63 protein-coding genes and 1 tRNA gene are annotated in these 54,260 nt (G+C 45.8%); 56 read left to right on the forward strand and 8 right to left on the reverse strand.

The features are described 5' to 3' along the window. From tuf to J7K63_08055, 48 genes are all read left to right on the forward strand, one after another. Nucleotides 1–128 (forward strand): elongation factor Tu (gene tuf, locus J7K63_07820; GenBank protein MCD6234927.1); only part of this gene is annotated, 128 nt, incomplete at its 5' end. 14 nt (nucleotides 129–142) lie between these two features. Further along, nucleotides 143–451, forward strand: a complete 309-nt coding sequence (gene rpsJ / locus J7K63_07825) for a 30S ribosomal protein S10 (GenBank protein MCD6234928.1) — start codon at nucleotides 143–145, stop codon at nucleotides 449–451. Between the two features lie 3 nt (nucleotides 452–454). Further along, nucleotides 455–1,078: a 50S ribosomal protein L3 gene (gene rplC, locus J7K63_07830; protein MCD6234929.1), complete on the forward strand. Its 624-nt coding sequence runs from the start codon at nucleotides 455–457 to the stop codon at nucleotides 1,076–1,078. 5 nt (nucleotides 1,079–1,083) lie between these two features. Next, on the forward strand, nucleotides 1,084–1,713 hold the full coding sequence (gene rplD / locus J7K63_07835) for a 50S ribosomal protein L4 (protein MCD6234930.1): 630 nt from the start codon (nucleotides 1,084–1,086) through the stop codon (nucleotides 1,711–1,713). Nucleotides 1,714–1,720: 7 nt separating this feature from the next. Then, complete coding sequence (gene rplW / locus J7K63_07840; protein MCD6234931.1) at nucleotides 1,721–2,044, forward strand: 50S ribosomal protein L23; 324 nt, start codon at nucleotides 1,721–1,723, stop codon at nucleotides 2,042–2,044. Between the two features lie 11 nt (nucleotides 2,045–2,055). After that, nucleotides 2,056–2,883 carry a 50S ribosomal protein L2 gene (rplB, locus tag J7K63_07845; GenBank protein MCD6234932.1) on the forward strand — a complete coding sequence of 276 codons (828 nt, stop codon included), beginning with the start codon at nucleotides 2,056–2,058 and terminating at the stop codon, nucleotides 2,881–2,883. Nucleotides 2,884–2,896: 13 nt separating this feature from the next. Then, the gene (gene rpsS / locus J7K63_07850) at nucleotides 2,897–3,160 is read left to right on the forward strand and encodes a 30S ribosomal protein S19 (GenBank protein ID MCD6234933.1); all 264 of its coding nucleotides are present in this window, start codon (nucleotides 2,897–2,899) and stop codon (nucleotides 3,158–3,160) included. A gap of 19 nt (nucleotides 3,161–3,179) precedes the next feature. Further along, nucleotides 3,180–3,554 carry a 50S ribosomal protein L22 gene (rplV, locus tag J7K63_07855; protein MCD6234934.1) on the forward strand — a complete coding sequence of 125 codons (375 nt, stop codon included), beginning with the start codon at nucleotides 3,180–3,182 and terminating at the stop codon, nucleotides 3,552–3,554. Between the two features lie 3 nt (nucleotides 3,555–3,557). Beyond that, a complete protein-coding gene (gene rpsC / locus J7K63_07860; protein ID MCD6234935.1) occupies nucleotides 3,558–4,187 on the forward strand; it encodes a 30S ribosomal protein S3 in 630 nt (209 codons plus the stop codon). Between the two features lie 24 nt (nucleotides 4,188–4,211). After that, entirely contained in the window at nucleotides 4,212–4,631 is a 420-nt protein-coding gene (gene rplP / locus J7K63_07865; protein MCD6234936.1) for a 50S ribosomal protein L16, read from the forward strand. A gap of 6 nt (nucleotides 4,632–4,637) precedes the next feature. Then, a complete protein-coding gene (gene rpmC, locus J7K63_07870) occupies nucleotides 4,638–4,835 on the forward strand; it encodes a 50S ribosomal protein L29 (protein MCD6234937.1) in 198 nt (65 codons plus the stop codon). Between the two features lie 15 nt (nucleotides 4,836–4,850). After that, complete coding sequence (gene rpsQ / locus J7K63_07875; protein ID MCD6234938.1) at nucleotides 4,851–5,111, forward strand: 30S ribosomal protein S17; 261 nt, start codon at nucleotides 4,851–4,853, stop codon at nucleotides 5,109–5,111. Nucleotides 5,112–5,131: 20 nt separating this feature from the next. Further along, nucleotides 5,132–5,500, forward strand: coding sequence for a 50S ribosomal protein L14 (gene rplN, locus J7K63_07880; GenBank protein MCD6234939.1), 369 nt, complete (start codon nucleotides 5,132–5,134; stop codon nucleotides 5,498–5,500). Between the two features lie 10 nt (nucleotides 5,501–5,510). After that, nucleotides 5,511–5,825 (forward strand): 50S ribosomal protein L24, encoded by a 315-nt coding sequence (gene rplX / locus J7K63_07885; GenBank protein ID MCD6234940.1) that lies wholly within the window; start codon nucleotides 5,511–5,513, stop codon nucleotides 5,823–5,825. A 14-nt stretch (nucleotides 5,826–5,839) separates the two neighbouring features. After that, on the forward strand, nucleotides 5,840–6,400 hold the full coding sequence (gene rplE, locus J7K63_07890) for a 50S ribosomal protein L5 (GenBank protein ID MCD6234941.1): 561 nt from the start codon (nucleotides 5,840–5,842) through the stop codon (nucleotides 6,398–6,400). Between the two features lie 8 nt (nucleotides 6,401–6,408). Beyond that, nucleotides 6,409–6,594: a type Z 30S ribosomal protein S14 gene (locus J7K63_07895; GenBank protein ID MCD6234942.1), complete on the forward strand. Its 186-nt coding sequence runs from the start codon at nucleotides 6,409–6,411 to the stop codon at nucleotides 6,592–6,594. A 12-nt stretch (nucleotides 6,595–6,606) separates the two neighbouring features. After that, the gene (gene rpsH / locus J7K63_07900) at nucleotides 6,607–6,999 is read left to right on the forward strand and encodes a 30S ribosomal protein S8 (GenBank protein ID MCD6234943.1); all 393 of its coding nucleotides are present in this window, start codon (nucleotides 6,607–6,609) and stop codon (nucleotides 6,997–6,999) included. A gap of 14 nt (nucleotides 7,000–7,013) precedes the next feature. Further along, entirely contained in the window at nucleotides 7,014–7,553 is a 540-nt protein-coding gene (gene rplF / locus J7K63_07905; protein ID MCD6234944.1) for a 50S ribosomal protein L6, read from the forward strand. Between the two features lie 11 nt (nucleotides 7,554–7,564). After that, complete coding sequence (locus tag J7K63_07910; protein MCD6234945.1) at nucleotides 7,565–7,933, forward strand: 50S ribosomal protein L18; 369 nt, start codon at nucleotides 7,565–7,567, stop codon at nucleotides 7,931–7,933. 21 nt (nucleotides 7,934–7,954) lie between these two features. Continuing rightward, nucleotides 7,955–8,461, forward strand: coding sequence for a 30S ribosomal protein S5 (gene rpsE, locus J7K63_07915; GenBank protein ID MCD6234946.1), 507 nt, complete (start codon nucleotides 7,955–7,957; stop codon nucleotides 8,459–8,461). Nucleotide 8,462: 1 nt separating this feature from the next. Further along, on the forward strand, nucleotides 8,463–8,666 hold the full coding sequence (gene rpmD, locus J7K63_07920) for a 50S ribosomal protein L30 (protein MCD6234947.1): 204 nt from the start codon (nucleotides 8,463–8,465) through the stop codon (nucleotides 8,664–8,666). Beyond that, on the forward strand, nucleotides 8,663–9,103 hold the full coding sequence (gene rplO / locus J7K63_07925) for a 50S ribosomal protein L15 (GenBank protein ID MCD6234948.1): 441 nt from the start codon (nucleotides 8,663–8,665) through the stop codon (nucleotides 9,101–9,103). Before rpmD ends, rplO begins: the two co-directional genes overlap by 4 nt. Further along, complete coding sequence (secY, locus tag J7K63_07930; GenBank protein MCD6234949.1) at nucleotides 9,100–10,437, forward strand: preprotein translocase subunit SecY; 1,338 nt, start codon at nucleotides 9,100–9,102, stop codon at nucleotides 10,435–10,437. Before rplO ends, secY begins: the two co-directional genes overlap by 4 nt. 12 nt (nucleotides 10,438–10,449) lie before the next feature. After that, nucleotides 10,450–11,196, forward strand: coding sequence for a type I methionyl aminopeptidase (map, locus tag J7K63_07935; GenBank protein MCD6234950.1), 747 nt, complete (start codon nucleotides 10,450–10,452; stop codon nucleotides 11,194–11,196). Nucleotides 11,197–11,199: 3 nt separating this feature from the next. Beyond that, nucleotides 11,200–11,418 carry a translation initiation factor IF-1 gene (gene infA / locus J7K63_07940; GenBank protein ID MCD6234951.1) on the forward strand — a complete coding sequence of 73 codons (219 nt, stop codon included), beginning with the start codon at nucleotides 11,200–11,202 and terminating at the stop codon, nucleotides 11,416–11,418. Nucleotides 11,419–11,428: 10 nt separating this feature from the next. Further along, a complete protein-coding gene (gene rpmJ / locus J7K63_07945; protein MCD6234952.1) occupies nucleotides 11,429–11,542 on the forward strand; it encodes a 50S ribosomal protein L36 in 114 nt (37 codons plus the stop codon). Between the two features lie 13 nt (nucleotides 11,543–11,555). Then, nucleotides 11,556–11,930 (forward strand): 30S ribosomal protein S13, encoded by a 375-nt coding sequence (rpsM, locus tag J7K63_07950; GenBank protein MCD6234953.1) that lies wholly within the window; start codon nucleotides 11,556–11,558, stop codon nucleotides 11,928–11,930. Nucleotides 11,931–11,961: 31 nt separating this feature from the next. Beyond that, nucleotides 11,962–12,357: a 30S ribosomal protein S11 gene (gene rpsK / locus J7K63_07955; protein ID MCD6234954.1), complete on the forward strand. Its 396-nt coding sequence runs from the start codon at nucleotides 11,962–11,964 to the stop codon at nucleotides 12,355–12,357. A 9-nt stretch (nucleotides 12,358–12,366) separates the two neighbouring features. Continuing rightward, the gene (gene rpsD, locus J7K63_07960; protein ID MCD6234955.1) at nucleotides 12,367–12,978 is read left to right on the forward strand and encodes a 30S ribosomal protein S4; all 612 of its coding nucleotides are present in this window, start codon (nucleotides 12,367–12,369) and stop codon (nucleotides 12,976–12,978) included. Nucleotides 12,979–12,997: 19 nt separating this feature from the next. Next, the gene (locus tag J7K63_07965) at nucleotides 12,998–13,981 is read left to right on the forward strand and encodes a DNA-directed RNA polymerase subunit alpha (GenBank protein ID MCD6234956.1); all 984 of its coding nucleotides are present in this window, start codon (nucleotides 12,998–13,000) and stop codon (nucleotides 13,979–13,981) included. Nucleotides 13,982–13,992: 11 nt separating this feature from the next. Further along, entirely contained in the window at nucleotides 13,993–14,577 is a 585-nt protein-coding gene (gene rplQ / locus J7K63_07970; protein MCD6234957.1) for a 50S ribosomal protein L17, read from the forward strand. Between the two features lie 124 nt (nucleotides 14,578–14,701). Continuing rightward, nucleotides 14,702–15,760 (forward strand): family 10 glycosylhydrolase, encoded by a 1,059-nt coding sequence (locus J7K63_07975; protein MCD6234958.1) that lies wholly within the window; start codon nucleotides 14,702–14,704, stop codon nucleotides 15,758–15,760. 3 nt (nucleotides 15,761–15,763) lie between these two features. Then, on the forward strand, nucleotides 15,764–16,972 hold the full coding sequence (locus tag J7K63_07980; GenBank protein ID MCD6234959.1) for an imidazolonepropionase: 1,209 nt from the start codon (nucleotides 15,764–15,766) through the stop codon (nucleotides 16,970–16,972). 56 nt (nucleotides 16,973–17,028) lie between these two features. Beyond that, the gene (locus tag J7K63_07985) at nucleotides 17,029–17,460 is read left to right on the forward strand and encodes a hypothetical protein (GenBank protein MCD6234960.1); all 432 of its coding nucleotides are present in this window, start codon (nucleotides 17,029–17,031) and stop codon (nucleotides 17,458–17,460) included. Between the two features lie 14 nt (nucleotides 17,461–17,474). Further along, nucleotides 17,475–17,702, forward strand: coding sequence for a DUF350 domain-containing protein (locus J7K63_07990; GenBank protein ID MCD6234961.1), 228 nt, complete (start codon nucleotides 17,475–17,477; stop codon nucleotides 17,700–17,702). A gap of 104 nt (nucleotides 17,703–17,806) precedes the next feature. After that, nucleotides 17,807–18,595 carry an SPOR domain-containing protein gene (locus tag J7K63_07995; protein MCD6234962.1) on the forward strand — a complete coding sequence of 263 codons (789 nt, stop codon included), beginning with the start codon at nucleotides 17,807–17,809 and terminating at the stop codon, nucleotides 18,593–18,595. Nucleotides 18,596–18,662: 67 nt separating this feature from the next. After that, entirely contained in the window at nucleotides 18,663–21,035 is a 2,373-nt protein-coding gene (locus J7K63_08000; protein ID MCD6234963.1) for a hypothetical protein, read from the forward strand. A gap of 96 nt (nucleotides 21,036–21,131) precedes the next feature. Further along, nucleotides 21,132–23,747, forward strand: a complete 2,616-nt coding sequence (gene alaS, locus J7K63_08005; protein ID MCD6234964.1) for an alanine--tRNA ligase — start codon at nucleotides 21,132–21,134, stop codon at nucleotides 23,745–23,747. 3 nt (nucleotides 23,748–23,750) lie between these two features. Beyond that, complete coding sequence (gene gcvPB, locus J7K63_08010; GenBank protein MCD6234965.1) at nucleotides 23,751–25,211, forward strand: aminomethyl-transferring glycine dehydrogenase subunit GcvPB; 1,461 nt, start codon at nucleotides 23,751–23,753, stop codon at nucleotides 25,209–25,211. A 1-nt stretch (nucleotide 25,212) separates the two neighbouring features. Continuing rightward, nucleotides 25,213–26,853 (forward strand): nucleoside kinase, encoded by a 1,641-nt coding sequence (locus tag J7K63_08015; GenBank protein MCD6234966.1) that lies wholly within the window; start codon nucleotides 25,213–25,215, stop codon nucleotides 26,851–26,853. A 16-nt stretch (nucleotides 26,854–26,869) separates the two neighbouring features. Beyond that, nucleotides 26,870–28,027 carry a pyridoxal phosphate-dependent aminotransferase gene (locus J7K63_08020; GenBank protein MCD6234967.1) on the forward strand — a complete coding sequence of 386 codons (1,158 nt, stop codon included), beginning with the start codon at nucleotides 26,870–26,872 and terminating at the stop codon, nucleotides 28,025–28,027. Continuing rightward, a complete protein-coding gene (gene tadA / locus J7K63_08025) occupies nucleotides 28,014–28,508 on the forward strand; it encodes a tRNA adenosine(34) deaminase TadA (protein MCD6234968.1) in 495 nt (164 codons plus the stop codon). The genes J7K63_08020 and tadA overlap by 14 nt, the downstream gene beginning before the upstream one ends. An 859-nt stretch (nucleotides 28,509–29,367) precedes the next feature. Next, nucleotides 29,368–32,292: an FAD-binding protein gene (locus J7K63_08030; GenBank protein MCD6234969.1), complete on the forward strand. Its 2,925-nt coding sequence runs from the start codon at nucleotides 29,368–29,370 to the stop codon at nucleotides 32,290–32,292. 8 nt (nucleotides 32,293–32,300) lie between these two features. Continuing rightward, nucleotides 32,301–33,536 carry a spore maturation protein gene (locus J7K63_08035; protein ID MCD6234970.1) on the forward strand — a complete coding sequence of 412 codons (1,236 nt, stop codon included), beginning with the start codon at nucleotides 32,301–32,303 and terminating at the stop codon, nucleotides 33,534–33,536. Nucleotides 33,537–33,546: 10 nt separating this feature from the next. Further along, a complete protein-coding gene (locus J7K63_08040; GenBank protein MCD6234971.1) occupies nucleotides 33,547–34,779 on the forward strand; it encodes a hypothetical protein in 1,233 nt (410 codons plus the stop codon). Further along, the gene (locus J7K63_08045; protein ID MCD6234972.1) at nucleotides 34,776–36,029 is read left to right on the forward strand and encodes an efflux RND transporter periplasmic adaptor subunit; all 1,254 of its coding nucleotides are present in this window, start codon (nucleotides 34,776–34,778) and stop codon (nucleotides 36,027–36,029) included. The genes J7K63_08040 and J7K63_08045 overlap by 4 nt, the downstream gene beginning before the upstream one ends. After that, entirely contained in the window at nucleotides 36,026–37,381 is a 1,356-nt protein-coding gene (locus J7K63_08050; GenBank protein ID MCD6234973.1) for an ABC transporter permease, read from the forward strand. The genes J7K63_08045 and J7K63_08050 overlap by 4 nt, the downstream gene beginning before the upstream one ends. 12 nt (nucleotides 37,382–37,393) lie before the next feature. Continuing rightward, nucleotides 37,394–38,842: a TolC family protein gene (locus J7K63_08055; GenBank protein ID MCD6234974.1), complete on the forward strand. Its 1,449-nt coding sequence runs from the start codon at nucleotides 37,394–37,396 to the stop codon at nucleotides 38,840–38,842. A gap of 463 nt (nucleotides 38,843–39,305) precedes the next feature. Here the strand turns inward: J7K63_08055 and J7K63_08060 are convergent, their stop codons facing one another. From J7K63_08060 to J7K63_08085, 6 genes are all read right to left on the reverse strand, one after another. Next, nucleotides 39,306–40,169, reverse strand: coding sequence for a ChbG/HpnK family deacetylase (locus J7K63_08060; GenBank protein ID MCD6234975.1), 864 nt, complete (start codon nucleotides 40,167–40,169; stop codon nucleotides 39,306–39,308). Between the two features lie 74 nt (nucleotides 40,170–40,243). Continuing rightward, the gene (rlmD, locus tag J7K63_08065; GenBank protein ID MCD6234976.1) at nucleotides 40,244–41,656 is read right to left on the reverse strand and encodes a 23S rRNA (uracil(1939)-C(5))-methyltransferase RlmD; all 1,413 of its coding nucleotides are present in this window, start codon (nucleotides 41,654–41,656) and stop codon (nucleotides 40,244–40,246) included. Nucleotides 41,657–41,859: 203 nt separating this feature from the next. Next, nucleotides 41,860–42,555: a deoxyribose-phosphate aldolase gene (gene deoC, locus J7K63_08070; protein ID MCD6234977.1), complete on the reverse strand. Its 696-nt coding sequence runs from the start codon at nucleotides 42,553–42,555 to the stop codon at nucleotides 41,860–41,862. Nucleotides 42,556–42,730: 175 nt separating this feature from the next. Then, the gene (gene glmM / locus J7K63_08075; GenBank protein ID MCD6234978.1) at nucleotides 42,731–44,089 is read right to left on the reverse strand and encodes a phosphoglucosamine mutase; all 1,359 of its coding nucleotides are present in this window, start codon (nucleotides 44,087–44,089) and stop codon (nucleotides 42,731–42,733) included. 52 nt (nucleotides 44,090–44,141) lie between these two features. Then, a complete protein-coding gene (gene rpsU / locus J7K63_08080; protein MCD6234979.1) occupies nucleotides 44,142–44,333 on the reverse strand; it encodes a 30S ribosomal protein S21 in 192 nt (63 codons plus the stop codon). A 34-nt stretch (nucleotides 44,334–44,367) separates the two neighbouring features. Continuing rightward, nucleotides 44,368–45,264, reverse strand: a complete 897-nt coding sequence (locus tag J7K63_08085; GenBank protein MCD6234980.1) for an RNA polymerase sigma factor RpoD/SigA — start codon at nucleotides 45,262–45,264, stop codon at nucleotides 44,368–44,370. Nucleotides 45,265–45,534: 270 nt separating this feature from the next. On the opposite strand from J7K63_08085, the gene J7K63_08090 reads away from it, so the two are divergent. The 4 genes from J7K63_08090 (at nucleotide 45,535) to J7K63_08105 (ending at nucleotide 49,121) form a co-directional block, all read left to right on the forward strand. Then, the gene (locus J7K63_08090) at nucleotides 45,535–45,900 is read left to right on the forward strand and encodes a four helix bundle protein (protein MCD6234981.1); all 366 of its coding nucleotides are present in this window, start codon (nucleotides 45,535–45,537) and stop codon (nucleotides 45,898–45,900) included. A gap of 161 nt (nucleotides 45,901–46,061) precedes the next feature. After that, nucleotides 46,062–46,817, forward strand: a complete 756-nt coding sequence (locus J7K63_08095; protein MCD6234982.1) for a TerB family tellurite resistance protein — start codon at nucleotides 46,062–46,064, stop codon at nucleotides 46,815–46,817. Next, a complete protein-coding gene (locus J7K63_08100) occupies nucleotides 46,818–47,753 on the forward strand; it encodes a hypothetical protein (protein ID MCD6234983.1) in 936 nt (311 codons plus the stop codon). 108 nt (nucleotides 47,754–47,861) lie between these two features. Further along, complete coding sequence (locus J7K63_08105; GenBank protein MCD6234984.1) at nucleotides 47,862–49,121, forward strand: glucose-6-phosphate isomerase; 1,260 nt, start codon at nucleotides 47,862–47,864, stop codon at nucleotides 49,119–49,121. Nucleotides 49,122–49,339: 218 nt separating this feature from the next. On the opposite strand, the gene J7K63_08110 is transcribed toward J7K63_08105, so the two are convergent. Beyond that, nucleotides 49,340–50,104 (reverse strand): biotin--[acetyl-CoA-carboxylase] ligase, encoded by a 765-nt coding sequence (locus J7K63_08110; GenBank protein ID MCD6234985.1) that lies wholly within the window; start codon nucleotides 50,102–50,104, stop codon nucleotides 49,340–49,342. Further along, nucleotides 50,092–51,942: an aspartate ammonia-lyase gene (gene aspA / locus J7K63_08115; protein MCD6234986.1), complete on the reverse strand. Its 1,851-nt coding sequence runs from the start codon at nucleotides 51,940–51,942 to the stop codon at nucleotides 50,092–50,094. Before aspA ends, J7K63_08110 begins: the two co-directional genes overlap by 13 nt. A 127-nt stretch (nucleotides 51,943–52,069) precedes the next feature. On the opposite strand from aspA, the gene J7K63_08120 reads away from it, so the two are divergent. From J7K63_08120 to J7K63_08135, 4 genes are all read left to right on the forward strand, one after another. Further along, a complete protein-coding gene (locus J7K63_08120) occupies nucleotides 52,070–52,387 on the forward strand; it encodes a NifB/NifX family molybdenum-iron cluster-binding protein (GenBank protein MCD6234987.1) in 318 nt (105 codons plus the stop codon). Next, complete coding sequence (locus tag J7K63_08125) at nucleotides 52,384–53,229, forward strand: ATP-binding protein (protein MCD6234988.1); 846 nt, start codon at nucleotides 52,384–52,386, stop codon at nucleotides 53,227–53,229. Before J7K63_08120 ends, J7K63_08125 begins: the two co-directional genes overlap by 4 nt. Beyond that, nucleotides 53,226–54,098: an ATP-binding protein gene (locus J7K63_08130; protein MCD6234989.1), complete on the forward strand. Its 873-nt coding sequence runs from the start codon at nucleotides 53,226–53,228 to the stop codon at nucleotides 54,096–54,098. The genes J7K63_08125 and J7K63_08130 overlap by 4 nt, the downstream gene beginning before the upstream one ends. 72 nt (nucleotides 54,099–54,170) lie before the next feature. Beyond that, nucleotides 54,171–54,259, forward strand: a tRNA-Ser gene (locus J7K63_08135). The last annotated feature ends 1 nt before the right edge of the window (nucleotide 54,260 follow it).

The raw sequence follows: 54,260 nt of genomic DNA on the forward strand, positions 1-54,260 counted from the left end.
CGGGTGACAAGATCACCTTTACGGTGGAACTGATCGTCCCCATCGCCATGGAAAAAGAACTTCGGTTTGCCATCCGTGAAGGCGGACGGACCGTGGGTGCCGGCGTTGTGACGGACATTATTGAATAGGAAAGCAGACCATCATGGCAGGACAAAAAATACGAATAGCATTAAAATCATACGATCATAACCTGTTGGATAAATCCACGGAAAAGATTGTCCAGCGGGCCAAGGCAACCGGAGCCGTTATTGCCGGCCCCATTCCTTTGCCAACCCGCAAATCAGTCTATACGGTTCTTCGTTCACCCCATGTGAACAAGAAATCCCGTGAACAGTTCCAGATGAAGGTTCATAAACGGATCGTGGAAATATTGAATACAACCACAAAAACCATTGATGAACTGATGAAGCTGGATTTACCCGCAGGTGTTGATATAGAGATAAAGGTATAAACGGTGAACGGAATCATAGGACGAAAAATCGGATTAACCCGAATCTTCGACCAGTACGGCAAGAATATTCCCGTAACCGTCATTGAAGCGGGTCCGTGTTATGTAACACAGATTAAAACGCAGGAAAAAGACGGATACAATGCAGTACAGCTTGGTTTTGAAGAAGCCCGGGAAAAAGTCTTGAATAAGCCCAGACTTGGGCATTTGAAAAAGAGCGGTAAAGCGCTCAGAATATTGAAAGAGTTTCGTGATTTTGAAGCGGACGGACTGAAAACCGGTTCAGAAATTACCGTGGATATCTTCAAACCCGGGGATGTTGTCGCCGTTACCGGCACATCCAAGGGAAAAGGATTCCAGGGTGGCGTTAAGCGTCACGGTTTCCGCGGCGGACCGAAAACTCATGGTCAGAGCGACCGTTTCAGAGCTCCCGGTTCGATCGGTGCCAGTTCATCACCCTCCCGGGTGTGGAAAGGGATGCGCATGGCCGGACAGATGGGAAATGAGACAGTCACCATCCGGAATCTGAGAGTCGTCGAAGTGAACACGGAAAAGAACCTGTTGCTGATCAAAGGCAGTGTTCCAGGCGCGAGAAACGGGATCATCCGCATTACGAAGTTAGAGGATTGACGGACATGAAAATACAAATGCTGAAAAATGACGGAAGTCCCTTAAACTCAACGGTGGAACTCTCGCCGGACGTTTTCGGTATTGAACCGAATGAACACTGCATGCATGCAGCTGTCCAGGCAGAATTGGCCAACATGAGACAGGGGACTCACAAGGGCAAGACCCGGGGTGAAGTCCGCGGAGGTGGTCGGAAACCCTGGCGTCAAAAGGGACGCGGAACGGCCCGTTCCGGAAGTAATCGTTCTCCCGTCTGGGTCGGCGGTGGTAAAGCCTTTGCTCCCAGACCTCATCTGTACACACAAAAGCTCAATAAAAAGGTCCGACGTCTTGCCAGACGCAGTGCCTTATCCACAATGCTGAAAAATGAACGGGTAGTTGTGGTGGATGAAATCAAAGTGGAAACCTCCAAAACCCGGGAATTTGTTGAATTACTGAACAACCTGAAACTTGCCGATAAGAAACTGACAATTCTTGTGGAAGAAATTTCTGATGAATTGTATCTGGCAAGTCGGAATGTTCCCAATGTGTACATCATTCCTGTGGAACGGGTATCAACCTTTGACATTCTCGATTGTGACGTGCTTTTGATGGAAAAGAGTGCCACCGAGAAACTGAACACATTATTGAAAGCATAGGTGTAAGGTGGAAAAAGAAAGACATGTGATTCTCAGGCCACTCCTCACGGAAAAAATGACATATCTGTCTGAAACGGAACGCAAGTACGCTTTCAAAGTCGATATGGCTGCAAATAAAATGACCATAAAAAATGCAGTAGAAAAACGTTTCAACGTTCACGTAGAGAAAGTGGCCGTCGTGAGACTGAAAGGCAAATCAAAAACTCAGACGGTACGCAGTGGCGGCAAAGTAATCCGGACCAATGGACGGAGAGCTCACTGGAAAAAGGCCATAGTAACCCTGCGTCCTGACGAACGAATTGACCTGTTTGAAGGTGAAACTGCTGTTTAAGGAAAAGATCTATGCCGATTAAAACGTACAAACCGCATACACCCGGATTACGGACAAAGACGACGCTGGATTTCAGCCATTTGACAAAGAAGGAACCGGAAAAAATGCTTTTAAAAGCAAATCCTTCTTCAGGGGGCAGGAACAATAAAGGCCGTATCAGTGTCCGCAGACGGGGGGGCGGTCAAAAAAGACAATACAGAATTATTGATTTTAAACGGAACAAATTCAACATTCCAGCTAAAATCGTGGCTCTGGAATATGATCCCAACCGGTCAGCCGATATTGCTCTTTTGCAGTATGCTGACGGTGAAAAGCGCTACATTCTGGCACCTATGGGGCTCAAGGTTGGGGATGAAGTGGTATCCGGTGAGGATGTAGCAATCAAAGTGGGGAATTCTCTGCCGCTATCTAAAATCCCGTCCGGTACGGTTGTCCATAATATTGAAATGAAGCCCGGCAAGGGTGGACAAATCGCCCGTGGGGCAGGTGCTGCTGCTCAAATCATGGCCAAAGAGGGAAAATATGTAACCTTGAAACTCCCCTCTGGTGAAATGAGAATGATTTTGGACAGGTGCTATGCTACAGTAGGAGAAATCGGGAATAAAGAGCATGCCAACATTTCACTGGGAAAAGCCGGACGTAAACGCTGGATGGGACAGCGCCCGAAAGTACGGGGTGTTGCCATGAATCCCATCGACCATCCTATGGGTGGTGGTGAAGGAAGAACCAGCGGTGGCGGTCATCCCAGAACTCCCTGGGGTAAACCGACCAAAGGTTATAAAACACGTAAAAAGAACAAAGCCAGCGATAAATATATCGTGGCCAGGCGTAAAAAATAAGGAACCGTAAAACATGGCAAGATCACTGAAAAAAGGTCCTTATGTTGATGAAAAAATTTTGGCGAAAATCAAGGCCATGTCCGAGACCGGCAAGAAAAAGGTTATCAAAACCTGGGCTCGGAGATCCACCATATCGCCGGAATTCGTGGGATATACCTTTGCTGTTCATAACGGGATGAAATTCATTCCGGTTTATGTGACGGAAAATATGGTAGGACATAAGTTAGGCGAATTTGCCCCGACGCGGACATATCGCGGGCATGATAAGAAAAAATAACTGATAAGACAGGTACATGATGGAAGCACGCGCAGTAAATAAATATGTACATCACAGTACAAAGAAAATCAAGCCGATGCTGGACCTGGTCCGTGGAAAACGTGTGGACCATGCACTGAATATCCTTCATTTTTTGCCGAATAAAGCGGCCAAAATTGTGGAAAGGACCATTCGTTCGGCAGTGTCCAATTATATCGACTCGGATGAAGGAAGTAAAGTCAACCCTGAAGAGTTGATGATAAGGGAAGCGTATGTGGATAAAGGACCGATCACCCGCAGGATTCAACCCAGATCCATGGGGAGGGCTTATCTTATTCGCAAACGGTCCAGCCACGTGACAGTAAAAGTTGGCCTGCCTGAAACAGCTGAAACGGCATCGACAAAAAAGGAGTAGAGATTGGGTCAGAAAACACATCCCTACGGATTCCGTCTTGGTATCACCAAAAGCTGGTTATCCAACTGGTTTGACGAGAGAAATTTTGCCGGAAAACTGTCTGAAGACCTTATGCTTCGGAAGTATATATCCAAAAGACTCTCAAAAGGTGGTGTCTCCAAGGTAGAGATTCAAAGGACAACCAAGCTGATCACCATAACGATTCATACATCCAGACCCGGAATTGTTATCGGCGCCAAGGGAAAAGAAGTCGATCAGCTGAGAGAAGAGATTAGAAAACTCACACAATCCGATGTTCAGGTAAACATTGTTGAGATTAAAAAACCTGAATTGGACGCATATCTGGTGGGCGAAAATATTGCCCAGCAACTTGAAAGAAAAGTCTCTTTCAGACGTGCGATCAAACGTGCAATCCAGAGCACAATGCGCATGGGTGCTGAAGGTATCAGAATTCAGTGTTCAGGACGTTTGGGTGGTGCAGAAATGGCCCGGGTAGAATCTGCCCGTGAAGGACGGGTACCCCTGCACACACTCCGTGCCGATATTGATTATGCATCTGTTACGGCGAATACCAGTTACGGATGTATCGGCATCAAAGTCTGGATTTGCAACGGTGAAGTAAACACAATTTAAAACGAAGAACGGAGATTTTTTCTCATGTTAATGCCTCGTAAGGTAAAATATCGCCGGCAGCACAGAGGACGCAGAACTGGGTTCGCGTTTCGGGGTTCTGAAGTGAACTACGGAGATTACGGTCTGAAAGCCCTTGAAGCATCCTGGATTACCAGTCGCCAGATTGAGTCCGCCCGTGTTGCCATTTCCCGTGTTGTTCGAAAACACGGAAAAATGTGGATTCGGATTTTCCCTCACAAACCCGTGAGCAAGAAACCGCTTGAAACCCGTATGGGGAAGGGAAAAGGCGGACCCGAATTCTGGGTAGCCGTTGTGAAACCCGGTCGAATCATGTTTGAAGTGGAAGGTGTTTCTGAAGAGATGGCAAAACAGGCTTTTCGCCTTGCTTCCAACAAACTTCCCATCAAGACGAAAATGGTTTCACGCCGGGAAATAGGAGGATAAATCATGTTGTCTAAAACGGAACTGAAAGAACTCACGCGGGAAGAAGCCGTGATCAAGTTGCGGGATAATGAAGAAGCACTGATGAATTTGCGGTTTCAGCTTACCCTGCAACAACTTGATAATCCTCTGCAGATTAAAAAGGTTAAAAAAGAAATTGCCCAACTGAAGACCATATTGCGTGAATATGAACTGGGTAAGCGCTAAGAACTGGGATGATGCATGAGCACTAAAAATCAAAAAGTCCGAATTGGCAAAGTGGTCAGCGATAAGATGGATAAATCCGTGACTGTCCTGATCAGCCGAAAAATCAAACATCCGGTTTACGGAAAGTATATCACACGCAGTGTGAAGTTCATGGCCCATGATGAAAAGAACGAGTGCCGAATCGGCGATACGGTTCGTATCGTTGAAACACGCCCCTTAAGTAAACGTAAAAGATGGCGCCTTGTTGAAATCATAGACCGTGAACCTGAAGTTTAAACTGAGAAAGGCATTGCGAGATGATACAAGTAGAATCCAAATTGCGGGTTGCCGATAATTCCGGGGCGAAAGTCGTCCAGTGCATTAAAGTCCTGGGCGGAACACGTCGCCGGTATGCAACAGTGGGTGATGTCATTGTTGTCGCTGTGAAGCAGGCGATTCCCGGCGGAACAGCCAAAAAGGGTGATGTAGCCCAGGCGGTCATTGTCCGTACGAAAAAAGAAGTGGGACGCCCGGACGGATCCTATATCCGTTTCGATGAAAATGCCGCAGTACTGATTAACGCCCAGGGTGAACCCATCGGGACCCGAATTTTCGGACCCGTAGCCCGTGAACTGCGTGAAAGACAGTATATGAAAATTGTCTCAATGGCACCCGAAGTATTGTAAGGAGAGACCCGTGCACGTAAAGAAAAATGACACAGTTAAAGTCATTACGGGGAAGGACCGGGGGAAAACCGGGAAAATCCTCAAAGTGTTCCCGGTGCGAAACCGGGTTATCGTTGAGGGTGTGAACCTGGTGAAACGCCACACCCGGCCCAATCAGCAAAATCCTCAGGGCGGTATCGTTGAAAAAGAAGCTCCTATTCATGTATCCAATGTGATGCTGATGCAGGACAATCAGGCGACCCGTACCGGGAAACGGATACTTGCTGACGGATCCCGTGTCCGTTATGGAAAGAAAACGGGCGAACAAGTGGATGAAGGGAAATAAGGATTATGAATAAGATTCCGAGATTACAGGAAATGTACCAAAAAGAGGTGATCCCTTATCTGACGAAAACTTTCAGCTATGAAAATGCCATGGAAGTCCCCCGACTGGATAAAATCAGTGTCACTGTCGGATTGGGGAACGCAAAAGAAGAACCGGCTCAGGTTGAAAATTGCGTCAAAGATCTTGAAATGATTACCGGTCAGCATGCTGTGGTGACACGCGCCAAGAAAGCGATCAGTAATTTCAAGATTCGCGAAGGTGATCCCGTGGGAGTACGGGTAACCCTGAGGCGGGCAAAAATGTATGAATTTCTGGACCGACTGATTAACGTGACAATTCCCCGGGTCCGGGATTTTAACGGATTGTCTGATAAAGCCTTTGACGGATTTGGAAATTATACATTCGGTCTGAAAGAACAGATCATTTTTCCTGAAATTGATTATGACAAGGTGGACCGCGTTCGGGGTATGAATATTACCATAACAACCACGGCCAAAAATGACCAGGAATGTTATGAACTTTTAAAAGCATTCGGTTTCCCGTTTAAACGCCGTTCCATGCAAACAGAAGGATAAGGATTCCTATGGCAAAAAAATCCATGATAGCAAAAGCCAAGCGCAAACCAAAGTTCTCAACAAGAGCCTATTCCCGCTGCAGTATTTGCGGACGGCCTAAAGCCGTTTACCGTAAATTCGGCCTGTGTCGTATATGTTTTCGCGAACTGGCTTTAAAGGGTGAGATACCCGGAATAACAAAAGCAAGTTGGTAAAAAGGAAGATCCATGACTGATCCAATTGCAGATTTCTTAACACGTATTCGCAATGCATCCACAGCTCAGCACCGGTGGGTTGAAATTCCCGCAAGCAAACTGAAAGCGCGGATTGCATTGATCTTGAAAACAAAAGGTTACATCAAAGATTTCATCCTTGTTGAGGATGGAAAACAGGGGATGCTCCGGCTTTACCTGAAATATCAGAGCGACGGCCGGCCGGTCTTGTACGGACTCGAACGGGTCAGCAAGCCGGGACGGCGGATTTATGTCAAAGCCCTTGAAATTCCCAGAGTCCGGAACGGACTTGGAATTGGAATTCTCTCAACCTCTCAGGGAGTACTTACCGATTTTGAAGCCCGGGAAAAGGGTGTCGGCGGTGAGTATCTTTGTAAAATCTGGTAAGAAGGGAAGTACTTATGTCACGAATCGGTAAAAACCCAATTCCGGTACCTGAAAATGTCAAAGCGAATATCGCTGATGGAATCCTTTCTGTAAAGGGGCCCAAAGGCGAACTGACGCTCAATTATCATCCTGAAATGATGGTAGCACTGAAGGATAATACAATTGTGGTAACCCGCCCGTCTGATTCCAGGACTCACAAGTCCCTTCACGGACTTACTCGTTCTTTGATTCAGAACATGGTTACAGGTGTTGTTGAAGGATATTCAAGACAACTCGAAATCCAGGGTGTGGGTTATTCCGTTGAACTGCGGGGAAAAAACTTACTCTTAACACTGGGATATTCCCATCAGATTTTGATTGAACCTCCGGAAGGGATCTCTTTTGAGGTCGGCCGCGGCAATATCATCACGGTATCCGGCATCGATAAACAAAAAGTAGGGGCCGTGGCTGCCCAGATTCGTTCCTTCCGCCCCCCGGAACCCTATAAAGGTAAGGGGATACGCTATGTGGGCGAAACTGTCCACCGGAAGGCCGGAAAGACGATCAAGAAGTAAGGGACTGGATTATGAAAAAAATTGTAAATCGAAATGAAATCCGATACCGGAAAAAGGCACGGATCCGAAAAAAAGTTTCCGGTACACCCGAGCGGCCCAGACTGGTTGTTTTCAGAAGCAACCGACATATCTCCGCTCAGATTATTGACGATATCAATAATCGGGTTTTGGCCCATGCGAATTCCTGCTCCAAAGAGAATAAAGATAAACTCGCATCCAAATCCAAAACAGAAATGAGTGTGGAAATTGGCAAACAAATTGCCAATCTTGCTAAAAAACAAAAAATCGAAACGGTGGTTTTTGACCGGAACGGATACATATATCACGGTCGGGTCAAAGCGTTGGCAGAAGCCAGTCGTGAAGCCGGATTGAAATTCTAAAGAAGGAGTATTGTCTTGCATTTGAAAAAGTCAATCAATCCTGCTGAGTTGGAATTACGGGACGAGAAGGTCGTCAAGATAAATCGCGTTGCCAAGGTGATTACCGGAGGTCGCCGTTTCCGTTTCAATGCTATTGTGGTTGTCGGGGACGGCAATGGACACGTCGGTGTAGGTCTTGGAAAAGCAAATCAGGTGATCGATGCCATTAATAAAGGACGGGAAGACGCCAAAAAGAATATCATTCGCGTTCCCGTGCTTAAAGGGACTATTCCCTATGAGGTGATCGGTCGCTATGGCGCCGCCCGTGTTGTGTTGAAACCGGCTTCTCCCGGTACGGGAATTATTGCCGGCGGACCGGTCCGTGCGATCATGGAACAAGTAGGAGTCCATGATATCCTGGCCAAATCCATCGGCAGTGCCAACTCTCACAATGTCATCAAAGCAACCATGAATGCCCTTGCAGAACTGGAAGATCCTTATATGGTGGCCAAACGTCGGGGTATAACGGTACAGGAGGTATTTAACTGAGATGGCTAAAAAAAAAGAAAAGAAACTTAAGGTAACTCAGATAAAAAGTACTATTGGTTATCGTAAACGGACAGCTCGGACGATTGAAGCCATGGGACTTGGGAAACTTCATAAAACCGTTCTTCTTCCTGATAATGGCCCCACCCGCGGGATGATCTCTCAGGTCTCACATCTGGTTGAAGTCGAGGAGGTTGAAGAATCATGATTTTATCAACACTGAAACCCGCGAACGGATCCCGCAAAAATACAAAACGCCGCGGGCGTGGCATCGGCTCCGGAAACGGCTGTACGGCCGGACGGGGTTACAACGGACAAAAATCCCGCTCCGGTGCAAAACACTATAGTTGGTTTGAAGGCGGACAGATGCCACTTCAGCGCCGGGTTCCAAAACGGGGATTTTCCAATGATAAATTCCGCCAGGAATTTCAGATTGTGAATCTGAAAGACCTGAATACTCTCGAAACTGAAGAGATTAATGCAGCAGTTCTGAAAGCAAACGGACTGGTGAAAAAGGAAGACAAACCGGTGAAAATACTCGGTGTAGGCGAAGTGGATAAGGCCTTCACCATTACTGTAGATGCTTTTAGTGCCACAGCAAAAGAAAAAATCGAAAAAGCCGGCGGAAAGGCAATAGAATTATGATCCAGAGTCTGAAATCCGTTTTCAAGATTCACGAATTGCGACAGAGAATTCTGTTCACTATTCTCATTCTGGTTGTCTACCGTGTGGGTGGACATATTCCTCTCCCAGGTGTGGATACAGAAGCCCTCAGTATCGCAGCCCGGAGTTTCCAAAATACACTTCTGGGCCTTTATGATATGTTCGCAGGCGGTGCTTTTAAAAAAGCAACAGTCTTTGCCTTGGGAATTATGCCCTATATCAGTGCGAGCATTATCATTCAGCTTCTCGGAGCTGTCTTTCCCTATTTCCAGAGACTGCAAAAGGAAGGGCCGGAAGGAAGAAAAAAACTTACGCAGTTAACCCGCTATGGCACCGTGGCTATCTCAGCGTTGCAAGGCTACGGCGTGGCCATCTTTCTTCAGCATATGAATGCCGGCACATCGGCTCAGCCTATGCTTGTGGTTCCCAATCCTGGTATGGGGTTTATCCTTTTGACAGTATTAACCCTGATCACCGGAACTATGTTTATTATGTGGCTCGGTGAACAGATAACGGACAGAGGTATCGGAAACGGTATTTCCCTGATCATTATGGTCGGTATTATGGTCCGCTTCCCTAACGTGATTTTCAAGGAAGCCACCCTTATTTCTGAAGGGGTCAGGAGTCTCTTTGCAGAAGTGATCCTCCTGGGGCTCATGGTTCTGACAATCGGTTTTGTTATTCTTCTGACACAGGGGACACGCAAGATTCCTGTTCAGTATGCAAAACGGGTTGTCGGACGGAAAATCTACGGCGGCCAATCAACTCATATTCCCCTCCGGGTGAATACGGCCGGTGTGATGCCGATTATTTTTGCACAATCCCTCATGTTTATTCCAAGCACCATCGCAACTTTTATGGGTGATGCAGAATGGATTCAGGGTGCCATGCGCATCTTTTCCATTAACCACTGGTTTTACTGGTTGGTTTTTGGATTGCTAATTGTCTTCTTCACCTACTTCTATACGGCGATTGCTTTCAATCCCACAGAAGTGGCGGACAATATGAAGAAGCACGGGGGATTTGTTCCCGGTATCCGTCCGGGAAAACGAACGGCAGAATATATTGACAATATTCTCACACGGGTAACATTACCCGGTTCGATTGCTCTGGCCATCGTGGCGATTTTCCCCTATATCCTGATGAATGTTATGGAGATCGATTATGATCTGGCCAGTTTTTTTGGCGGTACGTCTCTGCTGATTCTTGTGGGCGTGGCTCTGGATACGCTTCAGCAAATTGAATCACAACTGATTACTCGCCATTATGACGGTTTTTTGAAATCCGGAAAACTTCGGGGACGGCGCCGTTTTTAATACGGCCTTATTATGATACGCTACAAGTCACAGCATGAAATACATATCATGCGGAAAGCGGGAAAGCTCGTCCATGATGCCCTCGTGGAAGTCTCAAAATGGATCAAACCCGGCATAACAACGGCAAAACTTGATACGATTGCCGAGGATTTTATCCGGTCCCATCACGGGCTCCCCGGTTTTAAAGGGTATAACGGATATCCTGCCACGCTCTGCGTATCTGTCAATGAAGAGGTTGTTCATGGCATTCCCGGTTCGCGTATCCTGAAAGAGGGTGATATAGTCAGTATTGACTGTGGAACCATTGTGGAAGGATACTATGGTGATCACGCACGGACATTTGCCGTGGGTGAGATACCTGAGGATTGGAAACGGCTGATGACCGTCACGGAAGAATGTCTGAATATCGGCATTCGCAAGGCTGTGTCCGGCAATCACTTACTGGATATCGGCTACGCGATTCAGACACATGCAGAAGGGCAAGGTTTTTCGGTGATCCGGTCCCTGGTTGGACACGGAATCGGACGGAAGCTCCATGAAGAGCCCCAGGTTCCAAATTATGGACATTCGGGGCGTGGTATGCGATTAAAACCCGGACTGGTAATCGCGATTGAACCGATGATCAATCTGGGAACTCATGAAGTGGAAACCATGCGGGATGGGTGGACCATCGTCACACGGGACAGGAAAGCTTCGGCTCACTTTGAGCATACCATTGCAGTAACTGAAAATGAACCGCTTATTCTGACAAACGGGTGAAATATGGCAAAGCAAAATGCTATCAGAGTTGATGGAACTATACTGGAGACTCTGCCCAACGCATCGTTTAGAGTGGAGTTGGAAAATGGACATGAAGTTCTGGCACATATCTCAGGTAAAATGCGTATGCATTTTATCAAAATTTTGCCGGGTGACAAGGTGACTCTGGAACTGTCTCCTTATGATTTGTCCAGAGGCCGTATTGTCTATCGATATAAGTAAAGGGATTAAAATGAAAGTTCGCGCATCAGTAAAAAAAATCTGTGACAAGTGTAAAATTATTCGCAGGGGTGGTGTTGTACGTGTCATTTGCGAAAACAAAAAGCACAAACAGAGGCAAGGGTAATTAGGAGGTTAATTTGGCTCGAATTGCAGGCGTAGACTTACCGCGTGATAAAAAAGTCAAAGTGGGTTTGTCTTACATTTATGGTATAGGACGTCCTGTGGCTCTTAAGATCCTGGAAAAAGCAGGGGTTGATCCTGAAATCCGTGTACAGGATCTGACAGAAGATCAGGTCAGTTCTATTCGTCAGCTGATTGCCGACGAGTATAAAGTTGAAGGTGCTTTGCGTACCGAAGTAACGATGAATATTAAACGGTTAATGGATATCGGCTGCTATCGCGGACTCCGGCACCGCCGGGGACTTCCGGTCAGGGGGCAAAATACCAAAAATAATGCCCGGACCCGGAAAGGCAAGAAAAGAGCAGCTGTTAAGAAAAAACGGAAAACATAAGCAATAATTTCCAATTTATCGGAGTCTAAAATTGGCAAAGAAAACACAAGCAACACGCAAAAGAAAGAGAAAGCTGAGAGTCGATCCTGACGGGATTGCTTTCATCAAAGCTACATATAACAATACGGTGATTACATTAGCCGATCAGTATGGGAATGCTATTGCCTGGGCTACTGCCGGACGCGCCGGTTTTAAAGGATCCAGGAAAAGTACCCCCTTTGCTGCCGGACAGGCCGCTGAAATTGCAGCAAAAGAAGCCATGGATGCGGGTCTCGCCCGCGTGGAAGTACGCGTGAAAGGTCCTGGCGGAGGAAGAGAAATGGCTATCAGGTCTCTGGCTGCAGCCGGACTGGAAGTAACCGCAATTAAGGACGTAACACCCATTCCTCACAATGGATGCCGTCCGCCGAAACGTCGAAGAGTTTAGGAGTTATTTATGGCAAGATATCGTGGCCCAAGAGGAAAGATCTGTCGTCGTTTGGATTATGCGGCTTTTGAATCTCCGAAATTTATCAATCCAAAGAAAAATTATCCCCCCGGAGAACACGGCCCCACCCATCGACGCCGCCTCTCAGAATATGGTATTCAAATGCGCGAAAAACAGCGTATCAAATATACGTACGGTGTATTGGAACGTCAGTTCAGAAACTATTTTAAACGGGCTGACCGACAGGAAGGGAAAACCGGCGACAACCTGATGAGAATGCTGGAAAGCCGCCTTGATAATGTGGTTTACCGACTGGGTTTTGCACCCACACGGCGCGCTGCACGGCAGATTGTCTCACATAAACATGTCCTGGTGAATGATTCCGTGGTCAATATTCCGTCCTATCAGGTTAAACCCGGTGATGTGATTCGCATCCGCGAAAAAAGTAAACGCCTGGATCTAATCCTGGATTCCGTCAAAAAGGTTCGCGGTGAAAATACCCTGAGCTGGTTGAAACTGGATAAAGCGAAATTAAGTGGCGAAATTCTTCATATCCCTGAACGGGAAGAAATCCCTCAGGACTTTAATGAACAATTGGTCGTCGAATTGTATTCTAAATAAATAATAGAGGTAATGAGACATGCCCAATTTTCAAATACCTGAACAAATAAAAATTGATGAAGACGTTATGCATGAGCGCTTTGGCCGGTTCATTCTGGAACCCCTTGAAAGGGGATTCGGAATCACTATCGGAAATGCACTTCGGCGCGTCCTCCTCTCGTCTATACCCGGCTCAGCTGTGACAGCACTGCGGATTGAAGGCGTCCTTCATGAGTTTTCAACCATTGACGGAGTGATCGAAGATGTGACCCTGATTATCCTGAATCTTAAGAAAGTCCGCATCCGTCTGACAAATTCCAAGCCTGTCAAGTTGACCCTCAAATTGCAGGGACCTGCAGAAATTACTGCGGGAATGCTTAGTGGTGGAAACCCGAATGTGGAAATCATGAATCCCGATCAGCATATTATGACGATTGAGGAAGAAAAAAACCTGAGCCTGGATCTGTGGATCGGACGAGGTAGAGGGTATTTTACGGCCGATAACAATAAAACCGCCGATGCTCCCCTGGATACAATCTGGATTGATTCTATTTTCTCACCTATTGTAAAGGTCAACTATTTTGTAGAAAAACTCCAATCCGGCGTAAAAGAAGATCTGGAAAAGCTGATCCTGGAAGTAACAACGGACGGAACCATGACACCTCAGGATGCCATTTCCTATTCCTCTAAACTTCTGGCTGATCACCTGAAACCTTTCTTCGCTCTCCAGTCCACCGATGTGATTGAACCGGAACAGCAGATTGATGAAGACAAAATGCGGATACGGAAACAACTGATGCGGAGTATTGATGAACTGGAACTCTCTGTCCGGTCTTACAATTGCCTTCAGGCTGCTGAAATTAAAACCATTGCCGATCTGGTATCCAAAGAAGAAAACGAAATGCTCCGGTTCAAGAATTTTGGCCGGAAATCCCTGAATGAACTCATCGAGAAACTGGACGAACTGGGACTTCGTTTTGGTATGGATATTTCTGAATATGTTAAAGATGTAAACAAGAAGTGAAGTGAACGGATATGAGACACGTAAAAAGAGGACGTAAATTAGGGCGTACCCCCAGTCACAGAAAAGCGATGCTCCAGAATATGGCGGCATCTCTGATTCTCCATAAACAGATTAAAACAACGGAAGCAAAAGCGAAAGAAGCCCGGCGCCTTGTGGAGCGGTTGATTACATATGCTAAAAAGGATACAACCCATTACCGCCGCCTGGCATTTGCACAGCTTCGGAATAAAGAAGCCGTGAAAATTCTCTTCGAAGAAATTGCTCCGGTATATATGAACCGCAACGGAGGATATACCCGTATTCTCAAACTTGGGCAACGCCCCAACGATGCTGCGAAAGTTGTTCTGTTTCAATTGGTAGATATGGTGGGTTCGGACACGGATAAAAAGAAGAAATCACCTAAAAAAACTGCTGCAGCTAAGAAAGAAAAAGCGAAAAAAAGCAGTAAGGAAACAACAATAACGGAAAAAACGGAAACTGAAAAGAACGAACCCAAAAAAGCAGAACCTGAAACGGCAGAAGCAAAAGAAGAAATACCTGCGGAAGAAGCAACAGAGTCTGATGACAAATCTTCCGGGGAAGATACAAAATCATAAGCATAAATTGATAAACTCAGCGTTCATATATGGTGCGTTCAAAAGGGCAGTCGTTGCGGTTGCCCTTTTTTTCTTTTCTTATGGATTTCTTCACGGAGAGGGAATTCACAAAGGACTCTGGGTTTTGCGCGAAGACCTTGCAGATCAAAAACGGATTGATCAGTTTCTGAAAAATGCAAAAACTCTGGGTTTTACCGATCTCTTTGTTCAGGTCCGAAGCAGAGGGGATGCCATGTATCACAGTAAATATGTGGAAACATCCCCCATGGTCGGAAACCGGGATTTTGACCCCCTGAAATATGTCTGTTCGGAAGGTCATAAAAAAGGGCTGAAAATTCATGCCTGGTTTAATACCTATGTCCTCTATTCAAATCGTTCTGAAGATCCGCCGGACCTTCATCTGTTATCCATTTTTCCTGAATGGATCGAATGGGATGAAAATGCTGTCAGCGACCTTGATAAACTCAAGTCTTCCGGTAATCACCATCTTTTCGAAGGGGTTTATTTGTCACCCCTTCATCCCCAAGTGAACCGCTATCTGCTGGTTCTGATGAAAGAATTGATCAGTGAATATAATATTGACGGTCTTCATCTGGACTATATCCGGTATCAGGGCCCGGGATTCGGTTATAATCCTGATGGGATGGATGCCTTCTATAAAAAATATGGTGTGAATCCCCGCCTTTTTATGAAGGATGCACCATTGTGGAATGATTCTGAATCCTATAAGCTGTTTAAAAAACTTTACGACCAGTATCGACGGGATGCGATTAATAAGCTCCTGAAAGATCTCTCTGATTTCAACAGACAATTGAATATCCCTGTAGTACTCTCAGCTGCTGTGAAACCCTCTCCGGCAGCAGCGAAAAATGACTTTTACCAGGACTGGGCAGAGTGGTTGAAACAGGGCTGGCTGGATTATGCCATTCCTATGAACTATGCAACACGGGACCAGGTGTATCGTGAAAATCTTCTGGAAATCAAGGATATGTTGCCCTCGCAATATACACGTCAGGTTTGGATTGGCAACGGGATCTGGAATCAGAACTATCCCGAGTTTGAAAAACAGGCTGCAATTGCCAAATCTCTGAACTTTCCACACTATGTCATTTTTTCCTATAATGTTTTAAAAGCCGATAAAGTATATTTTAGCAGGATAAAAACATTTAACCATCAGGATTGAATGATGAAAACTGTGTTAAAAAATATCGGACAATTGGTCACATGGGATGAGGATAAGGGTCAAATGGTGATCCTGGAAAATCAGGATCTGGAAATTGCATTGGACCGGATTTTTTCTGTGGGGGCGTCCATTAAAACAAAGGATGCCAGGGAAGTGAATTGTCTCAACTGTGTAGTAACGCCGGCTTTTATTGATCCTCATACACATCCTGTGTTTGCTGATATGAGGCGGAAAGAATTCGAATTGCGGGTTCAGGGCGCCGATTATGAAACTATTGCCGCTGCCGGCGGAGGGATTTTAAACAGTGTGGCATCCCTGCGGAAAATTTCCGAAGACGAATTGTTTGACAGATCCCTTCCCCGGGTCAAAAGATTCCTGGAATATGGAACAGCGACAATTGAAGCAAAAAGCGGGTATGGGCTGACTAAAGACGATGAATTGAAATCTCTCCGGGTGATACGCCGCCTGAATGAAGCCCTCTCTCTGGATCTTATCCCCACCTTTTTGGGAGCTCATGAAATCCCGGAGGAATATAGGGATCAGCGAGAAAAGTATATCCGTCTTATTACAGATGAAATGATCCCTGCCGTGGCCGAAGAAAAATTGGCGGTCTATTGTGATGTCTTTACGGAAAAAACTGTTTTTTCCCGGGACGAGACGGATAAAATATTTGCCGCCGCTCAGGCTCACGGCCTTCGGCTGAGAATTCATGCCGATGAATTTTCAGCGATCGGGGGGACTGAATTGGCAGTGTCGCGACATGCCGATTCGGCCGATCATCTGATGCGGGTTTCAGAAGAAGGAATCCGGGCTTTAAAAAACAGCCATACTACAGCAATTGTTTTACCGGGAACTACTTTTTTTCTGGGTAAAACTGAATATGCACCAGCCCGGAGAATGTGGGATGAAGGTGTAAGGGTTGCCCTTGCCACCGATTTTAATCCCGGCAGTTCCATGACCCAGAATCTCTCCGTCATTCTTACATTGGCCTGTGTTTATATGCATCTGACACCCCTTGAAGCTATCCAGGCAGTGACCTGGCACAGTGCCTGCTCCCTTGGACTGGAATCAGACAGGGGGATTCTGGCTCCGGGAAAGCGTGCCGATATCGCCGTTTGGAATGTCCGGGATTATCGGGATTTGGCCTATTGGTATGGTATGAACCATCTGAAGATGCTTTTTAAAAATGGTGTCCGGGAAGAATATGCTTGAAATACAGGTCAGATAAAGATATCTTCACATAGTTCTGAAAGCTTCAGGAGGGTGCCTTGAAAAAATATACAGTGCTTAAATATCTTGTGCTTTTATTACTCTTTACCGGTTTTGCCTTTGCACAATCTCATGGATTGTATGCCCTGATGTACAATATTCAACGGGTGTGCAAAGCCTATCAGATTGATGTGAGCATGAAAGATATTCGGGTTGAGAAAGACTTTGAAGATAACCTGGTTCTGATTTTAAAATTGGACGCCAGGAGAACAAATTACAACTCCACCATGATGACCGGGTTTTACGCTGTGGCCAAAGCGATGAGAATGACACCCAACAGCCCGGAAATTGATAAGGCTTCCCTTGAAATCATTGTGGAAGACCGGGAGTTCAATGTGATCCTTTCCACGGTAGCCTTGGAAGACCTGGTTCTGCTGGAAAACGGCTCCATCACACCAACTGAATTTAGGAAAAGAATAGAAAGTATGTAATACAGGAGGCATCTATGCTAAGTTTTGTAGAAAGAATTGCTGAAATGGGATATGCGATTTTATGGGCTATAACGGCATCCATCGGTTTTGCCTTTGGTGTGGGACTGGCCATTAAGGTCTTTGACTGGCTTTCAACGGACATTGACGAATGGGAAGAGATTAAAAAGGGAAATATCGGTGTCGCCCTCATTTTTGTTGCGATGATTGTCGTAATTGGCCTTTTAATTTATCGTGTCCTCTGATAAATCAATAATATGATTCCTCTGAAAAAGCTCCCATGTGGAGCTTTTTTATTGATGTTCATGTCCGGTGGAATCTTTATTTTTATGTTATGATGAAGTTACGTATGACTCTGATACTTATTTTGGGATTATCAGGGCTTTTGACGGCCTCACCTCTTGATATTCAGGATATCCTGAAAGGAGAAGATTCGGCGGTATTGCGGAGTTATCTGAATGTATACAAAGAATATGCGGCTGCTGATCGGGATGTGCGGCTTCTGGATATCATTTTGGATACAGATGGTCTTTCCTCTGCCCGGAAAGCCCAGAATTATATCCGTAAATATGGCACGGAGGCTGAATCCAACTGGCTTCTTCTGCTGTTGGCGGATTACTATATTTCTTCAGGCAATGTTGTATTGGCCGGAGGAATTCTGGATAAAGCCTTGCGAAGAGACCCAAATATTGCTGAAGACCGGTACTACATTCTTATAAAAAGCCGGATTGATGGAAGTCTTCCCGATGCTGCTGATCACTCCCGGGATAAAAAACCGGCCGGTATTACTCTCGACCTGAATGAAGCCAATAAAATTCTGGCGCAGAATGATGTACTGATTAACCGAACCGTTCAACTGCCGGGCGTCCCGGATAAAGAACCGGTCAAACAAGCACAAAAACCATTCCTGCTCTATCATCTCCAGATTGGTGCTTTTTCCCGTAAAGCCAATGCGGAAAACCGGCGGGATTATTTTCTGCGTGAAGGATACCCGGCTGTAATCCGGGTCCGGGCAACAGAAAGCGGAACTATGTATGTTGTATGGGTCGGTGATTATCCCGACCGCGAAAGCGCCCAAAGCGCCCGGGAATTTCTTTTAAAGCGGTACAGTACGGATAGTTTTATCGTTAAAGACTGAATTTTCTCACCCTTCCGGCTGAACAATCCGCTGCATTGAACATATAAAAAGAAAAATCAGGATTTGAATGCGCAAAAAAGCCCTGTGTCTGATATGGATTTTCTTCCTTCTCATGACCATCCCAACGCTGAATGCGGCTGTGGGGGACTGGCAGTCTGTAGGCCCAACTATAAATGTTAAAAAAGTTGTTGTTAAAGATTCTCAAATATTGGGTGCCACCGATGGAGGAATTCTCTCCGTCAATATGCAGGATATATCTTATGATATCCTGACTAATACGGAATTCACCGATCATATTAAAATATCGGTTCTCTTGTGGGATGAGCACGGACATCTCTGGATCGGCTATGATCACGCACCGGCCACTATCACCTGTAAAATGAGCAACGGGACAGTCCGTTCTTTTGATTTCGGCTTTGACCAGATTCTTGCCATGGATACCGAAGGAAATGATTTGATTGTAGCCTATAAGAAAGGGCTCACATACGGACTGGCCCATTTTGTCACGACTTCAGAGTATGTTGCTTTTCGGGATACCTATGAAAATTTTCCCGAAACAATCGACCATATATATAGTGTGGCTGTGAGTGATTCCCTGATTCTTTTTTCATCGTCAACCCGTTTGTATGCCGGAAATCGCCAATCATCCAATTTGAAACCCGCCTCTCAGTGGCAAGAAATGCTGGATGAACGGGTCTTGGCCATGACCAGTTTTCGGGATACCCTGTATGTTGCCCTATCCCGGGAAACTCTTCGCCTGGATACCAACGGATGGGTTTCTGTCCCCAATTTTCGCGGATATACTCCCCTGCGTTTTATTCCCCGGACGAATACCCTCATGCTGGCAGACCGATGGGGAATTTATGAACTGAATGGCAGCTCATGGAGATTGTATTACTCCAGTTCCAAAGCCCTCAACGATGTAGCCTTTTCCGGTGATACCCTGATTCTTGCCGAACAAAACCTGGGGATTCTCATAAAAGAAAAAACGGGACAATTTTCACGGAGAATTTTGCCCAATTCTCCCTTTGCCTCATTCTATAATACCGTGGAGGTGGATGAAAAGGGACACGTATACTTTGCAAACCGGGACGGTATCAGTATTTATTATCCGGAAAACCGGAGCTGGCATAATCTGATTCGTTCCGACACATTGGTGAGTATCGATGAGGAGATGAAAACAGCCTCGTTTAGTGCAGATACCCTGGCCTATACAACAATTTTGTCCACCAGCACTACGATTTATGACCTGCTTTTAGCTCAAAACGGGTATTTATATGCGACTTTTGAAGGGTTTTACATCGACTATCCCCGGCTGAATTATGATCCGGTGGTTAAACCTGGTCCCCTCCTGGTTATAAACAGGGAAGATTATTCCGATTATACCATGATTGATACCACAAACGATATCTTTCACGGCTCGGAAGCTTCGGTGGGAGGGGAAGCCCGTTACCTGATTCTCAGGGGGATGACTGAAACCCGGGACGGGTCTATTTGGGTGGCTAATGCCCATGCGGCTAATGGCGAACCCCTGGCCCGTTTCAAGCCGGATGGAACGGTGGAAAAATTTTCCGTGTCCGCTTCCGGGAACGTATTGGAAGTGCTGCCTACCGAATTGACTACCGATCAATATGACCGGGTATGGATTGCTCTTCAAAGCCATCCTCAGAATGACCCTGTAACACAGGGGGGAATTGCCGTATTTGATTACCGGCGGAATTTGTGGTACCGGATAACATCCGGCCACGGATTGATGAACGACAATGTGCTCAGCATTGACAGAGCCCCCGACGGAACAATCTGGGTGGTGACAGCGGGCGGCATTCAAAGCATCAATCCCCCCGTTTCTATTACCCGTTTTCTGGAGGATATTATCAGCAACATTTCATCACCACTGCCTGCCGTTTCAGATGCAGATATTACAAAGGTCCGCATTGACGGCCGTAGCAATAAATGGTTTCTTACAAGCGATGGCGGGGTGAAGGTATACCTTGCGAACAGCACCTGGTTGAACAGCGGATATGGATATACCCCGGGAAATACACCACTGCTGGATTCCTTTGTTGCTGATGCAGCCTTTGATAAGAAAAGCGGCATGGCATATATCGCCACAGCCGGAGGCATCAATATGGTGGAAACGCCTTGGGCTGAAGAAATTCAGGACATATCAGCCATAAAAGTCTATCCACAGCCCTATGATCCACGCATACATGAACGGGTTATTATCGATGGCCTTCCCGATCAGAGTACAGTCAAAGTCGTAACCCTGGGAGGAGAAGTTCTGTATACTCTGGATCCGTCGTCTCCCTTCCATTATGGAAGACAAATTATCTGGAACGGTCGGTTGCATGACGGAAATCCCATAAGCCGGGGAGTTTATTACCTCTTTGTATATAATGTGGATGGCGAAAACAAAACCTTGAAATTTGCGGTGCAATAACCAGTGTATTCCGGATGCTTGCTTTGATTTGTAATATTCTTGCACACTTCTTACATTTACAATTCTGATGATCAACTGAAAGGATACTCCGATATTATGAAATCTCAGGAACTTCGACGCAGTTTTATCGATTTCTTTGTAAGACAGCACCAACATACGGAAGTCCCCAGTTCGCCGGTGGTTCCACTTAACGATCCATCCCTTCTTTTTACCAATGCCGGTATGAATCAGTTCAAACCGGTATTTCTGGATCAGGCCGAACCGGTTTCTCCCCGGGTGGTAAACTCCCAGAAATGTATCCGGGTCAGCGGAAAACATAACGACCTGGAAGAAGTGGGGAAGGATGACTATCACCACACCTTTTTTGAAATGCTGGGGAATTGGAGTTTTGGAGATTATTATAAAGCGGAAGCGATAGCATGGGCCTGGGATTTATTGACAAAGGAATGGGGATTCTCCAAAGATCGGCTTTTTGCCACGGTGTATCACGAGGATGATGAATCCTATGAATTGTGGAAAAAAATTTCCGGTTTGCCATCTTCAAGAATTCTTCGTTTCGGAGAAAAAGATAATTTCTGGGAAATGGGCAATACAGGTCCCTGCGGTCCCTGCTCTGAAATTCACTATTTCAGGGGCTCCATGAAAGATGGTATCGATACCGGTCTGGTGAATGCAGGCGATCCCCGCTATATCGAATTGTGGAATTTGGTGTTTATGCAGTATTTCCGGGATGAAAAAGGCATTCTTCATCCCCTGTCAAAAAAACATGTGGATACCGGAGCCGGATTTGAACGACTTTTATGCACACTCAACGGTTTGCAAAGTAACTATGAGACCGATCTTTTTCTGGATATTATACGGGAAATCGAATTCAAAAGCGGTAAACCATACGATGAGGGTCCGGGCGGTATGCCCCACAGGGTGATTGCCGATCATTTGAGAATGCTCTCTTTCAGCATTGCCGATGGAGCACTCCCGTCCAACGAGGGACGAGGGTATGTCCTTCGGCGCATCCTTCGCCGGGCGGCACGTTATGGTAAGAAAATCGGGCTGAATGCCCCCTTTATCCATTCACTGGTGCCCCTATTGATCCGGACCATGGGTGAAGCTTTTCCCGAACTGGAAAAACATTCGGAACAGATTACGGCTGTCATAAGGAATGAAGAAGAGTCCTTTCTCCAGACACTGGACCGTGGATTGGCCATTTTTGAAGACATTGTATTAAAGGCTAATAAAAAGGGACTTAAAACACTGCCGGGGGACGATGTATTCAAACTGTACGACACCTTTGGTTTTCCGGTGGATCTTACACGGCTTCTGGCCGGGGAGAAGGGTTTTACCATTGATGAGGATGCTTTCAATCAACACATGGCAAGGCAGAAAAAACGGGCCAGGGCTTCAGGTCAGTTTAAAAATGTATCCAACAGACCCGTGGAATGGAAAACTTTTGCCTCTGATGCCGATATGGATGAAACAGAATTTGTAGGGTATGAAAGTCTGACCTGCCGGGCAAGACTTTTAAAGGCTGCCCATGCAAAGGGACAAACACACCTGATTTTTGACAAGACTCCATTTTATGCCGAATCCGGCGGACAGATCGGAGACAGCGGCATTGTGGTTTTTAACAGAAAAGAATATCCCGTCAAGGATACGCGGAAAGAGGGAAAGCGCTTTATCCATATAGTTGATGAAACAATTCCCCTGGAGCAGTTACCGAAGACGGCAACACTTCAGGTTATGGAAGCCCGGCGTCTGGATACGGCACGGAATCATACAGGGACCCACCTGTTGCATGCAGCTCTCCGGAATGTGTTGGGGCCTCATGTCCGTCAGGCCGGCAGCTATGTGGGACCAGATAACCTCCGCTTTGATTTTAATCATCCCCGGAAAGTCTCTCCGGAAGAATTGAAAAAAATCCGGTCACTGGTAAATGAAGCAATTCTCCATAACATCCCTCTCACGGTAAAATATATGTCCTATCAGGAAGCCGTGGACAAAGGGGCCATTGCCCTGTTCGGCGAAAAATATGGCAATGAAGTCCGAACAATCAAAATCGGAGATGTGTCTTTTGAACTTTGTGGAGGGACTCACGTTCAGGCAACGGGTGATATTGGTTATTTTATCATCCTGAATGAAAGCAGTATTGCCAGCGGAGTCCGGCGGATTGAAGCTGTGACAGGCAAAAAGGCCCGGGAATATCTGATCCGCTGGCAGGAAATTGTGGAAAATCTCTGTGCCCGTCTGAAAACGGAGGATACCTCCATCCTGTCAAAAGTAGAGGATCTGCTGGAACAACTAAAATCCCTGGAAAAGGAAAGGGACAACCTGAAAGCGCAGCAGTTGACGGAATCAGTCGACGATTTTCTGAAAAATCCCATGGATGCCGGGGGAATTCCGGTCTATACAGCTGTTGTGAATGTGGATTCCATGGATGCAATGAAATATCTTGGAGACAAGGCCCGGGAAAAATTGAAGACGGGAGTTGTCATTTTTGGTACCCAAAATGATAAAGCAAGTCAGGTCTTGTGTGTGGTCACCGATGATCTGGTGCAGAAGGGTGTGCACGCAGGAAACATCGTAAAGCGGATCGGAAAGGAGCTGGGTGGCGGCGGCGGTGGACGTCCTCATATGGCAACTGCAGGCGGGAAAATATCTCCGGATCTGGCCACGGTCCTGAATAAAGCAGTTACATTTGTAAAGAGAAGCAGGTGAATCATGGATCAAAAATTGTTGATTGAATTGTCAAGTGACGGGAAAAACGGTGTCCGTTTTCCTGCCTGTGATGTAAACGAGCAGAAACTTGAGGACATGTTTCCTTCGGACTATTTGCGTAAATCACCACCGGCCTTGCCCCAGGTGAGTATCCCCGAAGTGGTTCGGCATTTTGTGAATCTGTCTGCCATGAATCACCATGTGGATAAAGCCATGTATCCCCTGGGATCCTGTACAATGAAATATAACCCGAAAATCAATGAAGCCGTTGCCGGTATGCCCGGCTTCACGGAGATTCACCCTTTGCAATCCCCCCAAACAGTGCAGGGAGCCCTGAAAATTTATAAGGATGTGGAAAAGTTCCTCTGTGCCATTACCGGCATGGACGGTTTTACACTCCAGCCGGCAGCCGGTTCACATGGTGAACTAACGGGTGTGATGATCATGCGGCAGTACCACCGGAAAAAAGGAAACCGGAAAAAAGTCATTCTGATTCCTGATTCAGCCCATGGGACCAATCCGGCATCTGTTACCATTGGCGGGTATGAGGCGCGGAAGGTGAAATCCACGGCTGAAGGATTGGTGGATATTAAAGATCTGAAAGCTAAAATATCGGATGATGTGGCTGGTTTTATGTTGACCAATCCCAATACCGTGGGACTTTTTGAAGAAAATGTTCAGGAAATCAGCCGCCTGATTCATGAAGTGGATGGTCTGATGTACATGGACGGTGCCAATATGAATGCTTTACTGGGCATTGTGAAAACAAGCCGTGCCGGTTTTGACATTACGCATCTGAATCTGCATAAAACTTTTTCAACCCCCCATGGCGGTGGAGGTCCCGGCAGCGGTCCCATTGGAGTAAATGAAAAACTCTTGCCCTTTTTACCAATTCCTGTCGTCCGGGAAAAAGACGGGATATACAATTTTGACTGGGATTTGCCTGAATCCATTGGAAAAATCCACTCCTTTTGGGGGAACTTCGGGGTTATCCTGAGGGCTTGGGCCTATATCCGGATGTTAGGGGAGGAGGGACTTAAACGGGTGTCCAGGGGAGCCATTATCAATGCCAATTATCTTAAAACCCGGCTTGAAAAAACCTATCAACTTCCTTATACCAAAACACCCATGCATGAATGTGTATTTTCCGGTGACCGTCAGAAGGCAAAGGGAGCCCGGACACTGGATATTGCCAAACGGCTTCTCGATTACGGAGTTCACGCTCCGACCATCTATTTTCCACTTATTGTTCATGAAGCGCTTATGATTGAACCTACGGAAACGGAAAGTAAAGCATCTCTCGACTATTTTGCCGATGTGATGCTGAAAATTGATCAGGAAATTGACGAAGATCCTGAAATCGTTACCCGTGCTCCCTATACAACGCCTGTATCCCGTCTGGATGAAGGAAAAGCCAACAGGGAACTGAATATTTGCTGGCAGGATATACACAAGGGAGAATAATATGCTTATTCGCTATCGTTCCCGGACTTTTAAACATGAACTGAAAAATTCTATAAAAGGAATTGATCTGGTTCAGGATGTTTTTCCGGAAAGTATGGATCACATTCTGATTATGTCTGTGGATGGTAGTCCCCAAAGTCTGAATACAAAAATCCCCCGTGATGCCCGGATTGTGGATTTTTTTGATATACACAGCTCTGCCGGCGCCAATGCCATGGCTATCAGTGCTACGGCCATCATGCTGTGTGCTGCCGAAAGCCTTTTTCCTGACGTAACGATTTCCGTGGAACATTCCTATAGCAGTGGATTTTTCTGCAAGCCCCTCTCTGCGGAATTGCTTCCGGATGATTATATCCTGAAAATATCTTCAAAAATGTCTTCGATTATTGACATGGATATCGAATTGGAAGAACGGACGATGTCCATGAATGAAATTCGCGAAATTCCCCTTGGACGCTTTAAAATCCTGAAAAAAGCACCGTTTGAATTTGTTCAGGTCTATGATATTTGCGGATTCCCCCACTGGTTCCTCTCTCCGCTTATCCCGCGGACAAGCTATCTGAAGCATTACAGACTTCAAAGTTATGCGGATGGTTTTGTTCTCCAGTTTCCAAACAGCATGTATCCCGATTCGCTGCCTCCCTTTCTTGAATCCCCGAAACTATTTTCCATCTTCCGGGAAAGTGAAAAGAGGGGAGAATTGTTGGACATTAAATTCACCGATCATCTGAATGAACGAATTGAAAGAGGAAACTTCGTCGATGCCATTCACCTGTATGAAGCCCTCCACGAAAAGAAAATTGCTCAGATAGCAGATGCCATAACTTTTAAGCGAAATCATGTAAAATTCATCTTTGTAGCCGGTCCATCATCTTCCGGAAAAACCACTTTTATGAAACGCCTTTCCATTCAGCTGCGCATCAACGGACTTCATGTAAAAAATATATCCCTGGATGATTACTATATTGACCGGGATAAAATCATTCCGGATGAAAACGGTAATATTGACTTAGAACATTTGAACATGATCGACCGCACACTGCTCAGTGAAAACCTCAATGATCTCATGTTGGGGAAAAAAGTTGTATTACCCCGATTTAATTTTCATACAGGCAGGAGGGAACTGGCAAAAACCTATACAACACTGGGTCCGGAGGATGTGCTGATTATAGAAGGAATCCACGGACTTAACCCGGAATTGACAAAGAACCTGGAACCTGAGAGTGTTTTTAAAATTTATATCAGTGCTCTGACCCAGCTTAATTTCAATGTATATAACCGTATCAGTACGGCAGACACCCGGCTGCTGCGCCGTATGCTCCGGGATTATCAGTTCCGTTCTTATTCTGTTGAAAATACCCTGAAACGCTGGCCTATGGTTCGTATGGGTGAAGAACAGTGGATTTTTCCCTTTCAGGAGCATGCGGACATGATGTTTAATAGTGCCTTGGAGTATGAATGGGCTGTGTTCAGGGAAAGGCTTTTACCACTCTTAGACAAAATTTCCATAGAATCGGAAGTCAAGGCTGAAGCAGTCCGCATCAGCAGATATCTCCAGCTCTTTTTGCCTTTGCCGCCTGATGATATTCCACCGACATCCATCCTCCGGGAATTTATTGGTGGAAGTTCTCTTCATAAATGATTAAATACTATTATCTATGATCGGTAAAGAGAAAATCCGTCAGTTATCCAGACAATCCTTTTACGGGCAGTGGACCATTACCCATAAAATTTCCCGGGATGTAATCAATTTTGCTATGTCCGAACCTCATTTTCCCATGCCGGCCAATATCCGGAATGCTGCCCAGGAGATTGTTTTGTCTGAGGATTTATCCTATACGGATACGGCCGGATTACCCCGGCTTCGCAATCTGATAGCCCAGGATTATAAACTTCCGGAAAAAGGATATGAGGTTTCTGTTACCGGTGGTGCCTCTGAAGCCCTTTTTTCCGGTGTGATGGCTCTGAGTGAACCCGGTGACGAGATTCTGATACCTGGTCTGGGAAATCCCAGTTATGAAGTGGTTGTCAGACTGGCGGAATGCACCCCTGTCCGTTATCCCATTCAAGCAGATAAACGTATCCCCGTCCTCCCGGAACGAATATGCAGCCTTTTTACGGATAAAACCCGCATAATCATTCTGAACACCCCCATGGATCCTACAGGACAGGTAATTGATAAAATTGTCCTGGAAAATATTGCCGATATATGCCTGGAAAAAGGGGTCCTGTGTATGGTTGATGAATCATACCGGGAAATTACTTATGAAAGTAAAGCCTTTTCTCTGTCCGGATATAACCCCAATGTGATTACCTATACCAGTATATCCAAACTTTTTGCCATGACCGGTTGGCGACTTGGATGGATTATCGGGTCGAAAGAATTGCTGGAACCGGTTAATTTTCTGAGAAATTACTCCACAACCTGCGCGCCGGCTATCAGTCAGCGCGTGGCTATCCGGATTTTGGAAGGGGCCGGGAGTGAACACCGGGATAAAATTATTTCAATACTGGCCAACCGGAAAAAATTAATGCGCGAGCTTCTGACTCAGCATGAATTGTACTCTGCTACAACGCCTTTGGGCGGGTATTTTCTTTTTCTTAATTACCAGGAGTATTGTAAAAAAGAGATCAGCAGTATTGATTTTGCTAACCTCCTGCTGGAAAAGTACAAAGTGGCCGTTGTGCCGGGTGTTTATTTCGGAGAAGAAGGAGAAGGACATATCCGCATTGCCTTTGCCACGAATGAAAAATCCATTCAGGAAGGATTTGCCAGAATCCGACAGTGTTTGACTGATTTGAATAAAAAGAATTAATACCTCTATGACAGAGATGATTAAACCCTTTTCGCATCTCTATTGGATGCGATTTGCGTATCAGGAAGCGGAAAAAGCCTTCGAAATGGGGGAAGTTCCCGTCGGCGCAGTACTTGTGCTGAATAATCACATTATCGGCAGGGGACACAATATGTGTGAAACGCTTCAGGATGCCACAGCCCATGCAGAAATCCTGGCCATTACAGCCGCTTCCGACCACCTGAAATCCTGGCGCCTGGAAAAGACAACACTCTATGTTACCCTTGAACCGTGTCTCATGTGTGCCGGTGCCATGATCAATGCACGAGTTCAAACAGTTGTTTATGGACTGGAAGATCCCAATGCCGGCGCCTGTGATTCCCTCTATCATCTCTGCGAAGACCCCCGCCTGAATCACCGGCTCCATGTTCACAGCGGCTATATGCGTGATCAGATTAAAGAACTGATGAATATTTTTTTTCAACGGTTGAGAGGGAAGTAGGGGGCCGTCGACAGTGGACAGTTGGCAGTGAGAAGTGCCGCGTGACGAGGGGGATTGCCTGCCATGTGAAATGGGACCCGGTTTATCGGAATATTTCACAGGAGATTTGACCGACACACCAAGAGCAAAAAGATGACCGGCATCTCGATACGTCCGCCTGGCGGCATTCAATAGCCGCTTTGCGGCTTTCAAAAGGCACGAGCATGCCCGTGGCAAATCCTCGTTATTCGTCACGCGTTACTCGTCACTATCCCAGACAAACCAGCTCCCCTTTCACAGGGCAGACAATCATCCAATCTAATCAATCGCCTGTCGCCTGTCCACTGCCGACTGTGAACCCATAAACAGCGAACGCAGTGAGCTCCCAACGTCCCAACGTCTCAACGTCTCAACATCTCAACATCTCAACATCTCAACATCTCAACGTCTAAACGTCTAAACATCTCAACGTCTCAACGTCTAAACGTCTAAACATCCCAACGTCTCAACGTCTCAACGTCTCAACGTCTCAACATCTCAACGTCTCAACGTCCCAACGTCTCAACGTCTCAACATCTCAACGTCTCAACGTCTCAACATCTCAACATCTCAACGTCTCAACATCTCAACATCTCAACGTCTCAACGTCTCAACGTCTCAACGTCTCAACATCTAAACGTCTCAACATCTCAACGTCTCAACGTCTAAACGTCTCAACGTCTCAACGTCTAAACGTCTCAACATCTCAACATCTCAACGTCTCAACATCTGAACGTCTGAACGTCTCAACGTCTCAACATCTCAACGTCTAAACCTTCTTTGAGCTTCATAAATAATCTTTTAACTTTCATTTCAATAAAACCCTAAGTGGAGACAGGTTGTGATACAAGCGTTGGATGCTCTGAAAGCTACGTTAAAAGGTGAATTGTTCACGGATAATGCCACACGGATCATTTATGCCACAGACGGATCTGTCTATCGGGAAAAACCACTGGCAGTCGCATGGCCGAAAGATGAAGACGATTTAAAGGAATTGATTCGCTTTGCCCGGTTGAACAGCACATCGCTTATCCCCCGGACTGCGGGGACCTCTCTGGCCGGTCAGGTGGTGGGAAACGGGATTGTGGTGGATGTATCCAAATATATGACTGAGATTCTGGAAATTAACCCGGAGGAAAAATGGGTCCGGGTTCAGCCGGGTGTAATTCTGGATCATTTAAACTTCTTTCTGAAAGATTATGGACTCTTTTTCGGACCGGAAACATCCACTTCCAGCCGCTGTATGATGGGGGGAATGGTGGGAAATAACTCCTGTGGAGCCCACCTTCCTATTTACGGAAGCACCCGTGAACATACCCTTTCGGTTAAAGCCCTGCTCAGTGACGGTTCAGAAGTGCTTTTTGAACCCCTCTCGGCAGAAGCCTTTCATGCAAAAACCCGTCTGAATACTCTGGAAGGAAGGCTCTACCGACATATTCAGGAAATGCTTGAAAATCCCGTTAACCGCAATCTAATCCGGGATAATTACCCAAAACCCACAATTCCCAGACGGAATATGGGTTATGCCCTGGATATCCTCATGGAAATGCAACCCTTCAATCCACAGGGAAAACCGTTTAATTTTTCATCCCTTTTAGCGGGATCGGAAGGGACTCTGGCTTTTTTCACCGAAATCACATTGGGTCTGGTGCCGCTGCCCCCAAGAGAAACAGCTGTTGTCTGCTGCCATTTTGAAAAACTCGAAGAAGCTTTCCATGCCAATTTAATTGCCCTGAAATACAAACCCGGTGCCGTTGAACTTATGGACAGGTACATCATGGATTGTACTAAAAACAATATCGGTCAACGAAAGAATCGTTTTTTTCTTCAGGGGAATCCTGCCGCTCTGATGATGGTGGAATTTCGCCGGGATAGCCGGGATGAACTGGATGCATTGACAAATGCCATGGAAAAAGAGATGCGTGCCGCCGGTTATGGATATGCATTCCCTGTTTTATGCAATGACATGGCTGACAGGGTGTGGGAACTCAGAAAGGCCGGTCTCGGACTGCTCTCCAATATCCCCGGAGATACCCGGAGTGTCACGGTGATTGAAGATACGGCCGTAGATGTGGAAGACCTGCCGGCCTATATGAAAGAATTTGATAAGATCCTGAAAAAATACGGTAAAGAAAGTGTTTACTATGCCCATATCGGCTCCGGGGAGCTTCATCTGCGTCCCATCATTAATCTGAAAGACTGTGATGAAGTGGAAATATTTCGTTCCATCCTTATGGATGTGGCTCAACTGGTGAAAAAGTACCGGGGATCTCTCAGCGGGGAGCACGGAGACGGTCGCCTGAGGGGAGAGATGATTCCCTTAATGATCGGTGACCACAATTACCGGCTTCTTCGTCAGTTGAAATTTACCTGGGATCCCAACAATTTATTCAATCCGGGAAAAATTGTAGATACTCCACTCATGAATACACACTTGCGGTATGAACCCGGACTGCCACTCCGGGAGGTTGAAACTGTCTTTGATTTTTCACGGGTCCGGGGATTTGTCCGGGCTGCCGAAAAATGTAATGGATCAGGGGATTGCCGCAAAACCGAAGTTTCCGGTGGTACCATGTGTCCCAGCTATATGGCAACCCGGGATGAACATCATGTAACCCGCGCCCGGGCTAATATCCTCCGTGAATTTTTAACCTATTCACCTAAAGATGACCCTCTGGATCATGAAGAAATCTATGGAATCATGGATCTCTGCCTGAGCTGCAAGGCGTGTAAATCTGAGTGTCCATCCGGTGTGGATGTGGCAAAATTAAAAGCTGAATTTCTTCAACATTATTATGACCTTCATGGAGCGCCTTTTCGTTCCAAATTGATTGCCAATATTACAAAACTCAACCGCCTGGGCTCCCTGTTTCCCGGATTGACGAATTTCTTTTTTAAAACAGGTTTGTTCCGAAAACCCTTCATGTCCATGATTGGATTTTCGGTTAAGCGGACCCTGCCTTTACTCCACACCGTAACCCTGGAAAGATGGATGCGACACTATGTCCGCACACTTCAAAAAGATAAAGGGAAAAGGCGGGTCTACCTGTTTAATGATGAATTTACTAATTTTCAAGATACACCCGTTGGGATTGATGCCATCCGATTGCTGACCCGTTTGGGATATGATGTAAAAATCCCCAGGCATAAGGAAAGTGCCCGGGCAAGTTTATCCAAGGGGTTTTTGAGAAAAGCAAAGGTTCTGGCTGAAAAAAATGTTTCCATGCTGAAGGAGTTGATTTCGGAGGAATCGCCCCTTATCGGACTTGAACCGTCAGCTATTCTCACCTTCAGGGATGAATACCCCGAACTGGTGGGAGAGGAGCTGAAAGAAGATGCAAAAAAACTGGCAAATCATGTCCTCATGATTGAGGAATTTCTGGTACTGGAAATGGATGCAGGACGGATCAACCGGGGAGTTTTCACTACTGAAGAGAAACATATTTTGCTCCATGGTCATTGTCAGCAGAAGGCTGTGGCTTCTACGGCCCCGACCCTGAAAATGCTTGCCTTTCCGGAAAATTACAAGGTGAAAGAGATTCCCAGCGGATGCTGCGGAATGGCAGGTTCGTTCGGATATGAGAAGGAACATTATGAGGTGTCCATGAAAGTAGGAGAACTTGTCCTTTTTCCGTCTGTCCGCAACGCTTCTCCTGATACAATCATTGCTGCTCCGGGGACCAGTTGCCGGCACCAGATTAAAGACGGAACAGGTCGAACTGCTTACCATCCCGTTGAAATACTCTATCAGGCTCTTAAGAAGTAGGATTTGTTATGGTATTGAATATTGTCTGGATATCCTTTTTTGTTATTGCATGGCTTGTGGGACTCGGGCGTCTGATTTTTCTTGGGGATACGCAGATTTTTCCTGATTTGATCAACAGTACCTTTGATATGGCCAAAACAGGACTGGAGATTTCTCTGGGATTGGCCGGCATCATGACACTCTGGCTGGGATTGATGAAAATTGCTGAAAAATCCGGTTGTATCCAGCTTTTGGCCAGGGGCGTCAATCCCCTTTTCAGCCGGCTTTTTCCCGGAATTCCCTCTGGACACCCGGTTTATGGTTCCATGTTGATGAATATTGCTGCCAATATGCTTGGACTTGAAAATGCAGCTACTCCTCTGGGACTGAAAGCCATGAAACAGCTTCAGGATCTGAATACGGAAAAAGATACGGCCACGGATGCCATGATCATGTTTTTGGTGATGAACACATCGGGACTTATGATTTTACCGGTGGCGATTATGATGTACCGGGCCGAAATGGGCGCTGCCGCTCCGGCGGATATCTTTATCCCTATCCTGATTGCCACGTTTTTCTCCACCTTTTGCGGGATCTTTGCTGTGGCATTCCACCAGAAAATCCGGCTGCTGGATAGGGTCCTTCTGGGATATCTTGGCGGATTTCTCCTCTTTGTCGTGGGAATTATTGCCTTTTTCTCAACCTTAACGCCGGAAATGATTAATCAGGTTTCCCTTATTGCCGGTAATCTGATTCTTTTTTCCGTGATTATTTTTTTTATCGGAATGGGATTCCGGAAAAAACTGAATGTGTATGAAGTCTTTATCGACGGTGCAAAGGAGGGATTCAGCACAGCCATTGTCATTATTCCCTACCTCATTGCCATCCTGGTTGCTGTCGGCGTGTTCAGAACTTCCGGTGCCCTGGAAATGCTGATTGATCTTTTAGCTAAAGGTTTTGCCGCATTGGGATTAAATACGGAATTTTTACCGGCATTACCTACAGCCCTTATGCGGCCCCTCAGTGGAAGTGGTGCCCGCGGACTCATGATTGAAGCCATGCAGCATCACGGCCCGGATAGTTTTGTGGGAAGACTGGTTTGTATCATGCAGGGCGCTACGGACACAACCTTTTATGTGATTGCCCTTTATTTTGGTTCTGTGGGAGTAAGGAAAACCCGCTATGCCGTTTCAGCCGGACTCACTGCCGATTTTGCCGGTATAATTGCCGCAATTCTTGTCGCTTATCTCTTTTTTAGCCCGTAATGGAGGTCCTATGAAAAAATATCTTTTTTCACTGTTTGTTTTCTTTCTTTTGAACAATTTGCTTTTCCCCTGTACATCAGCGGTTATTACGGGGGATGCGAGCCTGACCGGTCGTCCCATGTTGTGGAAACACCGGGATACCGGCTCTCTGGAGAATAAAATTGTCCGTTTTATGGGGGATAAATATGCCTGCACCGGGATTTTCAATGTATCTGACACCCTGAATAAAGAACTCTGGATGGGGAGCAACGAAGCCGGTTTCAGTATTATGAATACGGCATCTTATAATGTGAATGCCGGGGTGGAATGGAACAAACAAAAGGATCAGGAAGGGATCTTTATGAAAAAAGCCCTGGGGCAATGTGCTACCGTGGAAGAATTTGAAGCGTTTCTCAAGTCCCAGTTAGGGGAATGGGGTGTTGAAGCGAACTTTGGTGTTATAGATGCAAAAGGAGGTGCTGCCTATTTCGAAACAGGGTTTTATGACTATGTTAAATATGATGCCACCGATAAAAATATTGCCCCGGAAGGCTATCTGATCCGGACAAATTTTTCTTTTTCCGGTGAACCGGAAGACGGTCAGGGTTACATTCGTTATGCCGAAACAGCGGACCTTTTCCGGCGGGAAATACTGAAAGGTGGATTAAGCGTGGAATTCATCCTGAAAAAGGCAACACGGAACATGCACCATGGCCTGATGAAACGGGATATTTGGGATTCTTATTTTCCGAAAGATTTTTATGATGAATATATGGTGTCTCTTCAGGATTATGTGGTTCGATTCTGGTCTGCTTCTGTTTTGGTGGTGGAAGGGGTGAAACCCCATGAAAACCCGGAAGGCACGACATTGTGGACCCTGATTGGATTCCCCCTGACTTGTGTCGTAACACCTGTGTGGATTGGTGCGGGAAATGAAATACCTGCCATAATACAATCGGAGAATGGAGAAAATCCTCCCCTGGTCGATTGGTCTCTGCAACTGAAAGCATATTGTTTCCCCTATGAAAAAGGAAACGGGGAATCCTATATCAATACGGCACCCCTGAAAAATCAGCAAAACACAGGTTTTTTGCAGAATCTTATTCCCCGGGAAGATATAATTATTTCAAAAGCCAGGGTTTTACAGGAACGATTCTGTAAAAAGGGTGTAAATAAAAAAGATATAAAATATTTTAACAAGTGGCTGGATGGCCATATCCGGTCCCTTTATGAGTCAACATTTGAACAAATGGGTAATCCATGAAACGTAAAAATCTGATTCTGATACTTTTAATTGTTTTAGTTCTTGTCTTTCTGTTTTATCGTTTTCTCCCAACGAATGAGGAAAGTACAGAGATTATCATAACGCCGAAAACCGGACTTTTCAGGGTGACGATTACAACTACGGGGGAATTGAAGGCGAAAAATTCTACAGAGATCCGTGGACCTGCAAATGCCCGGAGAGCCCGTATTTACGAGATGAAAATTTTAAAACTGGTCTCCGAGGGGACCGTGGTGGATTCCGGTGATTTTGTGGCCAGTCTGGACAGGTCAGAGCTGGAGAGTAAGATCAAAGACGTCCAACTGGCTATACAAAAGGCAGAAAGTCAATATCAACAGGCTAAGCTGGATTGTACCCTGACCCTTGCAAATGCACGTAATGAACTGATTAACCTGGAATATGCCCTGGAAGAGCGTCTTTTGATGAAAGAACAGGCGAAATACGAAGCCCCGTCGGTTGCCAGACAGGCTGAGATTGATTATGATAAAGCTGTCCGTGCTCTTGGGCAGGCAAAGGAAAACTATAAAACTAAAGTGAAGCAGGCCATTGCCAAAATGTCTGAAGTGGATTCCGATCTTCGGAAGAACCGGAATGAATACCAGGAATATCTGGATCTGATGAAGGAATTTACGATCTATGCCCCTGAAAAAGGGATGGTGATATATAAAAGGGACTGGAACGGGAACAAGATAACGGAGGGTTCCACCATCAATGCCTGGGATCCGACAATTGCCACTCTGCCTGATTTGAGTGTGATGCAATCCATCACCTATGTCAGCGAGGTGGATATCCAAAAAGTAAAAACGGGCATGCCGGTCGAGGTCGGCCTGGATGCCGATCCGTCCAAAAATCTGACGGGGGTTGTCACCTCTATTGCCAATATTGGTGAACAACAGCCCAATTCAGATTCCAAGGTTTTCGAGGTGGAAATTGAAATCAATGAAGCCGATTCCACTCTCCGGCCGGCTATGACAACCAGTAACACTATTATCATCGCATCCCTCGACTCTGCACTATATATTCTCCTGGAGGCATATCATGCAGAAGATTCACTGGAATTTGTCTTTAAGAAAAGTTCTTCCGAACCTGTAAAACAAGAGGTGGAGACTGGATTGAAAAATGAAAATGAAATTGTGATCACCCGGGGATTAAAACCCACAGATAAAATCTTTTTATCAATCCCCGAAAACGATGAAGACCTTGAAATTATATATTTACCGGATTCCAAATGAGTTTGCATTATCATTGGTCAGTTCAAACCCTTTTGAATTTACATATAGCCCTGGATGCCATCCGGCAAAATAAGCTGAAATCCCTCTTAACATCTTTGGGGATTATTTTTGGGGTTGCCAGTGTGATAGCTATGCTGGCCATTGGATCCGGCGCCCGTCAGGAGATACTGGAACAAATGTCCCTGTTGGGGGTGAACAATATCATTATCCGGCCGGTCATCAAACAGGAAGAAGGTCGTGTACAGGATGGATCGACCAACCAAAAAACAAACAATGGTGAAAAAAAGATTAAATTTACCCGGGGTCTCACACTGGAAGATGCTCAAACCATAAAGACCACTATTCCCCATGTTGATTTTGTCAGCCCCGAAATCGTTTTGGAAACAACAATAATCCGCTCCGGGTACCGCCGCTCTGGCAAGCTGGTGGGTGTGAATAATGAATATTTCAAAACAACGGATTTTGAAATATGTGAAGGGTCTTTTTTTACTGAAAGTCAGCAGGACCAGGCTTTGCCCGTCTGTGTCATCGGGTATGATATCGGTGTCCGTTTTTTCCCCGGTGAGAATCCTTTAGGAAAAAAGATAAAATGCGGGAAAAACTGGCTGACTGTTATAGGTGTATTGAAAGAACGAAAGATTGCGGAAGAATCTTTTGAACATCTGGGACTTAGAAACACCAATCTGGACATCTACGCGCCTGTAAAAACAGTTTTACTCCGCTATATCGACAGATCCCGGATTTCTCCCCGGGATATCATGGCTGTCTCACGCCAGCGGAACCGGTCACAGGAAAGTAATTACCACCAGATCGACCGGCTTGTGGTACGGGTTGATGATTCACAATACATCACCACAGTTTCCGAAATTATTGCCCGTATGCTGACACGGAGACATTATGATGTGGTTGATTTTGAAGTGATTGTTCCTGAACAATTATTGCAACAGGAACAGCGGACCAAGCGGATTTTCAATATGGTATTAGGTGCTATTGCTTCCATATCCCTGGTTGTAGGTGGTATCGGAATTATGAATATTATGCTTGCTTCGGTGATGGAGCGGATCAAGGAAATCGGCGTCCGCCAGGCACTGGGTGCAACTCGTCTGGATATTATGCTCCAGTTCTTGCTGGAAGCTATTACAATTTCTGTAACAGGGGGGATTATCGGAATCTTTCTGGGAATTTTCCTCAGTTATGTGATTGAAGAAATTACAGGTATCACAACCGTTGTTTCGACTATTTCAATTGTAGTATCTTTTGTTGTTTCGATCTCGGTAGGACTCATTTTCGGCAGCTATCCTGCCAATCAGGCAGCCCGGAGGGATCCCATTGAATCATTAAGATATGAATAAGTGAGTTTTGATATGCGATCTGTCATGCTTTTCTTTGTGTGTTATTGCCTTCTTTTTTTTACGAATGGTACCTGGCTTTATGCCGAAGAGGGGGAACCTTTTGAATTAACTTTGGAGAATGCCCTGGACTATGCCCGGGTTCACAGCCCCAATCTGGAAATGGTCAGACAGAACTTTTTGAATGCCCGGTGGAATTATGAAGCTTTTATGAAGGATTTTTTCCCCGAAATCTCATTGTCGGGAAATATTCCGGGTTTAAACCGGAGCATCAGAAGTGTCCAGCAGCCGGATGGGACTCTCTTATACCGCTCCCAAAGCCAAACCTATGGGACGGCAGCTTTGGAAATCCGTCAGAAAATTCGATGGACCGGAGGTACCCTCTCTATGAGTAGCGGACTTGAACGCTTTGACAATTTGAATACAGATAGTTATTACTGGCGTGCATCTCCCTTTATCGCTTCTTACCGACAACCTTTATTTGCTCCCAATGCCATGAAATGGGAACATAAATTACAGAGCATCCAATACGAATTGGCCCGGCAGGCTTTTGAGGAAGATGTCAATACATTGAATGTCCAGATCGTAAACGCATTCTTTAATACCTATATCGATCAGATCAATCTGGAAATTGCCCGGATAAACCATACGGTGAATGATACCGTATACAACCTTTCCAAACGGCGATATAGTGTGGGGAAAATCGCTGAAAACGATTTACTGCAAAGTAAACTGGAACTCATGAAGGCCGAAACAAATCTGGAATCTGCTCAATTTGAGCTGGAAAGATCCATGAATGAACTCAAAATGCTTCTGGGAATGCCCGAAGATACGGAATTCAGTATTACGGCTCCCCTGCACATCCCGGAAGTGAATATCGACCGGGAAGAATTCCTTTCCAAAGCCCTGACCGGTTCATCTGAAATATTAAGGGACAGCCTTTCGGTTTTATCTGCCGAACAGGCACTCAAAGATTTGAAATCCAAGAGAAGAATAAGTGCTGATCTGACCATGAGTTTCGGTTATAACCAAACCGGAGAGAATATTCGGGATTTGTATGAGAATCCCTTTGACCAGGAGCAATTCACCATGGGGCTTGATATTCCCCTTTTTAACTGGGGGAAAAACCGTGCAGAAATTAAAGCTGGTGAATCAGCCCTGAAATCAGCTCAAATCCGGGGGAATCTAACCCGAAAACAAATCCGGGAAGAATACTCAAATGTCTTAAAGCGGTTTGACCAACTGAAAAGACAGGTCCACATTGCTGCACAATCTGATACGGTGGCTCAACGCCGTTTTGAGGTGACAAAAAATCGCTACCTGATCGGGAAAATAGATATTACCCATTTGTTCATGGCTCAGCAGGAACAGGATTTAGCCCGAAGGACCTATATTCAGACGCTGAAAAATTTTTGGATTTCTTATTATCAGATCCTTGGAATTCTGAATAGCGAGACGGGATGAGAGGACGAAAGGGCGAAGGGGTCGAACTCCAAAGTAATTGAACCCCGAAGGTGCTTGAATTTTTAAACGTTACGAAGTAACTATTGAACGCCGAGCCCGGCGAGATATGATAACCCATGAACCCATGCTAGAAACTGCCAATGGCAGGCGGTGCATCGGGAGACCCATGAACCCATCAAGAGCCCATCAACAGCGAACGAAGTAAGCACCCAACGCCTCAACGTCTCAACATCTCAACGTCTCAACGTCTCAACGTCTCAACATCTCAACGTCTCAACATCTCAACGTCTCAACGTCTGAACGTCTCAACGTCTCAACGTCTCAACATCTCAACGTCTGAACGTCTCAACGTCTCAACGTCTCAACATCTCAACGTCTCAACGTCTCAACGTCTCAACGTCTCAACGTCTCAACGTCTCAACATCTGAACGTCTCAACGTCTCAACGTCTCAACGTCTCAACGTCAAAAAGGATTCTCCAACGCCTTAACGCCTTTCTCTTCCAATAATTGATCGTACATAAGGATATTGATTTTCTTTTTTTTCAGAAGGGATTGAAAGGCCTCGGATTTCAGAGCATCCAGTTCAGCCTGACGGTGCCGGCTCATTTCTTTGAGTCCCCAGGAGTGTGTATCAGTAAGAGCATTCATTTCAGGCGTCGTTTTTCCAATATGGCATACAAGCAGGTAAGTCCCCGTGTCCGGCAGATTTTTAATATTAGCGATCAATGAATCGGTTTTACAGTGAAAGTCTACAGCGTAAATACTTTTCATATCTTCTTCACCATAGAAACGGGAAATGCCAATTTGATATTCCCCGGCCAGCTTCATGAGCAGGTCCTGATACTCCGGTGTTGAGGCGGCGGTGCCCATGTGATAATCCATATAAGAAATATTTATTCCGGAACGGATAGCCCGTTCTATTTGTGCCCGGAGCTCCTTTTCCACTTCGGAGAAATCCGGTTTGTTGGCTTCAAAAAGCGCACGGGTTGGAAAGAAAAAACCGTTAGAATCCACCAGACTCGGTACACTTTCCCGTCCCGAAACAGGCCCCCACTTGTATTCCTGCCACTCACTGTTTAGTACAAGGTGGATTCCCACACTTACATTGTCATATTCTTTTAAGATATTGATACCCTCCAGGTACCACCCGCACGGGAACATAACCGAGCAGTTAATGGGAAGCCCGGTGTCCAAAAGCTCCTTGACAGCCAGGTTTACGGAATGGTTCATGCCGATATCATCACAACGGATAATCAGGTTGGCAGCAGCCATACTATAGGAATGGATAAATAATACGAGTAAAAAACTCATAATGATTCTTTTCATGGAAAATCCTCCGTTTAATTGATTGATTAAAATTAAGCAACGGTGATATTTTCAGCAATATTCTTATTTGGGCATTATGTTTTAATCAGGAGTGCCACCGATTCAATATGAGGTGTATGGGGGAACATATCCACGGGTTGAATTTTAACCAGAGAATAGCCGTTTTCCGCCAACATGGCCGTATCCCTTGCCTGTGTTGCAGGATTGCATGAAACATATACGATTTTCGGCGGAGCCAGGTGAATCAACTGTTTGACAAAATCGGGATGTAATCCCGCCCTGGGAGGATCTACAACAGCCAGATCAGGTACCGGCAAGGATTGAATCAGATCCGGATTTTTTTGAAAAAATTTATCCAGATTGGCTTCAAAAAAGTGGCAATTGGAAATCTTATTTTTCTCTGCGTTTTTCCGTGCGTTTTCTACGGCATCCCGGATCATTTCAAAACCCAATACCTGTTTTGCTTTTTGGGATAAGTAAAGGGCAATGGACCCGGTCCCGCAATAGAGATCCCAAACCGTTTCCTGTCCCGTCAATTCGGCAAAGTCTTCCACAAGAGAATAAAGCTGTTCAGCACCGGCAGTATTGGTTTGAAAAAAACTGTTGGCAGAAATTTCATAGTGAATGGGACCGATACGGTCATGAATAATACCCGGCCCATGGAGGCGCCACTCCTTTTGACCGAAAGCGGTCATTCCGAGGGAATCATTGATGTTATTTACCACAGTAGTGACCGATGGAAAACACCGGGTTATATTTTCTACGATCGGTGTCAGTCTTTCAGGCGTGTCATCACGGGTTACAAAATTGACCATGATTTCACCGGTATGGTATCCTTTTCGGATTACCACATTGCGCAGATAACCCTCATGAGTCCTGGCGTTGTAAAGAGAAAGGCCTTCTGCTTTTACCTGTTTCCGGATTTCCTGAAACAGGGCATTTCTTTCCTCATCCTGCAGAAGACAGGATTCAATATCCAGAATTTTATCAAAACGCCGGGGAGCATGAAGGCCCAGAGCAAAATCCCGGGAGGTTCCGGGATCGTTCTCTTTCATAAACCACCGTTTTGTTCCGGCTGAGAATTCCATTTTATTCCGGTATCCCCACAATACCGGTGATCCCTTGACCGGAAGTATTTCCGTTTTCAATCCTCCAAGGTGGGTGAATACTTCACGGATTTGCATTTCTTTAATTTGACATTGGGTTTCATAGTCCAGATTTTGGAAGGTGCACCCGCCGCAATCGGAAAAATAAGGACAGGGGGGAGGAGTATAATTCGGACTTTCTTTCAAAATTTCTTCAATGATGGCTTCTGCATAATGCGGTTTGCGTTTAATGATTTTCACGCGGAGTGATTGACCCGGAAGTGCATCACGGACAAAAATCACATAATCATTTAAACGGGCAACACCTTTTCCACCGAAGGCGATACTTTCAATGGTAACTTCCCGAATGGAGTTTTTTTTCACCGGACAGGGGTTATTCATACATATCCCGGGTTATAAGGACGGTATTTGTGAATTTGCAAACTTAAAGATAAAAAATAATATAAATATATTAATAACAATATAAACTTGCCACTTTTGTTGTAGTTCCCTATATTACCCCCGGGGCGGGGGGCGAGGACATGCGGATTATCATATATGTTCATGACTTTATAATAGACTTTTCCACCTGACGTTGATGTGGTTTAGTATGAGTCTGTCCCGGCTTTTTGACCCATGACGATTTTTACGCCTGATGAAGTTCCTAACCGGGTAGCTCCCGCCTTTATCATGGCCAAAGCCGTTTGGATATCCCGTATGCCTCCGGATGCCTTGACTTCCATTCGTGATCCAACGGTTTTTTTTAACAGTTTAACATCTTCCACCGTTGCTCCTCCGCTGGAAAAACCCGTAGATGTTTTAATAAAATCTGCACCGGCTTTTTCACTGAGTTCACAGGCCAGAATTTTTTCTTCATCACTTAACAGGCAGGCTTCGAGAATCACCTTGACCTTAATCCGGTTATTTTGGGTTGCTTTTTTTACAGCCTCTGTTACAGCCCGGATATCCGTTTCAACATCGATAAACTTACCGGATTTCAGGGCGTTGATGTTCATTACCATATCCACTTCGTCAGCCCCGTCTTCAATAGCTTGCAGTGTTTCAGCAACCTTTACAACGGTTGTATTGGCTCCCAAAGGGAAACCGATAACCGTACAGACCTTGACATCAGTATCCTTTAACTGTCCTTTACATAAAGATACCCAGTAAGGGTTAACACATACTGAAGCGAACTGATATTCCTTTGCTTCCTGACATAGTTGAATAATCTGTTCCTGTGTTGCATCAGGTTTCAGCAGTGTGTGATCAATATAACGGGATATGTTTTCATTTTTTGTCATGATGTTATCCTGGTTTTGGTTTGTGGGTTTCCCGATGTACCGTCTATATCGGTTTTCGGGGTTGTCGCTTTAGGTTTATGGAAGATTCTGGCACTGCTTTGCAGTGTTCAAAAAAAAACTTAAACGCCGAAGGCCCTGGAATTCTCTTCATTCAATTCTCAATTCATCCCGACACTCATAACTCTCTTTTTATTTCTCCAATCATCGCTTCTCCAAGAGATTCGGCTTCTTCAAGGGTCGGTGCTTCTGAATAGACCCTTAAGATAGGTTCAGTATTGGATTTTCGAAGGTGCACCCACCGGTCTCTATCGAGAATTTTCAACCCGTCAGTCGTATCGATTTCTTTTTGTGCATACCTTTTTTTCAATGTTGTGATAATGGTATCGGGATCAGATTTGCCAATTTCAACTTTTTTCTTGCTCATCCGGTACTGAGGCAGGGAGGCAAAAATATCGCTGAGTGGTTTGTCTTCATCGGTCAGTAACTGGAGGATTAAAGCAGCACCAACCAGGCTGTCCCTCCCCAGATGAGAGTCGGGCAGAATCACGCCTCCGTTTCCTTCGCCGCCGATGACGGCTTTTTCGGCCTTCATTGTTGCCGAGACATTGATTTCACCAATGGCCGTACGGATGATTCTCCCCCCTAAATGCTTTGTCACTTTGTCCACGGCCAGGGTTGTAGACAGGTTGGTGACAACCAGAGGTTTTTTTATGGTTGTTTTGGAAAGGACCGTTTTTACAGCCATGACCAGTGTATATTCTTCGGAAAGGTATCGCCCGCCTTCATCGACAATGGCCAGACGGTCTGCATCGGGATCTACGGCCATCCCAAGATGGGCTTTGTGCCTGACAACGGCATCCATTAGGTCCTTCAGATTTTCCGGAAGTGGTTCTGGTGTGTGGGGAAAATATCCGTCCGGCGTGCAATTGATTTCGATGACATCACACCTCAATTCTTTGAGAAGCGCCGGTAGTGCCAGAGAACCTCCCCCGTTGACAGCATCTACCACCACACGGAATTTTTTTTGCCGGATCATTTCCACCTGGATATAGGGAATCTCAAGGATGTTTTCAATATGGTCCGACAAGGCTGTTCCTTCTTCTCTGTAGGATCCGAATTCCCCGCTTTTTTTAAAGGGCTTATCAGAGAGGTTTTTCAGGGACATGATTTTCTGCACCTGCTCTGCATTCATAAAGAGTCCCGTATGATCAATATACTTGATTCCATTCCAGGGAAAGGGATTGTGACTGGCGGTGATGGCAATTCCAGCATCGGCGCCCTTTTTTTCTGTCAGTAGCTGGACAGTAGGGGTGGGGACAATTCCGATATTAATGACGTCAATTCCCATCCATTGCAGGGTTGCACTGAAAATACGGACGATGGCTTCTCCGGAGGGACGGGAATCCCGACCGATGATCACGGTCCCTTTCGACTGGAGATAGGTCCCCAGAGCAGAAGCATACTGAACGATATGTGTCGGTTGCAGACTGTCTCCGATGGTTCCACGGACACCGGAAATCGATTCAATGAGCATGGTTTATTCTCCCTGATATGGAAAAGTCCGGAATCCTCCGGACTTCTCAGGCTTACTTACTGTTTCGAAGTCGTCTCAAGCGTCTCTCTGCCTTGGCCCGGCGGATCCGTTTGTCCTGACTGGGTTTCACATAATAAGAGATCTTATTGATGTCTCTCATGATCCCGGCCTTTTCAAACTTTTTCTTGAAACGCTTCAGTGCTTTTTCCAGTGGTTCGTCTCTGTGTACAGTTACTTGAACCATTGTGAAAAGTCACCACCTTTCTGTTATGTTAACATTAGCCTAAATATGACCTTAATTTCCGGCTTCGGGACTTATGTCGCAGTCGTCGGATAGCCTTTTCTTTAATTTGCCGCACCCTTTCACGGGTCAGATTGAATTCTTCACCGATTTCATTAAGGGTGAGAGCATATTCACGGTCTATTCCGAAATACATCTTGATCACATCCCGCTCCCGGTCTTTTAATGTGTCCAGTGCGGCACGAATTTCAGATTCCAGACTCTCATCCATTAAAAGATGATCCGGAGTTTGCTGTCCACTGTCCTCAATAATGTCAATCAGCGAGTTTTTTTCACCATCACGAAATGGAGCGTCCAGAGAGTGGTGCCGGCGGGAAATCCGGACAGCATCGGAAATCTCGTAGGTTTTGAGTCCTAACTTATCTGCAATCTCATCCGGATTGGGCGTCCGTTCACCTGTCCCTTCCAACTCTTCTGCAGCCCGGGTAATCTTGGTGATTGTCCCTACCCGGTTCAGTGGAAGCCGGACAATCCGGCTGTGTTCCGCCAGAGCCTGCAAAATACTTTGCCGAATCCACCATACGGCATAGGAAATGAATTTGAATCCCCGGGTCTCATCAAAGCGTTCTGCCGCCTTGATCAAACCCAGATTTCCTTCGTTGATCAGGTCAGTCAGGGGTAAACCCTGTCCCTGATAATCCTTTGCCACACTTACGACAAACCGTAGGTTGGCCTCGCATAACTGCTTTAATGCCCGGCGATCTCCCTGTTTAACCCGCTTTGCCAGTTCAATCTCTTCTGCCGGTTTTAACGGTTCAAAATGCCCGATTTCATCTAAATACCGGCTCAATGCCCTGTTGGCATCGTTTGTCGAACGCTGTTTCTTGCGTCTCCGGGTCTTTGGTTTTGTCTCCGTTGTTTTCTTTTTTTGCATAATTCCCCATTTTAACACAACAAAGAAATGTATTGTTTCTATCTTATAAATTCAATGAATATTTGGGGATTTCGTTACAATTTTACGTTTAGACGTTTGGTCAACTAATATTTAGTTGTATAATGTTAAATAAATTGATATGGTCGTTTGGAATCATATGATATTAGTGTAAAAAATATAATTAATATTAAATTATAAATATTATAATATCAATTTGCATTCTAATGGTTTTTATTTTAAGATTTAACAATACAAAAAGAAGGTGTGGTTATGGCTACTCATAAAGATTTGGATGTCTGGAAAGAATCCATCAATTTTGTTGTCAAAATATACAAGTTTACAGAAACTTTTCCTGATGATGAGCGATTTGGACTTATAAGTCAGATCAGAAGGGCGGCCATTTCAATCCCTTCCAATATTGCTGAAGGTGCTGCAAGGCAAACGAATAAAGAAAATTTGTATTTTTTATATGTAGCATTAGGCTCAATAACTGAATTAGAAACACAATTAATCATTGCTGAAAAATTAAACTATTTAAAACAAAATGAAGATTATTTCGATTGGCTTCAAGCAATTAAAGCAAAATTGATTAGTTATATTAGATATGTGAAATCTCTCAAGCCAATCAAAATCTGAAAATTTTTGCATTCCAACATCTCAACATCTGAACGTCTCAACGTCTCAACGTCTCAACGTCTCAACGTCTCAACGTCTAAACGTCTCAACGTCAATATTCCCTTGAATTTCCCCCTTATTTTCTTCAATTTCTCACTGACTTAAGAAAAAAAGGACGGATTATGGCTATTTCTTATAAAACGATTATCGGAGCAGGACTGGGATGGGTCCTTTTGGGACCCATCGGCGCGATTTTGGGAGGTATACTGGGATCTCGGCTGGATGAACGGGAACAGGGAGGAACTTACAGACTAACTGGAGGGCATCCCTACGGACGGCCTTCAGGACAGACACAAATGGGCGATTTTTATGTGAGTCTGATTATTGTTTTTGCCTATGTCGTCAAGGCCGATTCCAAAATCCGCAAAGGGGAAGTGGAATATGTCAAACAATACCTGATGCAGAATATCTCCGATCAGAAATTTGTCCAGGAATTGATGTACCTTTTTAAACAAACTTTGGAAAGGGATATAGATATTTCCGGTGTGGTCCGTCAAATCTCGATGTACCTGGATTTGTCCTCCCGCATCCAGTTTTTGCACCTTCTTTTTGGCCTGGCTCAGGCGGACGGACAAATTGATCGGACCGAACGGAATGCCATTGAGAAAATCGCGATGAACCTGGGCTTTTCTATTCAGGACTATGAATCTGTCCTCAATGTATATCAACCAAAAAGTGATGATGCCCTTTACAAAATTCTGGAAGTGAGCCCGGATGCCTCCGATGATGAAATCAAAGCCTCCTATAAACGGCTTGCCCGTCTTTATCACCCTGATAAAGTGGCACATCTCGGACCGGATTTGGTAAAAACGGCCGAGGAAAAGTTTAAAATGATTAATGATGCTTATCAGCAGGTTCGCACGATTCGGCAGTTTTAAATGAGAGCCCGGGAAAAACAGGTTAAGCCAAAGGTTTATGCAACCGGGCTTCTTGTCTATGATCATGTGTTGTTTCTGGATTCTTATCCTGCCCTGAATGAAAAACGGGTTACATCGGATTTTCACCGTTTTTTCGGCGGTCCTGTATCAAATGCCCTTGCCTTTCTGTCCCGATCCGGTGTGGAAACAGCATTGTTCACGGCGGTAGGTGATGATGATACAGGCCGCTCGGTTATCCGTGAAATCGGAGAACAAGGTGTCAAGACTGATTTTATACAGTTCAAAAGGAATACGGCAAATCCGGTCGCCAATATTCTTATTGAAAAATCCAAACACGGAAAACGAACGGCTATTCTGTCCCACGATGAAAGATGTTATCCCGTGTATCATGCCGGTTTTGTTGAAACCATGACTGCCGGAGATATCCTGCTCCTTGAAGGCTGGTATGTAGAAACCGAATACCGGATTTGCCGGGAGGCTCATGAGAAAGGGGTTACAACTGTTCTCGATCCGGGCACCCGTGTGTTAAATCTGGAGAAATGGTCTCCCCACATCGATTACTGGCTTGCACCAAAGGAAGGGGTAACCAAAACCCTGGGTTCCATCGACCTCTTTACGGCCTGTCAGTTTTTATCCAAACCACCGGTAAAGATGGCAGCCATAACCTTGGGGGCAGGAGGTGTGGTTTACGGAAACAGGGAAGGGACAGCTTTTCAGCCTGCCTTTCATGTGGATGCTGTGGACAGCAACGGAAGCGGGGATATTTTTCATGCAGGATTTATCTGGGGACTCCTTCAGGGATGGAATGTGCCTGCCTGTGTGGAATTCGGAACAGCAGCAGGTGCTTTTGCAGCGACTTTTATCGGGACCCATTCACCGGAACTGAATGCACAGACTGTGAAGGCCCACTTTGTCTTTAATAATCTCCCTGAATAATATCTTTTTCTCCCGTTTCTTTTTCGGAAAGAATGATGAATTTTAAAAAATCCTGCGACGTTTTGAAAATCGCTGTATCAAACAGATAAAAGAATAAGGATTAAACCCATGTCTGTATGCTATGATGACGAAAAACTTTGCCTTTCATTTGAGCCGATTCATGTGGAAGATGTCGAGGACTGGACTCATGAATCCCTCCATGTGCTGCTGGACAGAAAAGGACCCGGACATGAATTCTTAGGATGGATGGATCTGCCTTTGCAAAACCCGGAGGATCTTGAACCTTTATCCCGTGTGGCTGAGGAAATTAAAACAAGCGGCGACCTCCTGGTTTGTGTTGGTATCGGAGGGTCATATCTCGGTGCCAAAGCCGTTATCTCTTCCCTGTTTCCGGAAAACGACCGGATTCGCTTTGCCGGCCACCATTTGAGTCCGTTGGAATTGAGCCGGCTCTTGAAAGAACTTGAGAAGACTGATTTTTATATTAATGTAATTTCCAAATCAGGGACTACCATTGAACCGGGAGTGGCTTTTCGCTTTTTGAAACAATTAGCAGAAAAGAAATATGGGAAAGAGGCTTCCAAAAGGATTATTGCCACGACGGATGCTTCGAAAGGCGCCCTGCGTAAACTGAGTGAGCAGGAGGAATACCGGACCTTTACCATTCCGGATACTGTGGGTGGACGGTTTTCCGTACTGACTCCTGTGGGACTCCTGCCGATTCTTGCAGCCGGGGGAGATTTGAAAAAAATTCTGAAGGGTGCCATGGCCGGATATAAGCAGGGATCTCTTGATGACCGGCAAAATCCTGCCTTTCGCTATGCCCGGAACCGGAAAATCCTGTGGAAAAACGGCAAAGCTATTGAAATCCTTGCCTCTTTTGAGCCCCGGATTCATTATGTTGCCGAATGGTGGAAGCAACTTTTTGGAGAAAGTGAAGGAAAAGAGGGTAAAGGACTCTATCCCGCATCCGCCGACTTTACGACGGATCTTCACAGTCTGGGACAATGGATTCAGGAAGGATCCCGGAATATTTTTGAGACGTTCCTTGTGATTGATCACTATGATACGGACCTTGCCGTTGAAAAAGATGTGCAGAATCCGGACAATCTCAATTATCTGACTGGCAAAAAGCTGAGCTGGATAAACCGGAAGGCTTATGAAGGAACACGTCAGGCCCATGAAGAGGGCGGCGTGCCTGTCTCAACCTTTTATCTTGAACGCCTGGACGAAGAAAACCTCTTTGAATTGCTGGTTATCTTCGAATTTGCCATTGCTATCTATGGATATACTTTGGGCGTTAATCCTTTCGACCAGCCCGGTGTGGAAGCGTATAAAAAGAATATGTTCAGACTACTTGGGAAATAGTCTTTTAATCGTCAGTCGGCAGTCGGCAGTCGACAGTCGGCAGTCACCAGTTGTGTGTCAGGACATAGGTAACAGTTTTGTGTCAAGAGATAGGTAACACTTTTTTGGAAATAAGGTAGCCATCATTCTGGTTTTTGTCATACAATTATTTTACATCAAACAGCTTTAAAAGACATCATGTTCTTACAGCATGCAGGAATAAGTCGGGGTTCAATTATTTACACCATCAAAACAACCATTTCCCCATTTTCTTCACATGTCAGATAACCGTCCTTTGTGAATTTCCGGGGAATTACAATCCGCTGGCGTTTCCCCTCGGTTAAAATCAGGGGTTTATCTTTACTGTAAATGACACGGTTCAGTTCGGGCAGGTAGCAGCTGAAGCGCTGATGGATGAAATCCCGGTAGTACGTATTCACCAGGTCCAGTATATCCTCTAAAAAAGATTCAGGAGCTGATGTGTGACCTGTCAATTCATGGAGCGAGATGGCCGGCGTGCGGAGATTGGGGATATGCTGCATGGGATTGTTGAGGTTGATGCCCATGCCGATAACGGCGCGTGAATCCTGACTTGTGGACTGGCTTTGGATCAGGATACCGGCAATTTTGTGATGATCTGCGTAAATGTCATTAGGCCATTTGATCGTGAAAAACGCCTCGTGGGTTCTATCCGCCAGCACATTCCGGATAGCCAGGGCACAAAGCAGCACAAAGGGATAAAATGCGCTGAGCCTTGGGATATCCTCAAATAAAATGGAAAAATATAGTCCACCCTCAGGGGAGTTCCATATCCGGTTGTACCGTCCTCGTCCTTTGGATTGTTTTAAACTCCACAAGACATCTCCGGACCGGAACATTTTTTTCGGATCAGTAAGTAATATATCATTAGTTGATGTAATCTCTCTGATTTTAAAGACCCTTTTTGCAATATGGCGGTGGGGATAGGTAAATAACTTAAATTCAGCAGGGTTCAGATCTGCCATTGAATCATGGTCTCCGGTTTCAAAATTTTATTCAGTTCCGTTTCGGTCATCAGTTTTTTCTCCAAAACAATTTCCCGGATGCTTTTATCTTTTTCAAGAGCTTCTCTGGCCAGGGTGGAACACGTCTCATATCCCAGCCGGGGAAGGAGGGCGGTTACAATACCGATGCTACGCTCCACATATCCACGGGTCACCTCGGGATTGGCGGTGATATTACGGACAGTTCGTTTCGCCAGAACAATGCAGGCCTGACGGAGATGGCTGATACTCTTAAATAAGGACCAGGCAATCACCGGTTCCATCACGTTCAGTTGCAATTGTCCTGCCCCGGCTGCAAGGGTAATGGTTACATCATTGCCAATCACCTCAAAGGCTACCTGATTTACCACCTCGGGAATGACGGGATTTACCTTGCCGGGCATGATAGAGCTTCCGGGCTGGACAGGGGGGAGGTTGATTTCATGGAGTCCGGCACGTGGACCAGAAGCAAGGAGACGCAGATCATTGCAGATTTTATTCAGCTTGGTGGCAACCCGTTTCAGCACGCCGCTCACCTGCACATAGGCACCGGTATCCTGTGTGGCTTCCACCAGATTTTTGGCTGTGGCCATTTTTTTGCCGGTGATAGCCTCCAGGTGTTTTCTCACCGCTTCCGTGTATTCCGGATCGGCATTGAGTCCCGTCCCGATGGCTGTGGCTCCCATGTTGATCTCTTCCAGCAGTTTATCCAGCTCTTTCACCCGCTCAATATCCTCACTGATCATGATGGAAAAGCTGGAAAATTCCTGTCCAAGGGTCATGGGGACGGCATCCTGGAGTTGAGTCCGTCCCATTTTAATGATATCCTTAAATTCTTTGCTCTTTGCATTAAAAGCTTTGGAAAGCTGTTTCATGGCACCGATGAGAAGCTGCAGACTGAACCGCAGGGCAATACGCAATGCAGTGGGGTACACATCGTTGGTACTCTGGCTCAGATTAACATGATTGTTGGGATGGCAGTATGTGTACTCACCCCGTTTATGTCCCAAAATTTCCAAAGCCCGGTTGGCAATTACCTCGTTGGCATTCATATTGGTGCTGGTTCCGGCACCACCCTGGTATACATCCACTACAAAAGCTTCATGATGGCTCCCGTCGATAATTTCATCACATGCCTGAATCATGGCGTTTGCTACGGATTCATCCAGTTTTCCAAGCTCATGATTGGCCATGGCTGCCGCTTTTTTCACCATCGCCAAAGATTTGACCAGCGCAGGAACCTTGCTGATGCCGATACGTGAGATTGGGAAATTTTCCAGGGCTCTCAGAGTCTGAATGCCATACAGAGCCTCTTCGGGTACATCCCGTTCACCCAGCAGGTCGTGTTCTTTTCGTGTATGATGAACCACATCCGTCCCTTCCGGGGACTGCACATGGATCATGCTGTGGGCAAAGGCTTTGTAGGCATTTTTCTGAAGTCTATCGTAAATCTCTTTGTAATGGTTACGCAGCTTTTCCAGCCCCTGAAAATCCAGTTCCAGGGTTTTCAGCACCGTTGCTGCCTGTCCGGATGTCTTGTGGGGGGAATGATCCTGCCGGAGTATCCGTTCCGATATCACGGATCCTGCCTGATACATGGCTTTTGGCATCATTTCATCCCCGATCCCCTGGAGGATGGTCAGGCGTCCGCTGAGAATGATGTACAAGGCTTCCCGGGGCATGCTTTCGTGAAACAGAAATTCATCTTTCGGATAGGTTTTAACCCGGGAAAGCCTTACCACAATGTCCAGATCCTTTTTTTGAAATGATTTGAAAAGGGGCTGACTTTCCAGGATTGCCAGGATTTCATTTTTTTTCATGGCTCATTACCTGTTTATAATTGACGGGATAATTTACACAAGCCCCGGCAAAGAGAAACAGGACTTTTTTACTTTCTATAATGAACATAAGTTCATAATATAACATCTTATACTTGGAGGAAGAGCGATGAAAATCTTATTTCCATCAACAGGCGAGAATCTTGATTCAGAGATGGACAACCGTTTTGCACGGGCGGACTGGTTTGTTGTAGTAGATACGGAAACCATGGAATCTTACGCTTTATGGAACGGAGAAAAAGAAGGCGGACATGGTGTAGGCCGTGTCGTGGCTCAGTATGTGATGGATGCCGGTGTGGATATGGTTGTGGCTCCCCAGATAGGCCCCAAGGCCATGTCTGCTCTCGAAAGTGCCGGTGTCCGGACAATAACCGGTAAAAACGGCATAATTCGTCGTATCGTGGAAGATATTGTGGCTGATCAATGAATCTGGCAATCGTCAGCGGAAAAGGGGGAACAGGTAAAACCACCCTTGCATCAAACCTTGCGGCGTATTTGTCCCGACAGCGGGATGTCCGTCTTTTGGATGCCGATGCCGAGGAGCCCAATGCCGTTTTGTTTTTTCGGGCGGATATCCATCGGGATGTGGCGGTGTCCGTAATGGTTCCGGAAATCCTTCATGAAAAATGCACCCGTTGCCGTAAATGTGTGGATATATGTGAATATAATGCCCTGATGATGACCCGGAAAGGAGTCCTGTTGAGTCCGGATTTGTGCCATAGTTGCAAGGCATGTATGTATGTGTGTCCCGAAAAGGCAATTCTTGAAAAGCCCCGGGAAATCGGTCGGATACGTGAGTATGTGTGTGACGGTTATCCCCGTCTTCATGTGATTGAGGGAGATTTGCATCGTGGGGAGAGCCGTGTTACTCCGGTTATTGATGAGGTTTTGAGTTATGCGGGTCCATGTACCATCGTGGATGCCCCACCGGGAACTTCCTGTCCTGTTGTAGAAACGGTAAAACATGCAGACCGTGTTTTGGTCGTAACGGAATCGACACCTTTTGGTTTGCACGATCTGAAAGGTGTTGCATCCATGCTTCGTTTGATTCGACGTCCTTTTCAGGTTGTAATTAACCGTCATGGACAGGGGGATAACGGAGTGGAAACCTGGTGCCGGGAAGAGGGGATTCCTGTTTTATTGAAAATTCCTTTTCGGGAAGATTATGCCAATGTGATCGCCGGCGGCGGTTTATTGATTGAACATTTTCCCCGGTTTCGGGAGGATATAGCCCGCCTGGCAAAAGATATGTGCAGAAAGGTATTATGAAAGAACTTGTGGTCATCAGTGGAAAAGGGGGAACAGGCAAGACCAGCATCACAGGGGCTCTGGCTGTTTTATGGCCCGATGCCGTTTTTGCCGATTGTGATGTGGATGCCTCAAATTTGCCCATCCTCCTGAATCCGGAAATCCGTGAAAAAATGCCCTTCAGCGGTGGGAAAAAGGCAAGAATTTTGGAGGATAACTGCACAGGATGCGGCTTGTGCGAGTCCTTGTGCAGTTTTCATGCCATTTCTCAGGTGGGTAACGGTATGTACCAGGTGGACTCTCTTGCCTGTGAAGGGTGCGGTTTGTGTTTTCGTGCGTGTCCCACGAATGCCATCCGTTTTGAACCTGTTATAAACGGGGATTTGTATGTTTCCCATACAGTCTGGGGAAAACTTATTCATGCAGATTTATACCCCGGTGAAGAGAATTCAGGAAAGCTGGTAACGGCGGTACGGCAGAAAGCCGGGGAAATTGCAGATGCGGAGGGGAAAACGTGGATTCTCACGGATGGGGCACCGGGGACAGGTTGCCCGGTCATTGCTTCCCTTACCGGAGCCACAGGTGTCCTTATTGTGACTGAACCGGGGGTCTCGGCTATCCATGATCTGGAGCGGATCGTGGAATTGACAAATTATTTTTCTATTCCTGCCATGATACTCATCAACAAGGCAGATATTTCTCCTGAACAGAGAAAGCGTATCCGGGCCATTGCCAAAAGGGAGTCTATACCGGTTTTGGGAGAGATTCCTTATCATTCGTCCTTTACTCAGTCCCAGATCAAGGGACAACCTGTCACCCTGGAAGGCGAACCGGAACTGCGCCGGTTGTTTGAGGACTTAAGGCAGGACATCCTGGAAAAACTCGCCTGAAAAATCCATCAAAATATTTTGTATCATCAGTGAAAAGTCCTATATTTTTCGGCTGTTTGAAAGGCAGTCAAAGGAGAGGTGGCCGAGTGGCTTAAGGCGACGGATTGCTAATCCGTTTTGCGGGGTTACCTGCAACCAGGGTTCAAATCCCTGCCTCTCCGC

The organism is Candidatus Neomarinimicrobiota bacterium (assembly GCA_021157965.1).
GTDB lineage: Bacteria > Fidelibacterota > Fidelibacteria > Fidelibacterales > Fidelibacteraceae > Fidelibacter.

Bases quoted from the DNA above. Each gene is read 5' to 3' on its own strand.
- J7K63_08000 (MCD6234963.1), top strand. From the start codon at position 18,663: ATGCGCAAAAAAGCCCTGTGTCTGATATGGATTTTCTTCCTTCTCATG.
- rpsQ (MCD6234938.1), top strand. From the start codon at position 4,851: ATGAGCACTAAAAATCAAAAAGTCCGAATTGGCAAAGTGGTCAGCGAT.
- rplB (MCD6234932.1), top strand. From the start codon at position 2,056: ATGCCGATTAAAACGTACAAACCGCATACACCCGGATTACGGACAAAG.
- J7K63_07990 (MCD6234961.1), top strand. From the start codon at position 17,475: ATGCTAAGTTTTGTAGAAAGAATTGCTGAAATGGGATATGCGATTTTA.
- J7K63_08040 (MCD6234971.1), top strand. From the start codon at position 33,547: ATGAAAAAATATCTTTTTTCACTGTTTGTTTTCTTTCTTTTGAACAAT.
- rpsS (MCD6234933.1), top strand. From the start codon at position 2,897: ATGGCAAGATCACTGAAAAAAGGTCCTTATGTTGATGAAAAAATTTTG.
- J7K63_07965 (MCD6234956.1), top strand. From the start codon at position 12,998: ATGCCCAATTTTCAAATACCTGAACAAATAAAAATTGATGAAGACGTT.
- J7K63_07995 (MCD6234962.1), top strand. From the start codon at position 17,807: ATGACTCTGATACTTATTTTGGGATTATCAGGGCTTTTGACGGCCTCA.
- rplO (MCD6234948.1), top strand. From the start codon at position 8,663: ATGATTTTATCAACACTGAAACCCGCGAACGGATCCCGCAAAAATACA.
- J7K63_08090 (MCD6234981.1), top strand. From the start codon at position 45,535: ATGGCTACTCATAAAGATTTGGATGTCTGGAAAGAATCCATCAATTTT.
- glmM (MCD6234978.1), bottom strand. From the start codon at position 44,089: ATGCTCATTGAATCGATTTCCGGTGTCCGTGGAACCATCGGAGACAGT.
- rplV (MCD6234934.1), top strand. From the start codon at position 3,180: ATGGAAGCACGCGCAGTAAATAAATATGTACATCACAGTACAAAGAAA.
- J7K63_08120 (MCD6234987.1), top strand. From the start codon at position 52,070: ATGAAAATCTTATTTCCATCAACAGGCGAGAATCTTGATTCAGAGATG.
- J7K63_08105 (MCD6234984.1), top strand. From the start codon at position 47,862: ATGTCTGTATGCTATGATGACGAAAAACTTTGCCTTTCATTTGAGCCG.
- J7K63_08045 (MCD6234972.1), top strand. From the start codon at position 34,776: ATGAAACGTAAAAATCTGATTCTGATACTTTTAATTGTTTTAGTTCTT.
- J7K63_08035 (MCD6234970.1), top strand. From the start codon at position 32,301: ATGGTATTGAATATTGTCTGGATATCCTTTTTTGTTATTGCATGGCTT.
- rpsH (MCD6234943.1), top strand. From the start codon at position 6,607: ATGACTGATCCAATTGCAGATTTCTTAACACGTATTCGCAATGCATCC.
- rplN (MCD6234939.1), top strand. From the start codon at position 5,132: ATGATACAAGTAGAATCCAAATTGCGGGTTGCCGATAATTCCGGGGCG.
- rplD (MCD6234930.1), top strand. From the start codon at position 1,084: ATGAAAATACAAATGCTGAAAAATGACGGAAGTCCCTTAAACTCAACG.
- gcvPB (MCD6234965.1), top strand. From the start codon at position 23,751: ATGGATCAAAAATTGTTGATTGAATTGTCAAGTGACGGGAAAAACGGT.
- J7K63_07980 (MCD6234959.1), top strand. From the start codon at position 15,764: ATGAAAACTGTGTTAAAAAATATCGGACAATTGGTCACATGGGATGAG.
- J7K63_08060 (MCD6234975.1), bottom strand. From the start codon at position 40,169: ATGAAAAGAATCATTATGAGTTTTTTACTCGTATTATTTATCCATTCC.
- rplP (MCD6234936.1), top strand. From the start codon at position 4,212: ATGTTAATGCCTCGTAAGGTAAAATATCGCCGGCAGCACAGAGGACGC.
- J7K63_08055 (MCD6234974.1), top strand. From the start codon at position 37,394: ATGCGATCTGTCATGCTTTTCTTTGTGTGTTATTGCCTTCTTTTTTTT.
- rpsU (MCD6234979.1), bottom strand. From the start codon at position 44,333: ATGGTTCAAGTAACTGTACACAGAGACGAACCACTGGAAAAAGCACTG.
- alaS (MCD6234964.1), top strand. From the start codon at position 21,132: ATGAAATCTCAGGAACTTCGACGCAGTTTTATCGATTTCTTTGTAAGA.
- secY (MCD6234949.1), top strand. From the start codon at position 9,100: ATGATCCAGAGTCTGAAATCCGTTTTCAAGATTCACGAATTGCGACAG.
- J7K63_08130 (MCD6234989.1), top strand. From the start codon at position 53,226: ATGAAAGAACTTGTGGTCATCAGTGGAAAAGGGGGAACAGGCAAGACC.
- infA (MCD6234951.1), top strand. From the start codon at position 11,200: ATGGCAAAGCAAAATGCTATCAGAGTTGATGGAACTATACTGGAGACT.
- rpmD (MCD6234947.1), top strand. From the start codon at position 8,463: ATGGCTAAAAAAAAAGAAAAGAAACTTAAGGTAACTCAGATAAAAAGT.
- rpsD (MCD6234955.1), top strand. From the start codon at position 12,367: ATGGCAAGATATCGTGGCCCAAGAGGAAAGATCTGTCGTCGTTTGGAT.
- J7K63_08085 (MCD6234980.1), bottom strand. From the start codon at position 45,264: ATGCAAAAAAAGAAAACAACGGAGACAAAACCAAAGACCCGGAGACGC.
- rpmJ (MCD6234952.1), top strand. From the start codon at position 11,429: ATGAAAGTTCGCGCATCAGTAAAAAAAATCTGTGACAAGTGTAAAATT.
- J7K63_08100 (MCD6234983.1), top strand. From the start codon at position 46,818: ATGAGAGCCCGGGAAAAACAGGTTAAGCCAAAGGTTTATGCAACCGGG.
- J7K63_08110 (MCD6234985.1), bottom strand. From the start codon at position 50,104: ATGGCAGATCTGAACCCTGCTGAATTTAAGTTATTTACCTATCCCCAC.
- rpsJ (MCD6234928.1), top strand. From the start codon at position 143: ATGGCAGGACAAAAAATACGAATAGCATTAAAATCATACGATCATAAC.
- J7K63_08125 (MCD6234988.1), top strand. From the start codon at position 52,384: ATGAATCTGGCAATCGTCAGCGGAAAAGGGGGAACAGGTAAAACCACC.
- deoC (MCD6234977.1), bottom strand. From the start codon at position 42,555: ATGACAAAAAATGAAAACATATCCCGTTATATTGATCACACACTGCTG.
- J7K63_08015 (MCD6234966.1), top strand. From the start codon at position 25,213: ATGCTTATTCGCTATCGTTCCCGGACTTTTAAACATGAACTGAAAAAT.
- map (MCD6234950.1), top strand. From the start codon at position 10,450: ATGATACGCTACAAGTCACAGCATGAAATACATATCATGCGGAAAGCG.
- J7K63_08095 (MCD6234982.1), top strand. From the start codon at position 46,062: ATGGCTATTTCTTATAAAACGATTATCGGAGCAGGACTGGGATGGGTC.
- J7K63_08020 (MCD6234967.1), top strand. From the start codon at position 26,870: ATGATCGGTAAAGAGAAAATCCGTCAGTTATCCAGACAATCCTTTTAC.
- rplQ (MCD6234957.1), top strand. From the start codon at position 13,993: ATGAGACACGTAAAAAGAGGACGTAAATTAGGGCGTACCCCCAGTCAC.
- J7K63_07910 (MCD6234945.1), top strand. From the start codon at position 7,565: ATGAAAAAAATTGTAAATCGAAATGAAATCCGATACCGGAAAAAGGCA.
- rplF (MCD6234944.1), top strand. From the start codon at position 7,014: ATGTCACGAATCGGTAAAAACCCAATTCCGGTACCTGAAAATGTCAAA.
- aspA (MCD6234986.1), bottom strand. From the start codon at position 51,942: ATGAAAAAAAATGAAATCCTGGCAATCCTGGAAAGTCAGCCCCTTTTC.
- J7K63_08050 (MCD6234973.1), top strand. From the start codon at position 36,026: ATGAGTTTGCATTATCATTGGTCAGTTCAAACCCTTTTGAATTTACAT.
- rlmD (MCD6234976.1), bottom strand. From the start codon at position 41,656: ATGAATAACCCCTGTCCGGTGAAAAAAAACTCCATTCGGGAAGTTACC.
- J7K63_07895 (MCD6234942.1), top strand. From the start codon at position 6,409: ATGGCAAAAAAATCCATGATAGCAAAAGCCAAGCGCAAACCAAAGTTC.